The 48,103-nt window shown below is 70.2% G+C and carries 46 protein-coding genes and 1 tRNA gene (1 of these 47 only partly in view); 17 read left to right on the plus strand and 30 right to left on the minus strand.

The annotated features are described in order from the left end of the window. On the minus strand, positions 1–121 hold the 5' portion of the coding sequence (locus IFT45_RS13025; RefSeq protein ID WP_056052120.1) for a hypothetical protein. It extends 311 nt beyond the left edge of the window; 121 of the gene's 432 nt are visible here — the first part of the coding sequence; its start codon is at positions 119–121; its stop codon lies beyond the left edge, outside the window. A gap of 130 nt (positions 122–251) precedes the next feature. Here IFT45_RS13025 and IFT45_RS13030 point away from each other — a divergent pair, with 130 nt between their 5' ends. Continuing rightward, positions 252–668: a YchJ family protein gene (locus IFT45_RS13030; protein ID WP_056052123.1), complete on the plus strand. Its 417-nt coding sequence runs from the start codon at positions 252–254 to the stop codon at positions 666–668. Between the two features lie 84 nt (positions 669–752). Here IFT45_RS13030 and IFT45_RS13035 read toward each other — a convergent pair whose 3' ends face one another. After that, positions 753–1,142 (minus strand): hypothetical protein, encoded by a 390-nt coding sequence (locus IFT45_RS13035; RefSeq protein ID WP_192046625.1) that lies wholly within the window; start codon positions 1,140–1,142, stop codon positions 753–755. Between the two features lie 51 nt (positions 1,143–1,193). Further along, on the minus strand, positions 1,194–2,645 hold the full coding sequence (locus IFT45_RS17900; protein ID WP_192128625.1) for a GNAT family N-acetyltransferase: 1,452 nt from the start codon (positions 2,643–2,645) through the stop codon (positions 1,194–1,196). Between the two features lie 165 nt (positions 2,646–2,810). Here IFT45_RS17900 and IFT45_RS13045 point away from each other — a divergent pair, with 165 nt between their 5' ends. The 3 genes from IFT45_RS13045 to IFT45_RS13055 all read left to right on the plus strand — a co-directional run bounded on the left by IFT45_RS13045 (position 2,811) and on the right by IFT45_RS13055 (position 9,874). After that, positions 2,811–4,019 carry a VIT1/CCC1 family protein gene (locus IFT45_RS13045; RefSeq protein ID WP_192128627.1) on the plus strand — a complete coding sequence of 403 codons (1,209 nt, stop codon included), beginning with the start codon at positions 2,811–2,813 and terminating at the stop codon, positions 4,017–4,019. Between the two features lie 200 nt (positions 4,020–4,219). Then, entirely contained in the window at positions 4,220–5,701 is a 1,482-nt protein-coding gene (locus IFT45_RS13050) for an LCP family protein (RefSeq protein WP_192128629.1), read from the plus strand. 183 nt (positions 5,702–5,884) lie between these two features. Then, positions 5,885–9,874, plus strand: a complete 3,990-nt coding sequence (locus IFT45_RS13055) for an Ig-like domain-containing protein (protein ID WP_192128631.1) — start codon at positions 5,885–5,887, stop codon at positions 9,872–9,874. Positions 9,875–9,991: 117 nt separating this feature from the next. On the opposite strand, the gene IFT45_RS13060 is transcribed toward IFT45_RS13055, so the two are convergent. After that, entirely contained in the window at positions 9,992–10,672 is a 681-nt protein-coding gene (locus IFT45_RS13060) for a response regulator transcription factor (RefSeq protein WP_185231272.1), read from the minus strand. A gap of 117 nt (positions 10,673–10,789) precedes the next feature. Here IFT45_RS13060 and IFT45_RS13065 point away from each other — a divergent pair, with 117 nt between their 5' ends. Then, positions 10,790–11,068 carry a GlsB/YeaQ/YmgE family stress response membrane protein gene (locus IFT45_RS13065; protein WP_056052134.1) on the plus strand — a complete coding sequence of 93 codons (279 nt, stop codon included), beginning with the start codon at positions 10,790–10,792 and terminating at the stop codon, positions 11,066–11,068. A gap of 75 nt (positions 11,069–11,143) precedes the next feature. Here the strand turns inward: IFT45_RS13065 and IFT45_RS13070 are convergent, their stop codons facing one another. The 3 genes from IFT45_RS13070 to IFT45_RS13080 all read right to left on the minus strand — a co-directional run bounded on the left by IFT45_RS13070 (position 11,144) and on the right by IFT45_RS13080 (position 14,015). Beyond that, entirely contained in the window at positions 11,144–12,007 is an 864-nt protein-coding gene (locus IFT45_RS13070) for a phosphatase PAP2 family protein (RefSeq protein WP_056052137.1), read from the minus strand. 35 nt (positions 12,008–12,042) lie between these two features. Then, positions 12,043–13,356 carry an MFS transporter gene (locus IFT45_RS13075; protein ID WP_192128633.1) on the minus strand — a complete coding sequence of 438 codons (1,314 nt, stop codon included), beginning with the start codon at positions 13,354–13,356 and terminating at the stop codon, positions 12,043–12,045. Positions 13,357–13,418: 62 nt separating this feature from the next. Then, the gene (locus IFT45_RS13080; RefSeq protein WP_192128635.1) at positions 13,419–14,015 is read right to left on the minus strand and encodes a helix-turn-helix domain-containing protein; all 597 of its coding nucleotides are present in this window, start codon (positions 14,013–14,015) and stop codon (positions 13,419–13,421) included. A gap of 129 nt (positions 14,016–14,144) precedes the next feature. Here IFT45_RS13080 and IFT45_RS13085 point away from each other — a divergent pair, with 129 nt between their 5' ends. From IFT45_RS13085 to IFT45_RS13095, 3 genes are all read left to right on the plus strand, one after another. Continuing rightward, positions 14,145–14,417 carry a hypothetical protein gene (locus IFT45_RS13085; RefSeq protein WP_056052142.1) on the plus strand — a complete coding sequence of 91 codons (273 nt, stop codon included), beginning with the start codon at positions 14,145–14,147 and terminating at the stop codon, positions 14,415–14,417. A gap of 87 nt (positions 14,418–14,504) precedes the next feature. Further along, positions 14,505–14,577 (plus strand) — tRNA-Arg (locus IFT45_RS13090). 147 nt (positions 14,578–14,724) lie between these two features. Further along, a complete protein-coding gene (locus tag IFT45_RS13095; RefSeq protein WP_192128637.1) occupies positions 14,725–16,545 on the plus strand; it encodes an ATP-binding protein in 1,821 nt (606 codons plus the stop codon). A gap of 35 nt (positions 16,546–16,580) precedes the next feature. Here IFT45_RS13095 and IFT45_RS13100 read toward each other — a convergent pair whose 3' ends face one another. Both IFT45_RS13100 and IFT45_RS13105 read right to left on the minus strand, forming a co-directional pair. Beyond that, positions 16,581–17,822, minus strand: a complete 1,242-nt coding sequence (locus IFT45_RS13100; RefSeq protein ID WP_192128639.1) for a site-specific integrase — start codon at positions 17,820–17,822, stop codon at positions 16,581–16,583. Next, complete coding sequence (locus IFT45_RS13105) at positions 17,822–18,043, minus strand: helix-turn-helix domain-containing protein (protein ID WP_123520040.1); 222 nt, start codon at positions 18,041–18,043, stop codon at positions 17,822–17,824. Before IFT45_RS13105 ends, IFT45_RS13100 begins: the two co-directional genes overlap by 1 nt. Before the next feature lie 135 nt (positions 18,044–18,178). Between IFT45_RS13105 and IFT45_RS13110 the strand changes: the two genes are divergently transcribed. After that, positions 18,179–18,625: a hypothetical protein gene (locus IFT45_RS13110; protein ID WP_192128641.1), complete on the plus strand. Its 447-nt coding sequence runs from the start codon at positions 18,179–18,181 to the stop codon at positions 18,623–18,625. A 95-nt stretch (positions 18,626–18,720) separates the two neighbouring features. Here IFT45_RS13110 and IFT45_RS13115 read toward each other — a convergent pair whose 3' ends face one another. The 7 genes from IFT45_RS13115 to IFT45_RS13145 all read right to left on the minus strand — a co-directional run bounded on the left by IFT45_RS13115 (position 18,721) and on the right by IFT45_RS13145 (position 27,384). Further along, positions 18,721–19,125 (minus strand): hypothetical protein, encoded by a 405-nt coding sequence (locus IFT45_RS13115; protein ID WP_192128643.1) that lies wholly within the window; start codon positions 19,123–19,125, stop codon positions 18,721–18,723. 163 nt (positions 19,126–19,288) lie between these two features. Further along, complete coding sequence (locus tag IFT45_RS13120; RefSeq protein WP_192128645.1) at positions 19,289–22,276, minus strand: glycoside hydrolase family 2 TIM barrel-domain containing protein; 2,988 nt, start codon at positions 22,274–22,276, stop codon at positions 19,289–19,291. Between the two features lie 68 nt (positions 22,277–22,344). Next, complete coding sequence (locus tag IFT45_RS13125) at positions 22,345–23,103, minus strand: 6-phosphogluconolactonase (RefSeq protein ID WP_192128647.1); 759 nt, start codon at positions 23,101–23,103, stop codon at positions 22,345–22,347. Beyond that, a complete protein-coding gene (locus IFT45_RS13130; protein ID WP_192128649.1) occupies positions 23,100–24,026 on the minus strand; it encodes a carbohydrate ABC transporter permease in 927 nt (308 codons plus the stop codon). Before IFT45_RS13130 ends, IFT45_RS13125 begins: the two co-directional genes overlap by 4 nt. After that, positions 24,023–25,015, minus strand: coding sequence for an ABC transporter permease subunit (locus IFT45_RS13135; protein WP_192128651.1), 993 nt, complete (start codon positions 25,013–25,015; stop codon positions 24,023–24,025). Before IFT45_RS13135 ends, IFT45_RS13130 begins: the two co-directional genes overlap by 4 nt. Further along, positions 25,015–26,283 carry an ABC transporter substrate-binding protein gene (locus IFT45_RS13140; protein ID WP_192128653.1) on the minus strand — a complete coding sequence of 423 codons (1,269 nt, stop codon included), beginning with the start codon at positions 26,281–26,283 and terminating at the stop codon, positions 25,015–25,017. The genes IFT45_RS13135 and IFT45_RS13140 overlap by 1 nt, the downstream gene beginning before the upstream one ends. A 69-nt stretch (positions 26,284–26,352) precedes the next feature. After that, positions 26,353–27,384 (minus strand): PfkB family carbohydrate kinase, encoded by a 1,032-nt coding sequence (locus tag IFT45_RS13145; protein ID WP_192128655.1) that lies wholly within the window; start codon positions 27,382–27,384, stop codon positions 26,353–26,355. 133 nt (positions 27,385–27,517) lie between these two features. On the opposite strand from IFT45_RS13145, the gene IFT45_RS13150 reads away from it, so the two are divergent. From IFT45_RS13150 to IFT45_RS13160, 3 genes are all read left to right on the plus strand, one after another. Further along, the gene (locus IFT45_RS13150) at positions 27,518–28,264 is read left to right on the plus strand and encodes a DeoR/GlpR family DNA-binding transcription regulator (RefSeq protein ID WP_197982438.1); all 747 of its coding nucleotides are present in this window, start codon (positions 27,518–27,520) and stop codon (positions 28,262–28,264) included. Further along, entirely contained in the window at positions 28,261–29,616 is a 1,356-nt protein-coding gene (locus tag IFT45_RS13155) for a 6-phospho-beta-glucosidase (protein ID WP_192128656.1), read from the plus strand. The genes IFT45_RS13150 and IFT45_RS13155 overlap by 4 nt, the downstream gene beginning before the upstream one ends. A 103-nt stretch (positions 29,617–29,719) precedes the next feature. Continuing rightward, positions 29,720–32,905, plus strand: a complete 3,186-nt coding sequence (locus IFT45_RS13160; protein WP_192128701.1) for a glycoside hydrolase family 38 C-terminal domain-containing protein — start codon at positions 29,720–29,722, stop codon at positions 32,903–32,905. Between the two features lie 2,261 nt (positions 32,906–35,166). Here IFT45_RS13160 and IFT45_RS13165 read toward each other — a convergent pair. From IFT45_RS13165 to IFT45_RS13175, 3 genes are read right to left on the minus strand one after another with little or no spacing between them, the layout of a single operon-like run. Continuing rightward, a complete protein-coding gene (locus IFT45_RS13165) occupies positions 35,167–35,373 on the minus strand; it encodes a hypothetical protein (RefSeq protein ID WP_192128658.1) in 207 nt (68 codons plus the stop codon). A gap of 25 nt (positions 35,374–35,398) precedes the next feature. Next, complete coding sequence (locus IFT45_RS13170; RefSeq protein WP_192128661.1) at positions 35,399–36,031, minus strand: RES family NAD+ phosphorylase; 633 nt, start codon at positions 36,029–36,031, stop codon at positions 35,399–35,401. Further along, on the minus strand, positions 36,028–36,543 hold the full coding sequence (locus IFT45_RS13175) for a hypothetical protein (protein ID WP_192128662.1): 516 nt from the start codon (positions 36,541–36,543) through the stop codon (positions 36,028–36,030). Before IFT45_RS13175 ends, IFT45_RS13170 begins: the two co-directional genes overlap by 4 nt. 735 nt (positions 36,544–37,278) lie before the next feature. Between IFT45_RS13175 and IFT45_RS13180 the strand changes: the two genes are divergently transcribed. After that, positions 37,279–37,569, plus strand: a complete 291-nt coding sequence (locus IFT45_RS13180; RefSeq protein WP_192128664.1) for a hypothetical protein — start codon at positions 37,279–37,281, stop codon at positions 37,567–37,569. Positions 37,570–37,650: 81 nt separating this feature from the next. Here the strand turns inward: IFT45_RS13180 and IFT45_RS13185 are convergent, their stop codons facing one another. Further along, positions 37,651–38,016, minus strand: a complete 366-nt coding sequence (locus IFT45_RS13185; protein ID WP_192128665.1) for a hypothetical protein — start codon at positions 38,014–38,016, stop codon at positions 37,651–37,653. A gap of 546 nt (positions 38,017–38,562) precedes the next feature. Between IFT45_RS13185 and IFT45_RS13190 the strand changes: the two genes are divergently transcribed. Both IFT45_RS13190 and IFT45_RS13195 read left to right on the plus strand, forming a co-directional pair. Then, positions 38,563–38,835, plus strand: a complete 273-nt coding sequence (locus IFT45_RS13190; RefSeq protein ID WP_192128666.1) for a hypothetical protein — start codon at positions 38,563–38,565, stop codon at positions 38,833–38,835. Positions 38,836–38,960: 125 nt separating this feature from the next. Continuing rightward, on the plus strand, positions 38,961–39,377 hold the full coding sequence (locus IFT45_RS13195; RefSeq protein WP_192128667.1) for a hypothetical protein: 417 nt from the start codon (positions 38,961–38,963) through the stop codon (positions 39,375–39,377). 33 nt (positions 39,378–39,410) lie between these two features. Here the strand turns inward: IFT45_RS13195 and IFT45_RS13200 are convergent, their stop codons facing one another. From IFT45_RS13200 to IFT45_RS13235, 8 genes are all read right to left on the minus strand, one after another. Continuing rightward, entirely contained in the window at positions 39,411–39,581 is a 171-nt protein-coding gene (locus tag IFT45_RS13200; protein WP_192128668.1) for a hypothetical protein, read from the minus strand. Further along, the gene (locus IFT45_RS13205; RefSeq protein ID WP_192128669.1) at positions 39,560–39,772 is read right to left on the minus strand and encodes a hypothetical protein; all 213 of its coding nucleotides are present in this window, start codon (positions 39,770–39,772) and stop codon (positions 39,560–39,562) included. Before IFT45_RS13205 ends, IFT45_RS13200 begins: the two co-directional genes overlap by 22 nt. Positions 39,773–39,851: 79 nt before the next feature. Continuing rightward, positions 39,852–40,169 (minus strand): hypothetical protein, encoded by a 318-nt coding sequence (locus tag IFT45_RS13210; protein WP_192128671.1) that lies wholly within the window; start codon positions 40,167–40,169, stop codon positions 39,852–39,854. 34 nt (positions 40,170–40,203) lie between these two features. Continuing rightward, positions 40,204–40,377, minus strand: coding sequence for a hypothetical protein (locus IFT45_RS13215; RefSeq protein WP_192128673.1), 174 nt, complete (start codon positions 40,375–40,377; stop codon positions 40,204–40,206). A 285-nt stretch (positions 40,378–40,662) separates the two neighbouring features. Further along, positions 40,663–40,941 (minus strand): hypothetical protein, encoded by a 279-nt coding sequence (locus tag IFT45_RS13220; protein ID WP_192128675.1) that lies wholly within the window; start codon positions 40,939–40,941, stop codon positions 40,663–40,665. Positions 40,942–40,994: 53 nt separating this feature from the next. Then, positions 40,995–41,504: a hypothetical protein gene (locus IFT45_RS13225; RefSeq protein ID WP_192128677.1), complete on the minus strand. Its 510-nt coding sequence runs from the start codon at positions 41,502–41,504 to the stop codon at positions 40,995–40,997. A 119-nt stretch (positions 41,505–41,623) separates the two neighbouring features. After that, on the minus strand, positions 41,624–42,094 hold the full coding sequence (locus IFT45_RS13230) for a hypothetical protein (protein ID WP_192128679.1): 471 nt from the start codon (positions 42,092–42,094) through the stop codon (positions 41,624–41,626). A gap of 64 nt (positions 42,095–42,158) precedes the next feature. Then, a complete protein-coding gene (locus IFT45_RS13235; RefSeq protein WP_192128681.1) occupies positions 42,159–42,308 on the minus strand; it encodes a hypothetical protein in 150 nt (49 codons plus the stop codon). 74 nt (positions 42,309–42,382) lie between these two features. Here IFT45_RS13235 and IFT45_RS13240 point away from each other — a divergent pair, with 74 nt between their 5' ends. Continuing rightward, complete coding sequence (locus IFT45_RS13240; RefSeq protein WP_192128683.1) at positions 42,383–42,847, plus strand: hypothetical protein; 465 nt, start codon at positions 42,383–42,385, stop codon at positions 42,845–42,847. 91 nt (positions 42,848–42,938) lie between these two features. Here the strand turns inward: IFT45_RS13240 and IFT45_RS13245 are convergent, their stop codons facing one another. Continuing rightward, positions 42,939–43,604 (minus strand): hypothetical protein, encoded by a 666-nt coding sequence (locus IFT45_RS13245; protein WP_192128685.1) that lies wholly within the window; start codon positions 43,602–43,604, stop codon positions 42,939–42,941. A 237-nt stretch (positions 43,605–43,841) separates the two neighbouring features. Further along, positions 43,842–44,084, minus strand: coding sequence for a hypothetical protein (locus IFT45_RS13250; protein WP_192128686.1), 243 nt, complete (start codon positions 44,082–44,084; stop codon positions 43,842–43,844). A 731-nt stretch (positions 44,085–44,815) separates the two neighbouring features. Between IFT45_RS13250 and IFT45_RS13255 the strand changes: the two genes are divergently transcribed. Beyond that, the gene (locus IFT45_RS13255; RefSeq protein WP_192128687.1) at positions 44,816–47,851 is read left to right on the plus strand and encodes a hypothetical protein; all 3,036 of its coding nucleotides are present in this window, start codon (positions 44,816–44,818) and stop codon (positions 47,849–47,851) included. Positions 47,852–48,103 lie beyond the last annotated feature (252 nt).

The raw sequence follows: 48,103 nt of genomic DNA on the forward strand, positions 1-48,103 counted from the left end.
GCGCCCCCGCCCGGGTGCGGTCGCCGTCGAGGGCCGCGGCGCCGTCGAGCCGGGCGCGCACGTGCGCGAACACGAGCGCGGGCTCGTGCACGGGGCGGGCGGCACGGTCGTCGGGGAACATGCGCCCAGCGTGGCAGCACAGCGGGCTCCCGGGCGACGCCCAGTTCGGGGAGCCCCGGGACGGGGGAGGCGCGGGTCGGGCCGCGGTCGAGCCGCGGTCGGGTGGCCGCCGACGCGGCAGGATGGTCGCCATGGACGACGCCACCCGCTGCCCCTGCCTGAGCGGCGAGACCTTCGGGGCCTGCTGCGGGCCACTGCTCCGCGGCGAGCGGCCCGCCCCGACCGCCGAGCGCCTCATGCGCAGCCGCTTCACCGCGTTCGCCCTGCACGACGAGGCGTGGCTGCTCGCGACCTGGCACCCCTCGACCCGGCCGGGCGACCTCGAGCTCGACCCCGGCACCCGGTGGTACCGGCTCGACGTGCTCGGCACCCGCGCCGGGGGCCCGTTCGACGACGACGGCGTGGTCGAGTTCGCGGCGCACCACCGCTCGGCCGACGGCGCCGGGGTGCTGCACGAGGTCAGCCGGTTCGTCCGTGAGCAGGTGCCGGGCGACGTGGGCGGCCCGGACGGCCGCCGCTGGCTGTACGTCGACGGCGACGTCGGGTGACGCTGGCCCCGCGCTGACGTCGGGTCGTCAGGCCCGGTGCGGTGTCGCGTCCGGCCCGGCGCGGGGCCGACGACGCGCCGTCCGTCAGCGCTGCGGCGCGCCGCCCTCGACGTGGCCGGCGCTCGCCGCGGCGGCGTGGCCGAGCGCGGTGGCGACGTCGACGAAGGCCGAGTGCGCCTTGGAGGCGCCGATCGCGCCGCCCTTGACGGCGGCCGTCCCGAGGTCGCGCGAGATGCGGGCGACGAGCCGGCCCTGGTCGTCGACGAAGTAGGCGAGCCAGAGCGTGACGTGGAACCCCTTGCCGGCCAGCCCGCCGAACAGCAGCGTCGTGGCGAGGTTGCCGCGGACGGCCTTGGTCGTGCCGTTCGGCATCGCCTCGAGGGCGAAGCCCTGGGCCTGGACCGTCGAGTCGATCAGGTGCCTGGCCGCGTCGTGCGGCCCGCTGAAGAAGTAGTCGTAGCTGCTCTCGGCCATCGTGGTCCCCCGGTCCGGCTGGCGCGACGCCCGCGCCGGGCGTCGTCGGGCTCACTGTAGCGGCAGGCGCAGCTCCCGCTCGAGGGCGGTCGGGTCGAGGGGGTAGGGCGAGGTCGCGCCGGTCGGGGCGAAGCCTCGGCGACGGTAGAACGCGATCGCCCGGTCGTTGGCCTCGTGCACCTGGAGGAACAACGCGTCGCCGTGCCCCCTCGCCCACTCGACGACGCCGTCGAGCAGCGCGTCGGCCACCCCGGCGGCGGCGCCCCGCGACGTCGGCGTGACGTAGACGCCGACGAGCACGGGGTGCCCGGGCTCGGGCAGGTACCCGCCCATGGTGCCGAGCCAGCGGCCGTCGGCCTCGTCGACCGCGGCCAGGAAGACCCCGGTCGCCGAGGTGCCCCGCGCCGCCCGCAGCCGCCAGGCCTGCTCGTCGAGGGGCTGTGCGGCGGCCAGCGTCTCGCCGAACGCCCGCGGGGTGTCGGCGAGCATCTCGAGCCGGAGGTCGCGCACCTCCCGCCAGTCGTCCGCCGTCGTGGGCCGCACGGTGACGCCGCCCCGCGGCCCGGACGGGGTGCCCGGCGCGGCTGCCGAGGCGACCGGGTGCCCCCGCAGCGGCTGCGGCGCCGGCTGCCGACGCTGCCCGTCTCGGCAGGGCGTGAGGATGGTGGCGCGACGTCCCCGCGCATCCGGCTCGGTCGCGTGCCCCAGCACCTGCAGCCGACCCGGGGCCTGCGCCCGCAGCGACGCCGTCCACGCGCAGAGCAGGGCGTCGAGCAGGTCCTCGCGGTGCTTGTAGGCCCGGTCGACGAGCGGCGACGGCTCGTCGAGCAGGAGGCGCGACACCGGGTGCGAGCGCAGCTGCAGCGCCGGGGCGGCGGCCGAGAGCGTGCCCAGCCGACGCAGAAGGTCGTCGCAGACCGCTGCTCGGGCCTCGCGCCGCGCCTCCGGCGGGAGCGTCGTGTCGGGCCGCTTGTAGCGCGGCCGGCGCTCGTCGTAGCCGAGCTCGGCCGCCCCCACGAGGGTCGTGTAGGGGTAGCACTCGAAGTAGCTGGTTCGGCCCTCGGGCACGGGCTGCACGCCGTCGTCGAGCACGAGGCCGGCGCGCTCGAGGCGCTCGCCGAGGTCGCGACCGCCGAGCCAGGGCAGGGAGGCGCTGCTCGCGTTCGCCGCCACGTGCCACCGGCCGTACGACCGCGAGACCTCGCGCTCGCTCGCGCGCATGCCGGTCGCGTTCGGCACGAGGACCGGCGCGTCGATCGCGACCACCGAGCCGGGGGTCGCCCAGCGCAGCACCCACTCCTCGACGGCGTCGACGCCGCGCGCCCAGCCCGCGTCGAGCACGGTGCCGTCGGCCGCGACGACGGCGAGGCCGGTCTCGTTCGCGGGCCGCCCCGGCGTCGAGTCGCGCCAGGCGAGGTCGACCCCGAGGTAGCGCGGGGCGGCCGCGGCGGGCCCGGCGGCTCCGGCGGGCCCGGCGGGGGAGTCGGCGGAGGCACGGGTCACCCCGGTCACGCTAGTCGCGTCGTCGGCCGGTCACCCCGGCGCTCGGGCCTGCCTCCCGGCCCAGCGGCCGGTCCGGAGGTCGCGGGGCGCGCCTCCCGCCGGTCCGAGCAGCGCTCCGTCACGGGTCGGCACGCGCGGGCGGGCTGGAGGAGGCACGATGAGGCCATGACCGACACGAGCGACCTCCGCCGCTGGCGCCGCTACCTCGCCGACGAGCGCGCCGAGGAGGCCACGTACCGCGACCTCGCCCGTCGCCGCACCGGAGAGGAGCGCGCCATCCTCGTCGCCCTCGCCGACGCCGAGGCGCGGCACGCGCAGCACTGGCTCGACCTGCTCGGCGACGACGTCGGGCGGCCGGTGCGCACCGACCTCCGCACCCGCGTGCTCGGCCTGCTGGCCCGCCGCTTCGGCTCGATCTTCGTGCTGGCCCTCGTGCAGAGCGCCGAGGCACGGTCGCCGTACGCGACCGACGCCGACGCGACCGACGCGATGGCGGCCGACGAGCGCATCCACGGCGAGGTCGTGCGGGGGCTCGCGGAGCGCGGGCGCAACCGCCTCTCGGGATCGTTCCGGGCCGCGGTCTTCGGGGCGAACGACGGGCTCGTGAGCAACCTCGCGCTCGTGCTCGGCATCAGCGCCTCGGGGGTGCCGAACCGGGTCGTGCTCGCCACCGGCCTCGCGGGCCTGCTCGCCGGGGCCCTGTCGATGGGGGCCGGCGAGTACGTCTCGGTGCGGTCGCAGCGCGAGCTGCTCGACGCGTCGACCCCCGACGCGGCGGCGCGGAGCGTGCTGCCCGACCTCGACGTCGACGCGAACGAGCTCGCGCTGGTCTACCGGGCGCGGGGCATGTCGCCGGCCGACGCGGAGGCGCGGGCGCGCGACGTGCTGCGCGCCGTCACGCCCGTGACGTCGCCGTTCCGGCTGCCGGGCGAGGCCGTCGCGACGACCCGCCGGGCCGAGCCGACGGGTGACGGGGCCGACACGGCCGACGCCCTGCCCGGCGACGCTGTCGAGGCGGGCGGTGCCGAGGGCGCAGGAGGCGCCTCCCGCGCCCCCGAGGCAGCCGCAGCCCCAGCCCCGGTCGAGCACGAGACCCTCGGCACCGCCCTCGGCGCGGCCGGCTCGAGCTTCTGCTTCTTCGCGTCGGGGGCGGTGATCGCCGTGCTGCCGTACCTGTTCGGGCTGCAGGGGCTGGTCGCCGTCGTCGTCGCCGCCGTGCTCGTCGGGCTCGCGCTGCTCGGCACGGGCGCCGTGGTGGGGCTGCTCTCCGGGGCGAGCCCGCTCCGGCGCGCGCTGCGCCAGCTCGCGATCGGCTACGGGGCGGCCGGGGCGACGTACCTCCTCGGGCTGCTGCTCGGCACCGGGGGGCTCTGAGCGGGACCGCGCCGCGCCGCGCCGTCTCTGTCCGAGCCGGGCCCGGGAGGCACCCCGTCCTCGCTCGCGGACCCTGCCGCGGCGGGGTTCGCCGGCGAGGACGGGGTGCCTGTCGCTCGGCCGGCGCCGAGACCGCCCTCGGCGGCCGCGCGGGCGGCCCCGCTATGCTCGCCCGACCACGAGCCGGCGCGGGGGAGCACATGGCAGGGACCGACCACGACGAGCACGACGACACCGTCGACCCCGTCGACGCCGACCACGCCGTCGAGCACGACGACCCCGTCGACCCCGACCACGCCGTCGAGCACGACGACCCCAATCACGCCGTCGACCCCGTCGACCCCGACGGCGACGACCGCGACCCGGCCGCGAGTGGTGCCGCTCGCGGCCGCGGCGTCGCCCGGCACGGACGGCTGCGCCGTCGCGGCCCGTGGCGCGGGCTCGCCGCCGGCGTGGGCCTGGTCGCGGCGGTCGCCGTGGCGGGTGCGACGTCCCTCGCAGCCGTCGCCACCTGGCAGGTGCTCGACGGGGCGCCTCCGCCCGTCAGCCTCGCCGCTCCCGGAGCGACCTCGTCGCCGCCGCCCGCCCTCACCGCGCAGTCGGGCGAGGTGACGCTGCTGCTCGTCGGGTCGGACACCCGTGAGGGGCAGGGGGTCGCCTACGAGGACGCCGCGAACCAGGCGGCGAGCGTGGGCGTGGGCAAGAACGACTCGACCGTGCTCGTGCGCATCAACGCCGACCACACGGCGATGGCCGTCGTCAGCTTCCCGCGCGACCTGCTGCTGCCGATCCCGGCCTGCACGAACGACGAGGGCGGCGTCACCCCGGCGAGCTCGCGGGCGATGCTCAACACGGCGCTCGAGCGCGGCGGACGCGAGCACGGCCTCGCCTGCGTGGCCGCCACCATCGGGCAGCTGACCGGGCTGCAGGTCGACTACGCGGGCTCGGTCGAGTTCGACGGCGTCGTCGCCATGGCCGACGCCGTCGGCGGGGTCGAGGTGTGCCTGGCGACCCCGCTGCGCGACGACGACGTCGACCCGGCGCTCGACCTCCCGGCCGGCACGCGGGTGCTGACGGGCAGCGAGGCGGGCTCCTTCCTGCGCTCGCGACACGGCGTCGGCGACGAGAGCGACCTGGCCCGCGTCAGCAACCAGCAGACCTTCCTGTCGGCGCTCGCCCGGCAGACGGTGTCGGCGGGCACGCTGACCGACCCCGCCGCGGTGCTCCGCCTCGCGACCGTCGCGTTCGACTCGATGACCCTCAGCGACACCCTCGCCGACCCCGCCACCCTGGCGCGGATGGCCCTGGCGATCGACACCGTCGGCCTCGACCAGATGGTCTTCGTCACCTACCCGGTCGTCGACGACCCCAGCGACCCGAACCGGGTCGTCGAGGCCACCGAGCCCGCGGCAGTGCTCAAGGCCGCCCTCCAGGCCGGCCAGCCGATCGAGCTCGCGGAGGACAGCCTCGGGCGGTCGGCCGTGCTCGACCCCGCGGCGCCCGCGGTGCCCGCACCGCCCGCCGCGGAGCAGCCGGGCGTCCCCGTCGGGTCGACCGACCCGGCCGACCCCACGGCCACGGCCCCGGCCACGGCGGCGCCCGCGCCGCTGCCGGCCGCCGAGCTGCCCTCCTCCGTCTCGGGCCAGAGCGCCGACCAGGTCACCTGCGCCGCGAAGGGCTGACCGGAGCGGCGCCTCGGCGCGTGACGGGGCCCGGGCCTGGCCGATCGGCGGTGCAGCCTGCGCAGATCGGACGCCGCCCCTTCCGATGTTTGCGCAAACACCGTACGCTCCCGTTCGGGGGTCGACGACGACCGCCCGGTCGCCGTCAGGGGCGACCGTCAGCACGACAGAGGGGCTGCATCGATGACGATGCGACGATCACGATCTGTAGTACGACGAGCACTCGCGGGGGCGAGCGTCACGGCGCTCGCGGCCGTGGGGCTGGTCACCGGGCTCCCGCCCGCCGACACCGCAGCGGCCGCGGCGACCGCCGAGGGGGTGACCATCACGCCGAACCCCTGGTACGCGGGCGACCCGTTCCAGGGCTGGGGCACCAGCCTCGTCTGGTTCGCCAACGCCACGGGCGGCTACCCGGAGGAGCTCCGCGAGGACCTCTACCAGGCCGTCTTCGGCGAGGAGGGGCTCGACCTCAACATCGCCCGGTACAACATCGGCGGCGGCAACGCGACCGACGTCGTCGACTACCTCCGCGCGGGCGGAGCGGTCGACGGCTGGTGGGCGCCCGACGCCGACGGCAGCGAGGGCACCTACGGGGGCGCCTCCACCGCGTACGCGGACCGCGAGGCCGTGCGCCAGGCCTTCGACCCCGACGACCTGTCGCAGTACGACCTCGACGCCGACGCCACGCAGCGCTGGTGGGTGGACCGCCTCGCGGCCGACGACCAGATCACGCACTGGGAGACGTTCGCGAACTCCGCGCCGTACTTCATGACCGAGAGCGGCTACGTGTCGGGCGGGTTCAACTCCACGGCGCAGCAGCTGAAGACGGCCTCCGAGGCCGACTTCATCACGTACCTCACGCGGGTCACCGAGCAGCTCGAGCAGACCTCGGGCATCGAGGTCGAGTCGATCGACCCGTTCAACGAGCCGAACACGAACTACTGGGGCACGACGATCCGGAACGGCCAGCCGACCGGGCGCCAGGAGGGCATGCACGTCTCGCCCGACCAGCAGGTGCGCATGATCGCCGACCTGCAGGCCGAGCTCGCCGAGCCCGGCACGACCACCGACGCGATGATCGCGGCGATGGACGAGACCAACCCCGGCATCTTCGCGACCAACTGGGCGGCCTACCCCCAGGAGGCGCGGGACGCGGTCGGGCGCATGAACGTCCACACCTACGGCACCAGCGGCCGCCTCACCGTCCGCGACCTCGCGAAGCAGGCGGACTCGCCGCTCTGGATGAGCGAGATCGAGGGAAGCTGGGTCAACGGCTGGGATCCGTCGAACATCGAGAACGGCCTCGGCATGGCCGGCCGCGTGGCGGACGACCTCCGCGAGCTCGAGCCCGACGCCTGGGTGCTCTGGCAGCCCGTCGAGGACCTCTACAACATGGAGCCGCAGGGCGAGGACCTCAACTGGGGCTCGATGTTCATCGACCTCGACTGCGTGCCCTTCACCGAGGGCGGCGTCGAGGTCTGGAAGAGCGAGCGCCGCGTCGCCGACGCGGGGGGCGACTCCACCGCCGTCGAGCCCTGCTCGGTGAAGGTGAACTCCAAGTTCTCCGCGCTCCGCAACTTCACGAAGTTCATCCAGGAGGGCGACCGCCTGGTCGCCGTCGACGACGTCGACACCACCGCGGCCGTGCGCCCCGACGGTGACGGCGCCACGCTCGTGCACCGCAACACGACCGACGCCCCCCGCACCGTCACGCTCGACCTGTCGCGCTTCGGCGCGATCGCCGACGGCGCGGCCGTCACGCCCTACACGACCACCGAGGCGCCCGAGGGCGCCGAGGTCACGTCGACCGGCGTCGTCCCCGGCGCCCCGGTGGCCGTCGACGTCGCCCGCGGCACCGCGACCCTGACGGTGCCCGCGAAGTCGGTCACCACCTTCGAGGTCGCCGGCGTCTCCGGCGTCGCCGCCGTCGCCCCCGCGGTGCTCGACGGCCACGACTACCAGTTCGTCGGCGTGCAGAGCGGCAAGGCCCTCAGCACGGGCACCGGCACCGGTGCGGCCACGACCCTCACCTCGTCGGCGACCACGACGGAGGCGGCGGGGCGGCAGTCCTGGACGGCCCGCACCGTGCCCACCGAGTCCGGCGACGAGCGCCGGGTCACCCTCCGGGCCGCCGACGGCCGCTACCTCGCGGCGACCTCCCGCGGCACCGAGTTGAGGAGCGTCGACGAGGCCACCGCGGCCGGCGACCCCGCCTCGCGCTGGTGGGTCACCACGACCGACGGATCGACCTTCTCGCTGGTCGGCGAGGGAGTCGCGCAGTCGCTGGACGTCAACGGACAGTCGTCCGCAGAGGGCGCGGGCGTCGGCGTCTACGGCTCGAACGGCGGCGCGAACCAGCGCTGGGTCGTGCGTGACCTGGAGCCGGCCGTCGGGCAGACCGTCGCGCTCCGGACCGACGTGGGCGTGCCTCCGGCGCTCCCCGCCACGGTCGTGGCCGGCTACTCGTGGGGCTCCGGCGCCGCGGCGAGCGTCGTCTGGGGCGCGGTCGACGCCGCGGCCTGGCAGACGCCCGGCCGCGTCGAGGTCGGCGGCACCGCCACCGACGTGTTCGGCCGCGAGTTCGCGGTCACGGCGCTCGTCGACGTCGGCGGCCTGACCGTCACCGACCCCGTGTCGCTCACCGTCGCGGTGGGCAGCGCGGTCGAGGGGGTCGTCGCGGCCCTGCCCGAGACCGTGCCCGCCCGGGTCGGCGCCTCGGAGCAGACCTTCGACGTGCCCGTCACCTGGAGCTCGTCGAGCCTCACGGCCGACGACCTCGCCCGGCCCGGCGTCGTCACGCTGGCCGGCACGGCGACGGTCGACGGCGGCGAGCTGCCCGCCGAGGTCTCGCTGATCGTCACCACGGCGACCCTGCGCAACTTCGCCCCCGACCAGGGAGTCGCGGCCTCGGCCTCGTCGACCGAGTCGGGCTACCCCGCCGACCGCACCCGCAACGGGGTGTCGGGCGACAAGGGCTGGTCGAACTGGGTGTCGTCGGGCAAGCCCGCGCAGAGCTGGCTGCAGTACTCGTTCGACGCTCCCCGCGACGTCTCGCAGGTGACCGTGCAGTTCTACCCGGACGGCTCGGCCACCAGCTGGGCCCAGACGATCCAGCTGCAGCAGCGGGCGACCGACGGCAGCTGGCAGCCGCTGCCGGGCTACGAGACGCCGCAGCCCGTCGCGGTGCCGACCGCCGGCGCCCCCGTCGTGACGGCGGAGTTCCCGACGGTGACCACCTCGGGCGTCCGCGTCGTGATGGACGCCTACGCGAACACGCACCTCACCGTGAGCGAGGTGCAGCTCTTCGAGCCGGTCGCCTCCGACTCGTCGGTGAGCACCGCCGCGACCCTGCGCCTCGACGGCGTCGAGGTCGAGGGCTTCGACCCCGCCACGTCGGCCTACGCGGCGACGGTGCAGGGCGAGCGCTGGCCGCTCGTCTCCGCGATCGCCACCGACACGACGGCCGACGTGGTCGTCGAGCAGGCGTCGGAGGCCACCGACGGCGTCGCCACGGTGACGGTCACCTCGCCCGACGGCACGACCACGACGACCTACACGGTCGACGTGACGCGCCAGGTCGCGCTGGGCTCCGTCGTCGTCACCGGCGAGGCGCGCGTCGGGTCGGAGCTGCGCGTCGTCGCGGTCGCCGACCCGGGCGAGGCCGAGCTGACGGCCGAGTGGCTGCTCGACGGCGAGCCCGTGGCCCCGGCCGCGGCGCCCGGCGACGAGCCCGCGACCCGCGCCGCCGCACCGGTCGAGAGCGCGACCTTCGTCGTGCCGGCCGGGTCGGAGGGCCGTGTGCTGAGCGTGCGGGTCACCGCCCGCGCGGCCGGCTTCGCCGACTCGGAGCCGGTCACGAGCGACGGCGTCACGGTGCTCGCCGCACCGGTCGACCCGCCCGTGGGCGGCACGGACCCCAGCGCCGGGACGCCCGGCACGCCCGGCACGCCCGGCGGCACGGCCCCCGGGACCGGAGCGGGTGCCGGCACCGGAGCGGGTGCCGGGACCGGAGCCGGAGCGGGCGCGACCGACACCGCCGCCCGCGCCGAGGCCCGCCGCCTCGCGATGACCGGCTCGGGCCCCGCGCTCGGCGTCGGGCTCACGGCGGCGCTCGCGCTGCTCACGCTCGGCGGGGCGCTCGTCGCCCGCCGTCGGGGGCGCGCCGCCGAGTAGCGGACAGCACCACCTCAGGGAGGCGCGGGTCGGGCACCAGCCCGGCCCGCGCCTCCCGCGCTGTGCTCCGCGCTCGTGCCCTCCCGCGCCGCACCCTCCCGTGCCGCGCCGCCGGCCTCAGGGCCCGCCGAGCCAGTGGTCGATGCGGTGGTGGTCGGGCGTGAACCCGTTCTGCACGCCCCAGAGCACCGCCTGGGTGCGGCTCGTCGCGCCGATGCGGCGGTACACCGAGCGGATGTACGACTTGACCGTGTTGGGGCTGAGATACGTGAGCGCGGCGACCTCGGCGTTGCTCTTGCCCTGGGTGATGAGGGCGAGGATCTCGCTCTCGCGGTCGGTGATGCCCTCCTTCTTGCCCGGCCAGTCGAGCCCCGGCGCGCTGGGGGCCCGGTGCCGGACGTCGCTGACGACGAGCTCCCCGCGGTGGACGGCCTCGAGCGCCTCGACGAGCTCGCGGGCCCCGAGGGTCTTCGAGAGGTAGCCGTGCACGCCCTGCGCGAGGGCCGACTCCACCAGCTCGGGGTGGAAGTTCCAGGTGTAGACGACGACGCGCCGCGCGGAGGGGTTCGCGACGAGGGCCGCGAGCTCGTGGTGGTCGGACTCGGGCTGCGCGAACGAGTCGTAGAGCACGATGTCGACGCTGTCGGAGAGCGAGGTGGTCGCGTCGATCTCGGCGACCGTCACGCGGTCGCGGTACTGGTCGAACATGTGGGCGAGGCCGGTCAGCACGACGTCGTAGTCGTCGACGAGGGCGACGGTGATGTAGCTGGTCTGGACGGGCAGCTCCGCGGTGGTCATGGGCTCACCATCCCACCCCGAGGGGTGTGCCGCCACACCTTCAGGGGTGGTCTGCTGTGACACGGCGACAGCACGGCACCGACGGTGCCGGTCGCCGCCCCCTAGAAGGAGAACACCATGCTCGGTCTCATCGTCAGCCTGCTCGTCATCGGCCTGGTCGCCGGCTTCATCGCCCGCGCCGTCGTCCCCGGGAAGCAGAACCTCTCGATCGTCGCCACGATCGTGCTCGGCGTCGTCGGCTCGTTCGTCGGCGGGCTGCTCGGCTTCCTGCTCTTCCAGCACGACCCGACCGACGGCTTCTTCCAGCCCGCCGGCATCATCGGCTCGATCATCGGCGCGATCGTCGTGCTCGTGATCTGGGTGTCGGTCTCGGGTCGTCGCGGCGCTCGCCGCTGACCGCTGCTCGTCGCACCTCCAGGCCCCGCTCGGCACGCGCCGCAGCGGGGTCTGCGCGTCGTGAAGGGGTGCGGCTCAGAGCCGGCGGTCGAGCTTCCAGGCCAGCCAGCCCGTGACCAGCACCACCCCGGCCGCGGCGAGGCGGGCACCCATCAGCACCCCGTCGCCGGTCGACGTGGTGACGCTCATGTCGCTGCCGATGCCGATGCCCCAGGTCGCTCCCGACGCGGCCAGGCAGACGACGAGGGCGAGGCCCAGGACGCCCGACGTGACCCCGTGCGCCTTGGTGCCGACGGACTCGTCGCGGCCCCGACGGTCGCCCGTGTAGCGGGCGGCGACGCCGCGGACCACGCCCAGCCAGAGCAGCGCCACCGCGCAGGCGCCGACCACGTCGCTGCAGCGGTGCCAGCCGTAGGCGACGGTCTGCTCGGCGACGATCGCCGCGAAGGCGGTCGCCACGACGTACACGACGGGCCGCGAGCGACGGCCGAAGGCGGTGAGCACGGCGAACATGGCGGCCACGGCGACCGTGGTGTGGCCGCTCGGGAAGCTGTTGGCGTACACGTCGCCCGTGAGCTCGGGGCGCGGCACGACGATCTTGAGCACCTGCGTGGTCACCGTGGCGCCGATGACGAGGGCGCCGGCCTGGAGCGCGGCCCCGGGGCGACGACGCGCGAACGCGACGAGCATCGTCACGCCGACGACCAGCATCAGGGCCGAGGGCGAGATGGCGTCGAGGGCCGAGCCGGACTGCAGCAGGGTGTCGCCGTCGACCGAGCGGAGGATGCTGTCCTCCATCGCCTGGCCGGTCGGCGTCAGGACGGCCACGACGTAGACGCCGACGAGGCCGGCGGCCGAGAGTCCCGAGGTCAGCATCCACCGGTGGGCCACGCGACGGCGGACGGCCGTGCTGGCTCGGGCGGTGGTCGATGCGGTCACGGGACCATGGAACAACACCGCCCCTGGAAGCAGCCTCACACCGACCTCCCAGAGCCCGGAGTGCGGGCGGACTCACAGGCTGCCGGGGCGCGCTCCATCTCCCGCCACGCGCCTCCCGCCAGGGGAGAGAGCGTCACGACGACGTAGACGGCGGCGACGACGCCGAACGCCACGGCGAGGCCGACCGTGTCGGCGGCGACGCCCCCGAGCAGTGCCCCGATCGGCACCCCCGCCCACGCCCCGGCCGTGATCAGCCCGAAGACCCGGGCCCTCAGGTGCTCGGGCACGCGCTCCAGCTCCACCGCGCCCAGGATGGGGTTGATCGCCCCCGCCGCCAGCCCGGAGACCGCCGTGGCCGCGACGAGCCACGCCAGCGGCAGGTCGAGCGCGAACGCGGCCGACGAGGGGCCGCCCGCGAGGGCGAAGCAGACCGCGAACGTGACGCGACGAGGCACGCGGTGGGCCACCAGGCCGAAGCCCACGCTGCCCACGAGGGCGCAGCCGCCCATCACCGCGACGATCAGCCCGAGCGCGGCGGCGCCGCCCAGCCGGTCGTCGGCGTAGATCGGCAGCAGCGTCGAGCTGCGGGCGGCGTCGAGCAGGTTCGTCACCAGCACCAGGGCGACCACGAGGCGCATCAGCCGGTCGCGGGCGACGAACCGGGCCCCCTCCGCCAGGTCGGTCCAGAAGGAGGCGCGGTCCGCGTCCGTCTGCCCTGCCGCACCCGCCGTCGACGAGCCGGCCCGTGACCCCGCCGTCGCTCGCGGCACCAGCAGCAGCGTCAGCAGCGCCGAGACCGCGAACGACGCCGCGTCGACGACGAGCGTGCCGAGGGGCCCGAGCAGGGCGACGAGCAGGCCCGCGAGCGTGGCGCCGACGAGCTTCGCCAGCCGCTCCGAGCCGTCGAGGAACCCCACGCTCCGTTCGAGGCGCACCCCGGCCGCCGTCGAGAGGGACGGCAGCATGACGCGGCGAGCGGTCTGCCCCGGGGCGTCGAACAGGCCGCTGACGAAGACGAGGGCGAGCAGTGCCCAGAACGGCAGGCCGACCGTCACGGCGAGGACGGGCACCGCCAGCACCGTGACGCCGCTGACGACGTCGGCGACCACGGCGCTCCGACGGTGACCGACGCGGTCGGCGACGACGCCGCCCAGCGGCCCGCCGACGACGACGGGGAGGGTCGCGGCGACGGCGGCCACGCCGACCTCGACCCCGCTGCCGCCGGTGCCGAGCACGTAGAAGGGGACGGCGAACGAGGTGACCACGTTGCCCGTCTGGCTGACCGCGTGGGCGGCCAGGAGGGCGGTCAGGGCCGTGCGGGGGCGGGCGTGGGGCGCGGTGTGCGCCACCTCCCCGGTGCCTCCGTCGGTCGCTGCGGGCTCCGAGGCGCCGGCCGGGACCCTCGGCTCCCTCACGGCGCCGTGGGCCGCCGGTACGCCTGGTGGGCCCAGGTGACGTGCTCGACCGCGGGGTCGCCGGGCTCGTGGGCGGCGGAGACGTCGAGCCACCTCTCGGTGAGCCCCTCGAGCTCGTCGCGCAGGGCGGCGAGCTCGTCGACGGTGAGCCGGAGGGTGCGGTCGCCGAGCGCGGCCGCGGCGACCCACTCGCGGGGGAGGGACGGCGCCTCGTCGAGGTAGCGCCCGTACTGCGCGGCGAGCACCTGCGCGATCGAGCGCTGGAACGCGGTGGACGCGGAGGCCCGCTCGGGGTCGTCGAGCATGTCGGCCGGCTCCCACGCGGTCAGGTCGCTCGTGGCCCGCCACCAGCGTTCACGGCGGTCGGGCCCCTGGGCGTCGGCCTGCTCGATCAGGCCGACCGCGGCGAGCTTGCCGAGGTGGTAGCTGAGGGTGCCAGGGGCCTCGTCGACGACGTCGGCGAGGAGGGCGGCGGTCTGCGGGCCGCGCTCGCGGAGGAGCCCGAGGAGGCGCAGCCGAGTGGGGTGCGCCAGAGCACGCAGCGAGGCGGCGTCGGTGAGCTCGGTACGGCGGTCGGGCACGCGAGGGGTCATGGGCTCGACCCTAGATGCGCAAGAAGTGTTGCGCAATGCCTCTTGTGCATGACGAGCCCTTGTCTGAGACGGGCCGCAGCCGAGGGAGCAGACTCGTCCTCACATGACCCGAGCCACAGGAGGCACGCCATGACCAGCACCAACACGAACGAGCCGCACCAGGGCGGCGTCACCGACGAGACCGCCGAGTTCGGCGACCGCACCCGCGTGCCCGTCGCGGGCAGCACCGAGAACCACGGCGACGTCGAGACCGACGAGGGCGCCGAGCGCGGCACCGCCCACCTCAACGGCCGCGACGCGACCGGCGACGTGATGGACCGCAGCGGCACCGTCGACTCCGGCGACGTCGACCGGCTGCTCGGCGAGCGCAAGGACGACGACGAAGGTCCGCGCGCTCCGTAGCCCGCCCCGAGCCGGGCCCGGTCGCCTCGATTGGCGAGCGGGCCCGAGCTCGTGTATGGTTTCCTCTGGCCGTTCGGCCGGAGAAATGCGCCTGTAGCTCAACGGATAGAGCATCTGACTACGGATCAGAAGGTTGGGGGTTCGAGTCCCTCCAGGCGCACAGAACACAAGGAAAGGCCCGGTCTGAGACCGGGCCTTTTGTCTTTCTTGGACAAACTCGCCCTAAACTCGCCCTAAACGACTCGTCGTGACAATGCCTCGTTTTGTGGCCCAGTCGCGGAGAGCGAAGGTGCTCCTGGGGGGACGCATGAGACTAGAAGCAGTAACTGTCAAGAACTTTCGTGGCTACACGGATGAGCAAGAGGTGGTCATCGGGGACCTGACCACCATCGTCGGCCGGAACGACGTGGGCAAGTCGACCATTCTCGAAGCCCTGGCGATCTTCTTCGGCAGTGAGGTCGTCAAAGCCGACGCGGGTGATGTGAACGTCGACTCTGACGCTCAGGAGTTCGAGGTGACCTGCACCTTCAGCGAGCTGCCGGAGAAAATCGTGCTCGATGCCCAAGCGGAGACGTCGCTCAAAGATGAGTTCTTGCTAACGCAAACAGGACGCCTTCGCGTCCGCAAGCGATGGACGTGCTCCGGGGCTAAGCCCAAGGAGGAAGTCTTCGTCGTCTGCCATCACCCGGTAGACGATGACCTGAATGACCTACTTCTGCTCGGCAACGCAGCCTTGAAGACACGACTGAGCAAACGTCTGGAGCCAGCCGACGCTGCGGAAGTGAACAAAGCGAGCAACCCGGCGATGCGCAAAGCGCTCTGGGCCTCCGAAGCGGAACTGGTCCTCGAGGAAAGTGATGTTCCCGTAAGTAAGGAGGACTCCAAGCGCATCTGGGAGAGGCTCGCGCCGCTGCTCCCTCATTTTGCGCTCTTCCAGTCGGATAGGTCGAGCCGCGACTCGGACAGCGAAGTTCAAGATCCGATGAAGCTTGCCATCACGGCTGCTCTGGCAGAGAACGACGTCCAGCAGGCCTTGGCCGGCGTCGTCTCGATCGTGAGGGAAAGAGCGACAGAGCTGGCGACGCGGACGCACGCGGCCCTTGAAGAACTAGATCCGGAACTCGCCGATGGTCTGGTCGCCTCGTTCAAGAACGATCCCCGGTGGTCGTCTCTCTTCGGCGTGACGCTCGAGGGTAGGAATGGAATTCCGATCAACAAGCGAGGCAGCGGTGTGCGCCGACTAGTCCTCGTGAGCTTCTTCAAGGCTGAGGCGCAGCGTCAGATCGAGGAAGGGTCGAAGAGAAGTGTGATCTACGCCATCGAAGAACCCGAGACGTCTCAGCACCCGCGCAATCAGAAGATCCTTCTCGAGTCATTCCAGGAGATGGCCCAAAGTGAGGGTTGTCAGGTGCTACTGACCACCCACAGCCCAGGTTTGGCAGGCCATCTCCCGACGGAGAGCCTTCGCTTCGTGGCGAGGAACGACGACGGTGCTCCCCAAGTTCGACCGGCCAACGAGGACACATGGGACCGAATTGCACAGGAACTCGGCGTTCTGCCCGATGACCGAGTTCGAGCCTTAGTTTGTGTGGAAGGGCCGAACGATGTCGCTGGGTTGAAGGCTCTAAGCGGTGCGCTCTGCGATGGCGGAGAGTCGCTCATCGACCTACGGACTGACAACCGCTTCGCGTTCGTGCTGCTCGGTGGTGGCACACTGCACCAGTGGGTGTCGGAGCGTTATCTCAAGGGCTTCGGGCGCCCTGAGTTCCATCTATACGACAATGACGTGTCCAGTTACCAGAAGGCGGTCGACCAAGTAAATGGTCGGTCAGATGGCTCATCAGCCCGTCTGACTGCGCGCCGGGAGCTGGAGAACTACCTGCATCCGGATGCGATCACATCTGCCCTTGGTGTCACCGTGAGTTACGGGCCAACCGATGATGTGCCTGCGCTCGTCTCAGCGGCCATGAAGGCCGACCCCAACCTCAAGCCAGTCAAGGCGCAAACTGCCAAGCGGTACCTCGCCGAACGGGTGTTTCCCAAGATGACCCGCAGGTTGCTCATTGAGGCGGGTGGAGCTGACGAGGTGCGCGATTGGATGCAAACCCTGCAACAAATGGCGAAATGAGCCCGACGCTCACGACCTGACGCACGGCCGTCGAATCACCTCGGTGCGGGGGCGAAGGCATCGAGGGTGGTTCGGACGTCGGCCTTGAGCTCGGCTCGCTCCACATATGAGGCTTGCGTGATGACCGTGTTGGAGTGACCCAGGATGCTGCTGGCGGCGGCGAGACCCTCGTACTTGTCCACAGCCGTTGCGACAGTCTTGCGCAGGTCGTGGAGGACGAAGTGCTCGATGCCGGCATCGTCCAGAGCTTTCTTCAGTGCTCGATAGACGTTGCTGCGAGAAAGAGGCTTGCCCGACTTGGTGCAGAAGACGAGGTCACTGTGCGGATTCCGAGGCGCTTCTGCGAGGCGGGTACGCAGCCACTCCGGCATGCGGACGGCGCGCATGCTCGACTTAGTCTTCGTCCGCGACTGTCGGTGCAGGCCCGTTCCGTTGTTCTGGTCGTTCCTCACCTCGACGGTCGTTCCGAGCACCCGAAGGGTCGGCTCTTCGCCCTCAAGGTCGAGGTCGGTCCAGCGCAGAGCGAGCGCCTCGCCGATGCGCAGTCCTCCGCCGCCCAACATGGTGTCGATGATGAGGTCGACAGGCACGCTGGGGGTCGGGCCTCCGCGGCCGGGTTCGGGTCGCATGTATCGACCAACTGCATCTCGAATGCTCTCAAGCTCAGCGGCACGAAGAGCAGTCGGGGTGCTCGTCTTGGGCTTGATGGAGTCTGTGGCGCGAGCCGGGTTGAAAGGAACGAACTGCTTCTTGTGCGCGTAGCCGAAGACGTTCATGAGCAGGCTGCGGAGAGAGCGGGCCTGTGAGATCTGCCCACGTTCGACGAACTCCTGGAGGAAGTCGTCGAGTTGCACGATGCCGATGTCACGGATGTCGTCGTCACCGAAAGCTGGTTCCAGGTGAAGCCGGAGCAGGTCTCCATAACGGACCCGACTCGAGACGGCCAAGCCCTCACCCTGCGACGCCTTCAGCCAGCGGTGGGCCACATACGAGAAGGAGCGGCGGTCACGTGCGCGCTTGGCGTCCTCGGCCGCCCGACTCTCTTCCTCAGCTTGTTCGATGGACCGCTTCGCACGCGCCTCGTTGGCCGCTTTGCGTTCCTCGAACTTGTCCTTCAGCGCCCTCTTGGCATCGGAGGGCGAGGTGCCCTGTGCGGAGACGCGTGTCGTCACGGTCAGGGAGTCTCGTATCGTCGCGGTCGCTGTCCACTTGTTCTTGGCCAGCTCCGCCGTCCGGATGTGACCGTAATGGCCGACTCCGAGAGCCTTCCTGCCCATCAGCGCGTGCCCGAGTTGGTGGCGATGCAGGCGTCGACATCGGAGCGCCGGTAAAGGACGCGCCGCCCTACCGTGAAGCCGACGGGACCATAGCCAGGCTTGCCCTCGAGTCCCTTGAGGCGCCAAGACCGGACGGTCGAGAGCGTGACGTGGAATTCACGGGCAAGGTCGGCTGCGGTGAGGAGGGTCGTTGGCCGGGGGGCTTCGAGGATGGCGGGCATGGCTTCGTTCCTGGTCAGGTTCTGCCGGCGGTCGCCGGCTCGCCAGCACCATGCGCGGCAGGTCGCAACTCGTGGTCTAGCAGCGTTGCTTCGGCTTTCCGGGGCGCCATGCAGCTCGCCGCGCATGACGTGGGCATGCAGAAGTCATTCCTCCATGCCAGTGGTCCTGGCTCCCGTGGCGAGGTTGTCACCGGTACCTCCGATCAGATCATCGAGGCGCTCATCGACCTGCACTTCGGCGAAGGCGTCGACCGGCCGACTGCGAGGCGAGCGATCGCTGTCGTAGCAGCGACCGAGTTGCAGGCGGAGTCGATGAAGCGGGCGACGACCGCTGGCACGTTCTCGCTCGACGGGTGCACGATGGCGGAGATCGACCGACTGACCAGAGACCGGACCATCACCGACCGCGATCCGGCCCCGTGGCTCCGCCGTGACGTGCCCCTCGTTCTCGTCCACCCCGGCACCGAAGGATGGCGGCCTCCCCAGGGCAACGTCATGACTCTCGAGCATCAGACGGCCTCTGACCTTCTGCTGGGCCTCGCCCGAAGTGGCTACCTCCGGGTGGGTGCCATCTCGATTTGAGGAGTAGTGCCCGCTACGGGTCCGCCGCGAGCTGCCCTTGTAGACGGGGGGCCGAGGGTGCGGGGTGGTCACGTGAAGTGAGGAGTCGCGAGAGCTCAGGCCCTGATGAAGTGCTGCGCGCCCGTAGAGGCTGACGTCGGCAGGTTCTCCTTCGGAAGGGCCTCACCCGTCGTAAGTGCCGTGGCCCAGGCTGCCAAGGTCGAGACGGCGGCGAAGTTCGAGTGAAGCAGGGCCATGAGGGTGGCTTGCACGGTCTTGGCGTCGACGCTGCCGGTGGCGTCCGAGATGCTGATGGCCCCCATGGCGTCGGACAGCACCTCGGCGGTGATGCTGTGGCTCTCGGCCTGGGCTGCTGTGGCGATGATGGAGACCACATGCAATTCCGGCGCTAAGGCGTCCGTCTCTTCGATATCGACGGAACGCTCTACGACCCAGGCTCGGGCATTTTCGAGTACTCGAGCTCCGAGCCACGGTGCGGCAGCGGGGAAATGCTCATTCATTCCCGGGGATTCGGTTCAGATTGCTTTCGACGAGGTCACGAGCGGTTTCACCTTAGAAGTCATTGACTTCCTTCGGGCCGAGATGGTTCCCGACCGCCCTTGCCCTGGACACGTCCAATCCTGATCTGGGTAGTTACAGAATTCGTAGGGACCTTAGAGATTTTTAGCTAAGTACGACTTCCCATGCCCGGGCTGACGGCCAGAGTGCGTGTCGAGGCAGCACGTCGGGGCCGCAGGCTCGGGAACCAAGCCCGTGTTGGGCGTCGTCAAGGTAGAGATGCAGCGCGACTGGTTCGGGCAACTCGTGCGGGTGCGCGGCGAGCCCGCGCTGCTGCGCGGTATGGAGGGCGAGCTGGAAGCCACAGCGGTGATCAGAGCCATCGGGCACGGTGTCGACAGTGAGCGTCGGCTTGGTGCCCTCGCCGCCGAGCACGAGCGACCTCAGCCCTGGACGGTGCCCAGTTTCCTGCGGGCGGGCGTAGTCGATCGACAGCGCCGGCACGCTGGAGGTGAAGCGACCGACACGGGCAGCCGCAGCGCTGTCGGCATACGACTCAGCTGGTCCAGTACCGAACCAGCCGACGGGCGACGACGCGAGCGAGATAGGGAGGTCAAGTCGAATTCCGACCCGGGGCCATGTGCAGTCCCAAGGCCCGAAAGGGACGACCTCGGTGCGCAGCAACACGCCGACCGCCGTTGAAGTCCATCGCCATGCGATGTCGACCCCCATTCCGCTGTGTGCGGCCGAGATCCGCACGAGCTGCTCAAGGCCGTGTTTCGACCTCGACGTTGACAGCACCCGGTGGACGAGGCGGTGCAGTCCGCGCTCAGCCCACCGCTCCGCCGACGGAGGAGTCTCCTCGGCACCTCGGCCGTGGGTGAGTTCGGGCTCGGCGAGTTCGTATGAACCCTGTCCAGCACCGCGATCGTTGTCGGTGGGCGCACGCCACAGCTCGAGGCGCGGACCCTTCACAGGCAGCCCGTGCCACGAAGTCAGCGACCCGCGTGTGTCGAACGTCAGCGCACCGATGGTGTCACCGCGCCAGCCACCTGAGGCTCGGACCCGGGCTGCTGGGCGGCTCACCACGAGCACCTGGTCACGTCCCACCATGTGACCGGCGGGTGCCCACGGCAGGTCGTCTCGCGTGACCGCCATCACGGTCAGGTGTGCCTCGCGGACGTGAGCGGCCTCGCCCGCTTCGTGCGCCTCCGGAGGGAGGTCCACCGTGATGCTCGCCTGCGCATCGACGGCCGGTACGTCGAGCTCGCCGGCCGCGACCTCCCGGCCGTCGTGCTCGAGTAGCCAACGGATGGCAACGTCCTCGGTGCTAGCCGAGTGCCGGCGGTTCTCGACCGAGACAGTGCGGCCGTCGATGGCGAGCCTCACCCGGACGGGAGAGACCACGGCGGCGAACTCTGCAAGGGCCGGGGTCGGCGTACCGTCGGAGAGCACGAGGCCGTCCATGACGAACTGGCCGTCGTGCACTACCTCGCCGAAATCGCCGCCGTAGGCCTGGAAGGGTGTGCCGTCGACGGTTCGGCTGAGGATGCCTTGGTCTCGCCACTCCCACACGAAGCCGCCGTGAAGGCGAGGCCAGCGATCGATCGCCGCTTCGTAGTCAGCGAACGACCCGGGGCCGTTGCCCATGGCGTGGCCGTACTCGCAGAGCACGAACGGCTTGTGGCGCTGCCGGGCGCCCTGGGCGCCCTCGGTCTCGTGGATCGTGGTCACCGGCTCGCCGCAGACCGAGGCGATCTCCTCGAGCGTGGGGTACATGCGCGAGTAGACGTCGGTGTACTCGCCTGCGAGGTCGCCCTCGTAGTGCACCGGCCGGGTCGTATCGCGGCCGTGCAGCCAGGTCGACATCGCGGCGAGGTTGCGACCGGTGCCCGACTCGTTCCCGAGCGACCACAGCACGATGCTCGGGTGGTTCTTGTCGCGTTCGACCGTCCGCGCGATCCGGTCGAGGTAGGCGTCGTGCCAGGCCGGGTCGTCGCTCGGGTTCCCCCGCCACTCGACATCCCAGAAGCCGTGGGTCTCGAGGTCGCACTCGAGCACGACCCAGAAGCCGTACTCGTCTGCCAGGTCGAGGAGGCGCGGATGCGGCGGGTAGTGCGCGGTGCGGATCGCGTTCACGTTGGACCGCTTCATCAGCTCGAGGTCGGCGCGCGCCTCGGCCTCGTCGAAGACGCGCCCGCGGACAGGGTGCGACTCGTGGCGATTGACCCCCCGGAAGGTGACCCGGCGTCCGTTGACGAGAAACGCGTCCCCCTCGATCCGGACCGTGCGGAACCCGACGCGGAGGGCGACGGTCTCACCGGGCGACGACACGGTCGCGTCGTGCAGCCGGGGCACCTCGGCGCTCCACGGCTCGACGGTCGGCACGTCGACCGGTACGACTTCGGCAGGAGTCGCCCAGGTGACGTCGACCCCGAGCGACGGCACGCGAAGAGTGACCGGGAACGCGCCCACCACCTCGAGATCGAGCCGGCCGGCTCCGGTCGCGTGGTCGTAAGACGCTCGGAGATCGACGTCATCGAGGGCCCGGGCGGGGCGGCCCAGCAGCGTGACGCTCCGGAAGATGCCGGGCAGCCACCACATGTCCTGGTCCTCGAGGTAGCTCGCGGCCGACCACTGGGCCACGCGGACGGCCACGCAGTTGGTGCCCTCGACCAGGGCGTCGGTCACGTCGAACTCGGTGGCGAGGCGACTGCCGGTCATCCACCCCAGCTCGATGCCGTTCAGCCAGACGGTCGCGTGGCCGTCTACGCCGTCGAACCGCAGCAGCACGCGCTCCGCTCCGCGGAGACCCGCGGGCACCACGAAGGTGCGCCGGTGCTCTCCGGTGGGGTTCTCGTCGGGCACGTGCGGCGGGTCGATGGGGAACGGGTACTGCAAGTTCGTGTAGATCGGCGACCCGTGGCCGTGCAGCACCCAGTGCGAGGGCACGGGCAGCTCGTCCCAGCCGGAGTCGTCGAGCTCGGGGTCGGCGAGCTCCGGCACGCGCCCGGCTACGTCGTCCAGTGCCTCGGGGAGCAGCCGGAACCGCCAGGTGCCGTCGAGCGAGTGGGTCGGGGCGTCGCTGTGCAGCCAGGACCGAGGCGCCAGGCGCGAGGGGGATCCGGGGGCGACGTCGTCGAGGTGGTTCATGGTGGTCTCTCGTGGTGGTGGTGGTGGGGAGGACTGCGACGGCGGGTGGGCCCGGTGGCGCGGGGCGCTCAGCTCGCGCCGAGCGCCTCGCGGTCCGCGATGATCGTGACACGGGGATGCCATTGCAGAAGCGAGGCCGGCAGGGACTCGGTCACTGGTCCGTGCAGGGCAGCGTCGAGGGCCACGGCCTTTGTCCGACCGCGGACGACGAGGAGCACGTGCCGGGCGGACATGATGGTCGAGAGCCCCTGCGTGATGGCCCTGGACGGCACTGCACGCGGGTCGCCGCCGAAGTAGCGGGCGTTGTCGAGCCGGGTGCGGTCAGCCAGCTCGACCACACGGCTCAGACTGCGGAACGGCGAGCCGGGCTCGTTGAAGCCGAGGTGGCCGTTCGCGCCGATCCCGACGATCTGCAGGCCGACGCCGCCGAGGTCGGCGATCCGTCTTTCGTGGACCTCGGCCGCTCGGGTCGCAGCGAGGAGGTCGGCGCTCGTGCCGTCGGGCACCACCACGCGATCGTCGTCGACGCCGAGCGGCGCGGCGACGCGGTCGCGCACGAAAGTGCGGTAGCTCTCGGGATGGCCGGCCGGGAGGCCGACGTACTCGTCGAGGGCGACGAGCGTGAGCCCGTCGGTGCGGAGGCCGTCTCGGCGACGCCGGACGAGCTCGGCCCAGAGCGGCTCGGGCGACGAGCCGGTCGCGACCCCGAGCACGCCTCGCGGCTCGGCCTCGACGAACTCCGACACGATGTCGGCGGCCCGCCGGCCGAGCTCGTCGGCGTCGCCGACGGTGACGACCTCGGGACGAGCCGCGGGGGTGACCGTCACTTCAGCGCGCCCTTGGCGATGTCGCCGATGAACTGCTTGGCGCCGACGAGGAAGACGATGATCAGCGGCAGCACAGCGAGCAGGGCACCCGCCATCACCATGCCGTAGTCCTTGCCGTGGGCGCTGTTCAGCTGGCTCATCGCGACCTGCAACGTCAGGGTGCCCGGGTCGTTCAGCACGATCAAGGGCCAGAGGTAGTCGTTCCACGAGGCGATGAAGGTGAAGACGCCCAGGAAGCCGAGACCTGGCCTGATCAAGGGGATGCACACTGTCAGGTACTGCCTGAAGAACCCGGCGCCGTCGATCTTGGCGGCGTCGATCAGCTCGTCCGGCACGCTCGAGACGATGTACTGGCGCAGCCAGAAGATGCCGAACGCGTTGGCCGCGGCGGGCACGATCAGTGCCTGCAGCTGACCGACCCATCCGAGGTTGATCATCGTGATGAACTGCGGGATCACGCTCAGCTGCGCGGGCAGCATGAAGGTCACGAGCAGCAGGGTGAAGAGCAGCTTGCGCCCCGGGAACTGGAACTTGGCGAAGGTGAACGCCGCGATCGAGTCGAAGAAGAGCACGAGGCCCGTGACCGACACGGCGACGATGACCGTGTTCAGCAGTGAACCGCCGAAGTCGATCGTCTGGAACACGGATCGGATGTTCTCGAACAGGTGTGGCCCGGGCACGAGCACCGGGGGCGACTTGTAGATGTCGCTAGTCGTGTTGCTGGCCATCACGACCAGCCAGTAGAGCGGGAACAGCGAGATGACCGCGCCGACGGCGAGCAGCGCGTGCAGCACTCCCCGCGAGGTCGGCACCTTCGGCCCGCGCCCCGCGGGGCGGCCGCGCCGCTGCCCCGGGTCGTCGTTCTCGACGGCCTCGACGACCTCGACCGTCACGCCGCGTGCCGCGTTCACGATCGCGCTCATCGGACGACCGCCTTGTCACGTGCTGCTGCAGGATCGACGTCCACGACCTTCTCCTTCTTGCCCGAGCCCAGCCGCCAGTTGATGATCACGAAGATCACGACCAGCAGGAAGACGGCCCAGGCGATGGCGGCTCCGTAGCCGAAGCGGTTGTAGTTGAAGGCCTGTTGGTAGAAGTACAGGACCGTGGTGAGGCCGGCCTGACCCGCGCCTCCTGAATTCGGGTTGGTCGTCGACGACGACGCGGTGAGCACCTGGGCCTCGGTGAAGCTCTGCAAGCCCGTGATGGTCGAGACCACCAGCACGAAGAGGATCGTGGGCCTCAGCAGGGGCAGGGTGATCGACCAGAAGGTGCGGACGACGCCCGCCCCGTCGAGCTTGGCGGCCTCGTAGACCTCGCCGCTGATCGACTGCATACCCGCCAGGAAGAGGATCGCGTTGTACCCGGTCCACTGGTACGTGATCAGGACGGCGATCGTGACCTGGATCGCCCAGGGAGTCGACAGCCACGCGACGCCGTCGAGGCCGACGGCACGGAGGCCCGCGTTGAGGAGGCCGAAGCTGTCGCCGAAGATCGAGCCGAACAGCACGGCCATCGCGACGACCGAGGTGACGTTCGGCACGAAGAAGGCGATGCGGTAGAACGTGCCGAACCGCTTCGCCGCGTTGAGCATCGCCGCCACGACCACGGCGATGACCATCATCGGGAAGGTCGACAGGGCGAAGATGATCAGCGTGTTCTTGATCGAGAGCCAGAACGTCGCGTCGGCGGCCAGTGCCCGGAAGTTGTCGAGGCCGACCCACTCGGGCGAACCCAGGCCGTTCCAGTCCTGGAAAGACAGCACGAGCGAGTAGCCGGCGGGGAACAGGCCGAAGATCGCGAAGAGCACGAAGAACGGCGCGATTGCGACGTAGTAGGGCCAGCTCTTGCGCAGCCCCGCCCGGGAGCGCGCCGCAGGGCGCGCTCCCGGGCTCAGCACGGTGGGGATCACTACTCGGCGGCCTTCAGGGCGGCCTCGCCGGCGGTGACCGCGTCGTCCCAGGCCTGGTCGGGGTCCTTGCCGAGCGACTGGACGTTCTGCAGCTCGGTCATGAACGGCGCCGCGACCTGGTTCTCGAACGGGCTCGTGTACGCGGTGGGCATGTCGGCGGCTGCCTGCGCGAACACCTCGACGGTCGACTGACCGCCGAAGAAGTCGTCGCCCGCGGTCAGCTCCGGTGCCGAGTAGGCGGCTGTCGCCGAGGGGAAGATGCCCTTGTCCTGGTAGGCGACGATCTGGTTCTGCTCGCTCAGGATGTCCTTGATCACCGCGAAGGCGGCCTCGGGGTCGTCGGTGCCCTCGGGGATGGTGAGGAACGACCCGCCGATGTTGGCCGGCCCGCCGGGCATCGGCGCCACGCGCCAGTCGCCGGAGGTGTCGGCCGTGGCACTCTTGATGTCGGCTTGGTACCAGGCTGCGCCGAGCAGCGTGGGCAGCGAGCCGCCCGTGATGGCCGCGGCCCAGTCGGGGCTGCCATCGGTCAGTCCGGCGGTCAGGCCCTTCTCTTTCGCCTCGACGGCGCGGTCCCAGGCGGTCTTGATCTCGTCGCTGTCTCCGGTGAACTTCCCAGCCTCGTTCACGAAGCGGGCGGTTCCCTGGCCGATCGACTTCGTGAAGACGTCGCCCATGTCGACCTCGAGGCTCGCGCCGGTCGCGGCCTTGAGCTTCTCGCCGAACGCGAAGTAGTCGTCCCAGGTCGCGGTCGCGGCGGCGACGTCGGCGGGCTCCGATGGCAGCCCGGCGGCTTCGAGCACGTCGGCCCGGTAGTAGAGCGCGGTGGGGCCGATGTCGATGGGGATGCCGATCAACTTGCCGTCGGCGGTCGTCGCCTCGGCGAGCTTCCAGGCCGGGTACTGGTCGACTATGTCCTTCGCGCCGAGATCGTTCAGGTCGGTGAAGAGATCGGACTCGCTGAGGAAGTAGGGCATGTCCTCGCCCTTGACGCCGCTCACGGCGGGCAGGCCGGTGCGTCCGGTGAAGGTGGTGACGAGCTTCTGCTTGAAGTCGCCTCCGATGGTCGACACTTTGAGCGGCGTCTTCTCGTCGACGCTCGACAGGACCTTGTCGCTCAGGCCGTCCGGCCAGATCCAGACGTCGGTCTCGCCGCTGCTCGAGCCCCCGCTCGAGCCGGCGCACGAGGCGAGCAGAGGGCTGATGAGGGCGAGCGCGGCGACGGTGCCGACGATCTTGCCGACGCGTCGTCGGGTGGGGTGTGCCATGGGGTCTCTCAATCGGTGGGGGGAAGCCAGATCGGGGTGGAGGGGAAGCTGGAGAACAGCAGGTGCGGGTCAGGAGAAGGGCGTCGTGCCGTCGTCGCCCTGGTCGTGGAGGGCGTCGAGCACGAAGTGGTAGCGGCCGGGTTCGGCCGCCTCCGGGTGGGCGCCGAGCCAGTCGGCGAGCTCGTCCAGCCGGGGCGCGCCCGAGGCGCCTCCCGGTCGGGAGACGGTGACGCCCGCCACCAGGCAGGCGAAGTCGATGCGCTGCAGCAGCGACCAGGCTGGCTGCGAGCCGGCCACCGCGAGCGCGGCGCCGAAGACGTCGCCCGCACCGGTGGCGTCGACCGCGCGCACGCGCAGCGGCGGGCGCTCGACCTCCTCGCCGGTCGACGCGTCGACGGCGACGACGCCGGCCGAGCCGGAGGTGACCACGCTGAGCGGGACCCTCTCGGCGAGCGCGCGAGCCGCCTCCCTGGCCGAGTCGCGACCGGTGTACGCCATCGCCTCGAGGTGGTTGGGGAGGAACGCGTGGCACTCGTCGAGCTGGTCGAGCAGCGTCTGGTCCCAGCGCTCGGCCGGGTCCCAGCCGACGTCGGCGAACACACGGGTGCCCTGGGAGGCGGCACGGCCGATCCAACGGGTGCGCGCCTCCTCGAGATGGACGAGCGCGACCGCGGCGGCGGGAGGCCCGTCGGGCAGCAGCTCGTCCGAGCCGAGCGGGGCGGGGGTGCCGCCGGTGACGAGCGCGCGGTCGTCGTCGTAGCCGAGCGAGGCCGTGACCGGCAGCGACCAGCCGGGGACGGTCACGAGGTGCGTCAGGTCGACGCCCTCGGCCGCGAGCGACGCCCGCGTCATCGACGAGAACGCGTCCTCCCCGACGGCGGCGGCGAGCGCGGTGCGCACGCCGAGCCGGGCCGAGGCCAGGGCGAAGTTGGCGATGCCTCCGGGACCCGCTCCGAAAGACGAGGTCCACACCTCGTGGCCGAGCGCCGGTGCGCCGGGCAGGTCGCCGAAGACCACGTCGGTGAAGAGCTGGCCCACGACGAGCACGCCGGCCAGCTCGCCGGCCGTGGCGTCTGCGGTGGTGCGGGGTGCGGTCTGCACGGGGTCCTCCTCGTTCAGATCGGCGTCAGTGTCGACCTGCTGAGACGTTTCTAGCTCATGTGCGCACAAATGTGAATGCTTTTGTTTGTTACGGGATTGTCTCTGCTCGAAATTGCGCGCTATTGTTCAGAACATGAAAGACGTCCGAGACTTCGTGATCCTGGATCGCCTCCGCTCCGAGCGAGCGGCCACGGTCAGCGACCTCGCCGTGGCCACCCGCACGAGCGAGGCCACGATCCGTCGCGACCTGCAGCGACTCGACCAGGCCGGTGTGCTGCGCCGCACCCACGGCGGCGCGGTCGTGGTCGAGACGGACGCGCCCTTCGACGAGGTCGAGCAGGTCAACCGCGACGCGAAGGTACGCATCGCCGCCGCGGCGGCGAGCCAGGTGCTCGACGGCCAGTCGGTCGTGCTCGACATCGGCACGACGACCCTCCACGTCGCCGAGCAGCTGCGGGGCCGCGAGGTCACGGTGATCACGGCGAGCATCGCCGTCTTCGACCTGCTCCGCGACGACCGCGCCGTCCGCCTCATCCTGTTGCCGGGCGACTGGGACCCGGTCTACCGCTCGGTCTCCGGCCCGCTCACCGCAGAGAGCCTGCGGCTGCTGCACGCCGACCACGCCTTCATGGGGGTCAGCGGCATCGCCGACAACGGCGACCTGCGCGACACGACCATGAGCCAGGTGCCGATCAAGCGGGCCATGGCCGAGGTCAGCGACCGCGCGAGCGTGCTGGCCGACTCGAGCAAGTTCCCCGGGACGGGCGCCGGCCGCGTCGTCCCCAGCGCGTCGCTGACGCAGCTGATCACAGAGACGCCGCCGCACGAGAGGGTCTCGGCGGCGCTGGCACGCAAGGGAGTGACGGTGACCGTCGCATGAAGCTCACGATCCTGGGCGGGGGCGGCTTCCGCGTCCCGCTCGTCTACTCGGCGCTGCTGCGCGACCACGCCGAGGGGCGAGTCACGCACGTCGCGCTCTACGACACCGACGCCGTGCGGCTCGCGGCGGTCGTGCGCGTGCTGCGGGAACAGGCGCTGGCACACGCCGACGCTCCTGAGGTCTCTCTACACACCGATCTCGACGAGGCCCTGCGCGGCGCCGACTTCGTCTTCTCCGCGATCCGCGTCGGCGGGATGGCGGGGCGCTCGTGCGACGAGCGCATCGGCCTGTCGCACGGGGTGATCGGCCAGGAGACAGTGGGCTACGGCGGCATCTCGTACGCCCTCCGTACACTCCCCGTCGTCATGGACCTCGCTGAGCGCGTCAAGGCGCTAGCCCCCGACGCGTTCGTCATCAACTTCACGAACCCGGCGGGCGTCGTCACCGAGGCGATGTCGCAGGTGCTCGGCGACCGGGTCATCGGCATCTGCGACAGCCCGATCGGCCTCGCGCGTCGCGTCCTCGGCGCTCTCGACCTCCGGGTCGCAGACGACGCGTTCGACACGGTCACGATCGACTACGCGGGCCTGAACCACCTCGGCTGGCTGCGCGGCCTCACGGTCGACGGGATCGACGTCCTCCCCCGCCTGTTCGCACAGCCCGAGCGCATCGAGACCTTCGAAGAAGGCAAGCTCTTCGGGGCCGAGTGGTTGTCCGAACTCGGAGCCGTGCCCAACGAGTACCTGCACTACTACTACTTCACCCGCGACGTGCTGCACGCCGACCAGTTGGCCGTGCAGACGCGCGGGGGCTACCTCGTCGACCAGCAGGCCCGCTTCTACGACGAGCTGGCCGAGGGCGAGGGCTCTGCCCTGGCCCTGTGGGAGCGCACCCGCCTCGAGCGCGAGACGACCTACATGGCGACCAACCGTCAGTCGGCGGGCATGGGCGACCGCGACGAGGACGACCTCGTCTCCGGCGGCTACGAGCACGTCGCCCTGGCCCTGATGCGCGGCATCGCGTACGACCAGAGCGCGCGCCTGATCCTCAACGTGCGCAACCGCGGCACCCTGTCGCAGCTCGACGACGACGCCGTGGTCGAGGTGCCCTGCATCGTCGACGCGACCGGGGCGCACCCCGTCGCGGGCACGACGCTGCCGGACTTCGGCGTCGGCCTCGTCACGAACGCCAAGTACGTCGAGCGCCAGACCATCGAGGCGGGCGTCGGGGGGTCCAGAGCGGCCGCCGTCCGGGCGCTCGCGAACCACCCGCTGGTCGACTCCGTCACCGTCGCCCGCTCGCTCCTGGGCGACGCGATGGCCACCTTCCCCGGGCTCGACCACCTGCGCTGACCGCACCCGGCAGCCGAGGCGCGCCGCGCCTCCTCCGATCCGCCCACCACCTTCCGCACCCGGCACGGACGCCGGGAGCCCAGCACCTGTGAGGACCACCACCGTGCACCAGAACCAGAAGCTCGTCGAGGAGCGCATCGAGCGCGTCCTGAACGAGCGCATCACCCCCGCCGTCTACTCGTCTACCGCCCCCGTCTCGTTGCGCGCCTGGCAGGTGCCCGACGAGCCGGTGCCGGCCGACGAGGCGCTGGCCCAGCAGTACGAGCCCTTCGAGATCGGCCAGCCCTGGGGGCGGGCCTGGTCGACCTGGTGGTTCGAGGTCACCGGCCAGGTGCCCGCCGACTGGGCCGGGCGCACCGTCGAGCTGGTGCTCGACCCCGGGTTCATCGGCGACTGGCCCGGCAACCAGGCCGAGTGCCTCGTCCACACCCCCGACGGCGTGCCCGTCAAGGGCATCCATCCCCGCAACACCTACGTGCGCCTGCACGACGAGGCAGCCGGCGGCGAGCCCGTGCACTTCTTCGTCGAGGCGGCGGGCAACCCCGACATCCTGGTGAACGAGTTCGTGCCGACGGCCTACGGCGAGAAGTCGACCGCCCCCGAGGAGCCGATCTACAGGTTCCGCACCGCGCAGCTGGCAGTGTTCGAGCACGAGGTCTGGGGCCTCCGCTTCGACGTCGAGGTGCTCTACCAGATGGTGAAGGAGCTGCACGAGACCGATCCGCGTCGCCACGAGGTGCTGCGCGCGCTCGAGCGCTCGCTCGACGTGCTGCGCCTGGACGACGTCGTCGGCACCGCGGCCGCGGCCCGTGAGGTCCTGGCTCCCGTCCTCGCCAGCCCGGCCGTCCCCAGCGCCCACGTGCTCAGCGGCATCGGCCACGCGCACATCGACAGTGCCTGGCTCTGGCCGATCCGCGAGACCAAGCGCAAGACGGCCCGCACCTTCTCGAACGTGCTGACGCTGGCGAAGCAGTATCCCGACTTCCGCTTCGCCTGCTCGTCGGCGCAGCAGTACCAGTGGGTCAAGGAGAACTACCCGACCGTCTTCGAGGGAATCAAGCAGGCCATCGCCGACGGCACTTGGTACCCGGTGGGCTCGCAGTGGATCGAGCCCGACGGCAACCTCCCCGGCGGCGAGGCCATGGTGCGCCAGCTCACCTACGGCCTGCGCTTCTTCGCCGACGAGCTCGGGGTGGAGACGCACGGCGTCTGGCTGCCCGACTCGTTCGGCTACACCGCGTCGTTCCCCCAGATCGCGAAGCTGGCCGGCCTCGACTGGTTCCTGACCCAGAAGCTCTCCTGGAACCAGACCAACACGTTCCCGCACCACACCTTCTGGTGGGAGGGCATCGACGGATCGCGCGTGTTCACGCACTTCCCCCCGATCGACACCTACAACTCGACCCTCGAGGCCGAAGAGCTGCACCACGCGGTGAGGCAGTTCCGTGAGAAGGGCGCCGCGACGCGCTCGCTCGTGCCGTTCGGCTACGGCGACGGCGGCGGCGGGCCGATCCGCGAGATGATGGAGCGCCAGCGCCGGGTCAAGGACCTCGAAGGCTCCCCCCGGGTCGAGATCGAGCACCCTGACGACTTCTTCGCGAAGGCTCGTGCAGAGTACGAGGACGCCCCAGTCTGGGTCGGTGAGCTCTACCTCGAGCTGCACCGCGGCACCTTCACCTCGCACGCCCGCGAGAAGCGCGGCAACCGCGAGGCCGAGCACCGCCTGCGCGAGGCCGAGCTCTGGTGGGCGACCGCTGCCGTCCGCGCGGGCGCCGCCTATCCCTACGACGCCCTCGACCGCCTCTGGAAGCTGACGCTGCTCCAGCAGTTCCATGACATCCTGCCGGGCTCGTCGATCGCCTGGGTGCACCGCGAGAACGAGGACGACTACCGACGCAGCCTCGCCGAGCTCGACCTCCTGATCGAGGAGGCGCTGGGGACGATCGCGACGCCGGGCACGGTCGTCAACGCGGCCGGCCACGACCGCGTGGCCCTCGTCGAGGACGCCTCGGGTGCCGCCGTCGCGCTCGTCGAGGTGCCCGGCTCGGGCACGGCACCGCTGGTCGCCGTCGAGGCGACGTCCGTCGTGTCGGCGACCCGCTCCTCCTCGGGGGTCACCAACGTCGAGAACGGGCTCGTGCGGATCGTCGTCGACGAGCGCGGCCTGATCACGTCGATCGTCGACATGCGGCACGACCGCGAGCTTGTGCCCGCCGGCCGGTTCGCGAACCTGCTGCAGCTGCACGAAGATCTGCCGAACGCGTGGGACGCGTGGGACATAGACGCGCACTACCGCCACAGCCGCACCGACCTGGTCGAGGCCGACGCGGTCGAGGTCGTCGAGGAGGGGCCCCTGCGCGTCACCGTGCGCGTCGAGCGCTCGTTCGGCCGCTCGCGCGTCGAGCAGTTCGTCTCGATCGTCGCCGACGACGCCCGGGTGCACGTGCGCACCGAGCTGGACTGGCACGAGGACGAGAAGCTGCTTAAGGCCAGCTTCCCCCTCGTGCTGCACGCCCAGCACCACAGCGCCGAGATCCAGTTCGGCCACGTCCGTCGGGCGACCCACACGAACACCTCGTGGGACGACGCACGGTTCGAGGTCATGGCACACCGCTGGGTGCACGTCGAGGAGCCCGGCTACGGAGTCGGGCTGACCAACTCGGGCAGCTACGGCCACGACATCACCCGGACGGTCGGCGAGACCGGCGAGGTCGAGACCGAGGTGCGGGTCAGCCTGGTGCGCGCGGCCCGCAGCCCTGACCCCGTGCAGGACATCGGCCACCACCGGTTCGACTACGCCCTCGTGCCGGGCGCGACGATCGACGAGGTCGTCCGTGCCGGGTACGAGCAGAACCTGCCGGTGCGCGTCGTGGGCGCCGGGCGGGGCGGCGCGGGGTTCGTCCTCGGCGAGGGGGCGAGGGTGCCGAGCGAGGTCGACGCGCCTGCCGTCGTCGACGAGGTGCCCGTCTCGGCGTCGACGGACGACCACGAGGCCGTGTCTGCCGAGTCGCTGGTCTCGCTGACCGGCGACGCGGTGCGCATCGAGTCGCTGAAGCTGGCCGACGACCGGTCGGGCGACGTGGTCGTGCGTCTCTACGAGTCGACCGGCGCCCGGGCGTCGACCCGTTTCGAGGCTCACTTCGACGTCGCACACGTGGCCGAGGTCGATGTCCTCGAGCGGCCCCTCAGCAAGGGAATGCCGAGCGCCCTGTCGTTCGCGCCGACCGCCACGGGGGCCGCTCTCACCCTGCGGCCCTTTCAGGTGATCACACTCCGCTTGCGCCGCTGAATGCACGTCGACTTGACCAAGGTCCCGTGCCAAAAGTGAGCGCGGTTCCGCTTCACGCTTGGGTAGGTGCTGACCCCTTGCGCCTAGCCCAGGCTCTGAGCTTCGTGCGCTCGTACATAACCCGGGCCCAAGTCTTGAGGAAGGGCGGCCCCTGCAGGCCCGTGTGTCAGTTGGCAAGCGTCTTTGGCCGAAGGCTCAGACTGAGCACAACGTCGGTTGGTATGAGGAGTTCGAGCGTCCAGTTCATCGTCGTGCAAGCCCCATGCGCGCCAGCCTCGCTCGACGCGTCAGCGTCGGACGCGTGTTAGGTCCCCGATGCTCGTGCGCGTCGCGAGGGCTGAAAGTTGCGCCGTTCGCGCGACCGTTCTCTTGCGACCTGCAGACGTGAGGCGCGGCTTGCGTTGCCACGGTCGCGCGCGGACCTGTCGACTCGAGAGCCGCTAAGCGTGTTGACGAGATCCACCTTCCACGCGCTGGGACGCGCCCTTGCGCCTCGGCTAAACCGGTGGCCCGATTGGCTCCACGAGTGCGGCCTCAGTGATCACTTTGATCGGATACTGGCGTGGGGGTGGGGAAAATGCGCGCGACAGCGGGAGCGCCTTGCTATGTTCTGGTCGGCGTCTGCGAGAACGGCGGTGCGCGACAAATTGCAGACGATGGGGCGCGATCAAAGGCTCGTTGGCGCTCCCACGCTGTCGACGCACCGAGTGTGGCCTCGTCGACGATTGAGAATCGCCCACATCGTTTCGTTTCGCCGCCGCCGCGCCACCTGCACTTTCAACTGCTTCGCACTTGACCCTCGTTCCGGCGCCCTCTTCCGGTCCACTCAGCTCCCCGTCAGACTTCCCGCTGCGCGAAAGCGTCTCCGCCCCGCCGAACGCTGGCGCGTCCGTCACGGCTGCGATTCCCTCAGCTCACTCGTTCGCTGCTGGAACCCACCTGCCGGTGGGCGGGGACTTCGCTGCCGTGTGCAGCTCAGGGGCTGGTGAACGCTGTGAGCGTCTGCCTCGCCTGGCACGCCACACCACTTCGTGATGCGTCGGGAACCGCCCTCGTCGTGCGTGCATTGTGCGTGCTCGTCGCCACCCCTGCCGGGGGCCTCTCCGATGGCTGGTCCATGCGCACCCGATCTGCTCCTTTCGGGACCGGCTCGTCACCCGTCTCGCTCCACCGCCCGGCAGCCGGACCGCAGCCTGTTCGCACATACCCGGCCATGAGGAAGCCCCTGGCAGGGAGCCACCTCGACATCGGATCGATACCCGCACCGCCCCACCGCACCGGTGACCGAGACGACACGAAGCCTCGGCAGGTGCGGCACCGGCGTGCACAGGCCAGACGGCTCGGATGACGCACCGGGAGGCGGACCGGTGGACGCCTCGAGGAGACGAGATGCTAGACGTCCGGGGGCCCGCACCGAGAGACGAACTGCGACACCCCACCCGTGTGAGGCCGCCGATAGGCAAGGTGCGTCAGCACCTTCGATCAGGTATCCGCCCTGGGGAGACGAACAGGGTGACGAGCAGAGGACCGAGCCACTGCCACGGGTGCTGTGCGCGCGGTGGACGAGATGGGGAACGACCAGATCTTCGTGACAGTGCGGGGTGGAGCTGATGCAAGGAGAGGGTCGCGAAGCGACCCGGACGGACGTGTGGGGAGAGCGCGCGAAGCGCGCGGTGTGCGGCGCCGGCGCGGAGCGCCAGGCGTGCCGCGTCGTTGTCGAGGTGGCTGAGTCGTACGTGCGGGTCGCGTTGTCGAGATGGCCGGGTGAGGTGGGCTGCGGTGTCGAGGTGGTGGCGTCAGGAGGTCAGACGAGAAGGGTGTCTCATCGCGGTTGACGTGTGGCTGTTCGTGAAGGGGAACGGGGGAGGGATCGCCAGCGACCGACCCTCTCTTCTCATCGGGCTGCCCTCTCATCTAATGGCCTCCACTCGTCAGATCGGTGTCGCTAGTTGGTCGTCAGGTTCGGCGACCGCCGGGCTCGCACGGGTCGTGCTCGTGGGGGTGGGGCTGGGGGTCGGCGACCGCCGTCGGGGTGGCGCGCGACCGCACACCGCGGAGAGCGATGTGCGTCAGTGGCGCATGAGCTTCTCGTGCACGTCGGGGAGCACGACGCGCAGCTGCCCGAGTTCGACGACGTCGCTGCCGGTCGACAGATTCAGTCCGGTCAGCTCGCGGGCTTTGGCCATGGCAGCTCGCTCGTCCGATGTCGGCATCCGCCGCACGTCCATCGATCGGAGCCAGTCCCACAGCTCGGTGAAGGGCTAGCGCGAGTAGCCCTTGAAGTCGTCTCGAGCCCGGGCCCACGCGTCGTGCTGGCTGGCCCGGATCGGCAGCTTGGCTCGGACGTGCTCTGTGACGTGGCGAAGGATGCGGGGGCCCGCCGACCCGGCGCGAACTTCCCGCTCGAAGTAGTAGAAGGCGACCTTGTCGATGGAATCTCTTCGGGGCTGATCGGTCCGCTGGGTCATGAAGTGGACCTGTCCACGGAGCTGCTCAGATGATCCGCAGCGCGCGCTTTGCCGGCGGCGGCGCGAGGACGGTGATGCCCGCGGCGGCGCAGGCTTCCGAGCCAGTCAGCTGCTCGGCGTTGACAACAGGGAGGGACGCGTCGGGGCCCTTCGGTCCGAACAGGGCCCAGGAGTTCGCGGCTGCCTCGGTCGTGAACCGCGACGCGTACCGGACGCCGTCGAGGCCCGCCTGGTGGAGAGCGTCGGCCCAGGCGTTCGTGACGTCGTAGCGGACGGTTGTCGTCAGCTCCCTGGTGACGCCGTGGCGGACGGCTGCCTTGTCGTTGACGTCCGCGTACCGCCGCGGCGAGGGAGCCGCGATGGCGGAGACGGTGAAGGCTGCGGCCAGGTCGGGCGTGACGGTCTGGGCGGCGGACAGGCGCGGGCCGAGGCTCTCGCGCACGGCGGTCTCGACCTCGTCGGCGAAGTAGCAGGTGCCTTCGTCGCCGGCGTCAGGCAGGTCGAAGCGGCTGGCGCCGGTGGTTCCGAAGAACCAGGGCCCGAAGCTGACGGAGTGCGCACGCCACTGCCGCGCAGCCGGGCCGTCGACGGCCGGGAAGCTGGTGAGGTCCTGGCCCGGCTGCGGTGGCTGCTGCGCGAGGTCGTTGCGGGACGTCACGACGCCAGCAGTGCGCCGGCCTGGCGAGCGAGCGCGATGACATCGTCGGAGTCGCCGTCCCGCAGGGCCTGCGCGGGGGAGCGGTCGCCAAGCTCGGGGCGCGGCTCACGCACCCAGATGGCGTCCCCCCAGACGTCGACGCGACGTGGGTCGAGAGCGGCGAGGACACGGGCAAGGTCGGGCAGTGGCGTGCCGTCGGGGCCCTCGAACTGGAACGACGGGTAGAGGCGGTGGCCGTCGGACGTCGTCACGCAGAGCACGTCTCCTCGGCGGACCTGGCCGTCGATCGACTGGCGGCGGATGCCCTTCCAGCGGCCGAGGCTGGTGGTGTCGTAGAACGGGCCGAGCGCATCGTCGTAGACGTTCGCGCCGGGGACGCTGGCGAGCATCCGTGTGGCCATGGCGTCGACTCCTCCGAGGATGTCCATGACGGGGCGGAGGTCCACGCCCTCAAGGTGGTCGCGGATGGCAGCAAGAAGTTCTTCACGCTCGGCAAATCCGGCAGCGTGCACGACCTGGTGCTCGGTGTCGCGGCGGGCCTTTGGGGCTATGCCTCTCATCGTTTCTCCATCGTCAGTTGCGTCAGTCAAGCATACCGACGTGTGCGTCAGTTGCGACAGTCTGCTCGGGTCGCACATGAGCCCTTTGTGCCGGTGCACACGGTCACCCGCGGGACATGAGCGACCGACGGACCCGCGGACTGCGGAGAGTAGGGACGTAGCTCGTTGAGACGCTTGAGCTCGACAAACAGCCCTGCCAGAGCGGCTCATGCCAATACGACCTACTGCCCGAAGGCTGACGTCAGCGGCGGTCTGACGCCTGCCGGAGGTACGTCACCGCGAGGAGGACGCTGATGAGCCCACCGGCCAGCGTGAACCACGTCGGCATACTCGATGGATCAACGATCAGCAGGACTGCTGAGGCGACGACAACCGCCGCGGCCCCGACCAGCAGAACCCGGAGAGCCGGCTTCGAACGGCTGGTGCCACCACGATCAGACATGGCCCCACCCCGTCACGATGGTGCGCCGGGTCGTCGAGCCAGTGGTCGGCGCTGGGGCGGCAGACGGTGCGGTTGGCGGGCCCTTGCCCACCACGACACGCGCGCCCTAGCTTGAAGGCATGCACCCGAGGACACCTCAAACCGCAGCACTCGTCCTCGTCGTGCTCGCCGGAACGGCAGCATGCTCGTCTGGCGGTACCCAGCCCGAGAACGGTCCCTGTGTTCCTCTCATCGAAGTGAGCCCGGTGAAGGCGACTCCCGGTGGGACCGTCACTATCTCGTCGAAGGACATCTGCGAGACGGCGCCGCCGGCGGACGGGTGGACCGTCGGGGCCGGGCATGTAGGAGACGGTGACCCCTCCTTCTCTGTCACCACGACTGAGGTCTTCGACGGCCTCTTCCGAGTCGAACTGACGTTGCCGCCTGACTTCCCCGAGGGCGAGGCGTACGCAGCGGTCACGAATTGGGACATCGGCGACTGCAAGGACACCGGCAGCTGCGCCAGCCCGAGTGACACGTTCCAGGTCGCGGACTAGCCGGCGGCGGCAAGGTCGTCGGGTGGGACGGCCGCCGAGGGAACGAGGTGCGGGTCGTTGGGCGGTGCGGGTGGCGAGCCCTTACGAGCGGGCCGTCACCAGGACGATGAAGTGCGACGGAGGGTACGACTCCTGCGTGAGGACGTAGGCGGCGACCACGCGTGCCGAGTCCGGCGCCACCGTCGAGGCGTCCCCATCCCCAGGATCGAATCGGACCGCGAAACCAGCCTCCTCCACGAGCCGCCGCGCCTCGGACACGTCCAGCCCGCTCAGGTCGTTGTCACTGAGGTAGGCCTGCGCCGCGGCACCCTCAAGGTCGACCTCGAGGTACCCAGGCGACGCGACGACGGACTCATCGGGCAGGGGCGGCATGTAGAGGTCGTTCACACCCGGTGTCGCGCAGGCCGACAGGGTCAGGGCGGCCGCGACGGCGGCGACGGTGGTCAAGCGATGGCGTGGCACAGGCGGCTCCTGTCGGGGTCGTGGGGGACAGCGTAAAGCGGGACGGTGAACGGTGCGGGTGGCGAGCCAGAGGAGAGAAACGCTCGCGGCCGTTGGGCCTCCTCGACGCGTCTTCTCGGCCTCCTGGATGATGCCCCCGCGGTCTCAGAGCGACAGGCTGTCAGGCATGGCTTTCATACCCTCTCCTCTGGCCGGCTTCCGATGACGGGGCACGAACGAGCCCAGGCTGTTGCGGGATACGACGAACGGCCTGCCCTCGAGGGCATCACGCCACTCGAGGCGGTCGCTTCACATCTCGTAGCGGCCGTAGTTCTGGTGGGGTCTGTCTCGTCGGCGTACTTCGCCTCTGCTGTCGCATCTCCTCTGCGCAACGCGCTTCTGAGCTCAGATCTCGACCGTGTCCGAGATCAACTTCTGCTCTTCGCCGTGCTCACGTGTTTCGCCGGGGCACTAGTGGCCGTGCTGGTGAGGGCCAGGTTCCCTCGCAGTCGGCGCCGTGTCTGTGCCCTCTGGGGCCCGATCGGCGCGCTGGTGGCCATCAGTCTCCTGACGGTCGTCATCGGCGGTCTTGTCGTCGTCCTGCATTCCGTTCCCCAGGGCTCGCAGACACCACTTCAGGCCGCTGCTGCGGCGGCCTTCCTCTGGATGCCGCTGGTCTCCTTCGCGACTTTCATCCTTGGCCTGACCTGGGCACTCCTCGACCGTCGACAGTCAGCTTCTGGCGTCGCCGGTCTCCTCGTTCTTGCCGCTGGTACTGCGGTGCCCGGAGCGGCTGCGATCATCCTTGTGCTCATGTCGATGTGATGGAGCGCTACCACGGCATTAAGCAGGATCAGCGTCAGCGATGACAGCGTAGGGCGGGAGGATCGCCGAACTCTTCGTCCCGCAGGCTGATGTAGGGCGAAGCTCGGGCATGACACGCTGTCGACGTGACAGGGAACTTGACGAACGCGACGACCAGACGTTGGGTCGCAATGGGGGTCGGGCTCGCAGCCGCTGCGCTATTGGCGATCGCCGTCGTCCTCCTCCTCGGGCGCTACGCACTGCAGGCGCTGGGGGCGACCGAGGGTGACGTGCCGACCGAGGCGCAGATGGGCTTCCCGGCGACCGCGGTGGTCACGTCGACGAGCATGGAGTGTGGGTCGGGTGGTTGCTGGTCCGTGTTCGGCGTAGAACCCGCGGACGGCGTGACGCCGGAGCAGCTCAGGGCCGAGGTTGACGCGAAGCTCGGAGACCGCCTCCGAGGCACCCTCTTTGATCCTCGGAGCATCAGTGTCTACGTGGAGGACTCGAGGAGTGGCCTCGAGGTCCGTGGTGACTTCTGGAGTCGGCCAGCTGCGCCGTAACCGGGACGGTGAACGGTGCGGGTGGCGAGTCGACTACGAGCTCGCCCAGGCGAAGACGACTGCGCCGATGAGCAGCATCGCCAGGCACACGACCGCGGAGACGAGCCCCAGCGCGATGCTGCCGGCCTTGAGGTCTCGCATCGACCGGATGCTGACGACGATCCCGACGAACGCCAGGACCATCATGACGACGGAGATGCCCACGAGCTGATCCTGACATGGCTTGAGCCTCTCCCAGGAGAGGACATGGCGACCATCAACAGCGGCATCAGCGTGAACGCGACCACGATGAGGCCGACGCCGGCCGGCACAGACCTCCGGTCGAAGACCAGGCAGAGGCCGGTGAACAGGACCACGACGAAGACCTGCGCGACGAGGATGACGAGCGGTGACACGAGGGGGTCCGTTCGAGAAGGTGGGGGAGAGGGCGCCGGATCGGCGGGCGGGACAGGTGGAGAGGCTGGGCGACGGTCGCTACGGCGCCGACGGACCGGCCCGCAGATCGATCGACCACTCCGACTCGGCGCACACCTTGCGCACGGCCTCGAGCAGCGACGCAGGGGCCTCCGCGAGGCCGCCCGTCGTCGTACCGAGCAGCACATCGGCGAGGCTGCAGAGGTAGCGGGCGTGAGGGGTCTCCTCGTCGAGGAAGAAGCTCCCCTTCTCCACCTCCGCACTGTGCGATCGCTCGACGGCGCCCGGGGTCATCTCCACGGCCCAGACGCAGGGGCTGGTGGCGAGACGCCAGATGAAGAGCTGGGCCTCGGCGGGAGTTCTGCTGGGGTCGGTCATGGGCAGGCCATGTGCGGCAGGAGGAGCGGGGCGGCTACGAGCCGACGCCAGCGGCCCCGAGGTTGATCAGCAGGAGGCCGCCGCCAGCGATGTCCGAAGCAAGGCCCAAGACCATCGTGAAGATCGGCAACGTCTTCCCGCCGTGCATCAGGCTGACGAGGGTGGTCACGCACAGGCAGAACCCGAAGCCCATGTACGGCACGAGCATGGTGGGGCCTTCCGAAGCAGGGTCGAGGGTAGCGAGCAGCGAACACGTCATCGACGACGTCGCAGGAACGCACTCCCGAAGGCGCAGCCGCATGCCACGGGCACGACGACTAGCCAGACGAGCAGCGGGTCCATGCGGGAGTCATGCGCGGCACGGAGAGCGGGGCGGTGGGCGAGGCGTTGGGCAGCAGCCCCGGCCGCCGGCAACGACCACCGACGCCTCGGGCCCCTTCAGCAGAACTGGTGGGGCCCGAGGCGGTTCGCGTTGCGGGTGACGAGTCGGGGGTCAGCCCTTCGCGGCGTAGTACTGGGGGTCGAGTGCGAGCACGACGTCATCGTCCGTGCCCGTGACGTCCTTCAAGATGACGTGGCGGCCGAGGCCGACCGGCCCGTTGTCGTCGTCGCTCCACCAGATGTCGAGGACGCGGAAGCGACGGTTGCCGAGGCCCCTCACGTAGACGCCCTCTCCGACCTGAGCGGGCACGTGGTAGTACTCGTCCTGGCCGATGTGCTCACCGTCGAGCCAGTAGTTGTTGGTCCAGGGCTGGGCATCTTCGATTCTCATGTCCTCAGACTACGAGCCCGGATATCGCCGGCGACGGAGCCGCGGGGTGGCCGCTAGCTGTCGGCGTGCTCGACCGGCCAGACCACCTCGAAGCGTTCGAAGACGACGTTGTCACCTTCGGACCAGGGCACCTCGCCGTCCCCGTCGTCGGCCCACTTCGCCCGCTGCTCGGACTGCCATGCGTTTGCGCTCTCTGCCAGGCGTGCCTGCACGAACCAGTCCGGAACGTCGGACAGCGGCCCCACGTGCACCTCTGTCGTGCGGACGAGGGCAGCCGGCATCCCTGAGCTGTCGCAGAGCGCCAGGAAGTCGTCGACAGCCGGCAGCTCTTCCTCAAAGTCGAGATAGGACGCGGCAAGCGTCGCTCGAGCACGCAGACCGCCAGAGAAGACCGCTGCAAGGGGCTCATCAGCGCCGGCTGCTCGCCCGTCGAGGAAGACGATGCGCAGGGGCAGGTCACCACCGCCTCCCTGCAGCCGAGCCTCCGAGTACTCGGCCCACATGACGGCGACGAGGCCGAACTCAGGCTCTACGGCGTCTACATCGATCCACTGGTCGGTCATGCGCTGATCCTGGCACGGCCGGCGGCTGTTGCGGGAGGGGTGCTGGCGCGGCGAGTAGATGTGCACAGGTAGCGGGGCGTTGGGCGAGGCGGCGACCGCGGCCGGCAGGAGACGACGGTTCAGCTCGGCCATGACGGTGTGGAGCAGGAAAGGTAGCGTGGATGGTGAAAGGTCGACCTAAACGAGGCGCTTTCGCCGCCGTTGACCGCCAGGCTCGTCGTCGGCAGCCCGGCGGCGGCGACCATCGGCTCGTCCCCCGCTCCGAGACCCTTCTCGCTCCTCATCCCCATGCCGCTGGCCTGCAGGGTCGTCGAATCGCTGAGCGAGCGGTCCTGGCTTCCGCCAACCGGCCCGCTCGCCGAGACGCTGACCGAACCGGTCGCACTGTCGGTGATGCCGGCGGCGAAGGCTCCTGCGGGTGCGAGACCGAGGAGCATGAGCGTGCCGACGACGGTGGCGACACCGCGGACTTTGCGGCGGCTGCGCTTGGTGGGTGCGTGCTTCATGCCGGGTACGTGTGCGGCCTTCGCCGTGGTGTTCGCGCGGGCGCTGGTGCGGGCGCGCAGGAGTGCGAAGGGGCTGAGGCTCATGCAGTTGAGACATGCGGCGGATCTGCACCGTGCGAGGCGCCGCTGGCGGGTGTTCCTGGCCGGTCTAGCTGTCGATGACACCGGTGGCGCCGAGCGCCAGGATGGTCAGGGTGCCCACGAAGATGACGCCGCCGATGGCCACGATGCCCCCCGTGACGATGGCGCCGCCGCGGTGCTTGGTCTCGAGCTGGGGGCTGGTGTTGTCGTTGTTCACGCCCGGGTCATGCGCGGCGGTCAGCGACCTCGGACAGCGTCGAATCTGTCAGTGCTCGCCGTCACGATGGAGTCATGAACTCGGACACCACTGACAGCGCACTGCAGGCCATCCTCGGTGCACTCGGACTGCTTCTGGCAGCCACGACCATCGCCCTCAACGTCCGTGACGAGCTTCGTCCGCTGGGCGTGATGGAAAAGCTCACCGCGATCGTCACCGCGATGCCGCAGGGGCCGGTGCGAGACCTCCTGACGCGGGAGCGGGATGACCGCGGGGCTAGGTGGGTGCTGCTGAGGCAGGCTCCGCAGCTACATGGACTGCTCTTCGTCGCGTTGCTCTCTTCGGGGGTTGCTCTCTTACTCATGGGCTTCTGGGTCTGGCTCGTTCTGACTACCGCCAGCGCGTCCGGGCTGTGGGCGGTGTACACGGCGGCTCTCACGATCGCCGTTGCCGGGTTCCTACTGAGCGTCACGCGACGTCGACGGCGAGACGCGTGGGTGGCGGCTCGGCGCGACGAGCTCCGGATGCCCACCGCCTGACACCAGCAGAGAGGCCCCGCACGCCGTGTGCGGGGCCTCTCTGAACTCAGGACGACGTCACAAACTGCGTACCGTCAGCTGATGCGCCCGTTCAGGGGGCCGAGGCGATGACCGTCTCGAGGCGCTTGTTGCGCCAGGTGTAGACGCTCGAGCTTGCTTCCACCCGCTGGGTCATCGACATCGTGCCTGAGACCGTAGGGATCGAGCCGTACGTGTCAGCCGGTCGCGTCGGAGCGATCTGCCATGCGCCGCTCCCCACGCGGTAGATGAGGGTGAGCGAGAAGGTGTGACGCCAGTTGCCGTCGTACGGGAGTCCGGTGACGCTCGAGTTGACCGTCCATGACTTGTACTTGCTGCCGCAGGTGCACGTTTGGTTCTTGTCGGAGACCGCGAGCCGGATGTACTTGCCGCTCCCGACACCATTGATGCCCTGCAGGTCGTCGACACCGTCCAGAACCTCGACACCGTCAGTCGCGTCAGTGGAGTCCGTCCCCTGCACTGCGTACGTGCTCGAGGAGGCGGGCATGCTCACAGTGGTGGGGGTGGTCTGCTTGAGCCCCTTCAGGGCGCAGTAGTCGCGATAGTTCTGCTGCCCGAGCGCCCAGTCCAAGTCGGACAGCCCTGCGGCGCGGGGTGCAAGAGCTCCGCACTGGGTGACAACCTCGGTGGCTGCGTTGGCCGGTTGGATCGGAACAATGACGGCGGCGGAGATGATCGCAGCGGCGAGGAGGCTGCGGACGAGTGATTTCTTGGGCAAGAGAACCCCCAGGTGAGTGCCGGCCGGGTGCCGGTGCGCTCATCTTGATGCAGTGTCCGCAGCTAGAAAATGCGTCCTTGGAGGTATCTATTCGAGACTCCAGAAGCTTGACGTACAGACGGTTCGGTCTGGCTAAACCTAGGCCTTGCCGCGAGCCGTGCTAGCGCCCTAGGTTCTCATCGTACGTGCCCTAAACCAAGAATCGCCCCGGCGCTTGGCCTGGGCGATTCTCGATGTTCAGGACCAGATGGCGGACGGTCCGTCGTCGGATGGTGGTGCAGTCTTCGACGGCTTGGGGGCCTTGCCGTGTGCGGGCCGGGCCTCTTCGACGTGCTGGTTGGGCTTGGTGGTGGCCTGCCGGGCTTCACTGCTGTACGACAGCTTGCCGATGGTGGCCCGGGTGGGGATGGGGACGCCGCAGATGAGGATCTGCCCCTTGATGCGCTTGGCGGCTCCCTTGTCGAGGAGCGTCTTGTACATCGGGAGGCGGAGGCCCTTCTGCGACCGTGACAGGTACAGGTACAGGCACAGGTTCCGTGGGTGTGGCTTCCTTTCTTGTTCGTGACGGTCGCGGGGAAACTGTCAGTGAGGTGTTCCGTTCCTGCGGGCTCGTCAATCGGTTAATTGGACAGTGCTCGACCTTCGGTAGTGGTGATAAACGGGGAAATCACCGGTAAAACGCCACGCCCTGAAGTGACGCAAGGACGTGAGTGCAGCCGGCTGGCCTGACAGCCGGTTCTTTTGGTGCCTGCCTTTCGAAGCTGCGCAGGCTTCATCCGCTGTTCCGTGCCCGGAGTCGACAGTTGGATCAGAAGAAACACCAGACCAAGTGGCTCTTATGGGCAGTCTGATCCAAGATCCACGACCTCGTGGCTGGTGATCAAGCAGCCTGAGACGAGAACGGGCGAAGGGAGACAGTGAGTGCGGCCCTAGAAGAAGAGAAAGAAATTGGATCTTGGATCTCTTCTCTCTCTATACCCCTCCAGCCCCTAGTTTCCGGGGGAGTAGGCCGATCCAGAGCCTGGATCAGCCGGGATCACACGGGTCGCCGATGCAGTCAGGAAGCGCTCGCCACTCAACGTCACCGCGCCAAGTCCCAGCCGTCCCGTTTGGCTGCGCACAGAGCAGGTATGACCCACACCACGAACCCTGTCTCCGCACTCCACGTGCAGCCCTCCCAGTCGTCCTCTGAGTCCTCGCACAGAGGAGACATGACCTCTAACTCAGCCCCCTCGCCCCTCACCGCCTGGACCCGCGACGACTACGCGCCCCACGTCTACTACAGCGGCGCGTACAAGCTCGCCGACAGTGGCGTCTCACCGCTCGTCGCCGCCGCCCGCGGCTACCTGCACCTCGACGCCGGGGAGGTCGCTGACTTCGCCAGCAAGAACGGCCTCGGGAACGCCAACAGCAAGCTGACGTCCCAGGTCAGGGCGGCAGCCAAGCGCAACGGAACTCTCGTCTTGCCTTGGTTCCGGGCCGACGTCGCCGTCCACGACTCCGGCGACGGCCGCCGACCGGCCCCGACCACGTTGCAGCTGCGCCCGGCGAGCCCCAGGGAGAACCCCAAGACCGGCAAGCTCGTCAAGTACGAGAACCTCACCGGCAGCGAGTCCGTCATCGACGCCCACCCCTCGACCCCGCGAGAGTGGTTCACCAACGCCCGGCGTGTGCTCATCACGGAGGGAATCCTGAAGGGAGATGCCGCCCTCACTGCCCTGCTCCGCGCCAACGGCATCACCGACGACCAGCTGCACATCGCCCGCAACCAGGGCGGCGACGCCGCCTACGTTGCCCTCCGCGAGCTCATGCTCACCGTCCCCGAGTACAACCGGGTGCTCATCCTCTCCTTCGTCGGGGTGGCCAACTGGAAGCACAACGACGTCTGGGTAAGCCTCAGCCTGAAGAACCGGACGATGCTCCTCGCCTTCGACGGAGACCTCACGACCAACTGGAACGTGTGGAACCAGGCCAACCAGCTCTGGGGGTACGCCCGCAACGAGGGCGCCGAGGTCGCCCTGCTGAACCTCAACAACATCCCCGCCGGTCCGTCCGATGACCTCGAAAGGCTTGAGCAGGGAAAGGTCGGTCTCGACGACTTCCTCACGAAGCACGGCAACTGGGACGACGTCCTGGCCACCATCGAGACTGACCTCCCCGACGCTCCGCCGAGGCCCCAGGGTGACGTCAAGGTCGGGACGTGGGCTGTCGCAGAGGACGGCACCACCGTGCAGGAGTTCGTCGCCGGGCGGGAGGGCTTGCTGGGCGAGGAGTCGCTCAACAGGTGGGTTCTTCGCAGCAACATCGGGGGGCGCGTCGAGGCGTACGTCACGCGGCGTCCTCCGATGGAGGAGGAGGTCGAGACCGGCATCTTCGGCCGCGGGTATGTCAAGGAGGACAGCCCTCGCGTGGAGAGCGTCCGCATCCGGCTGGCCTGGCTCGACGACGACGGCGACACGGTCGAGGCAACGGTCACTGGACCCCCGGAAATCCTCGAGAACCCGCCGTCCGAGTGGAGCAAGAAGGGAGCCGACGTCCCTGAAGACGTGCTCCTGCACCCGGAGTGGCCGCCCCGGAAGGGACAGGACTGGCTGCAGGCCATCAAGAGCAACAAGACCACCCCGGTCCGACGCGAGACCGCGTGGTCGAGCATGGGATGGGTCCCAGTCGACGGGTCTCCGGTCTGCGCGTTCATCTCCGGTCGCACTGTCCTCGCCAGCACGACCGCCGGGGCCAAAGCGACGGTGCCTGGCGTCACGGAGGAGATGCTGCCCGGCGCCTCGAAGTTCAGCCTCCCGCCCCTCCGAGGAGCTGTGCTCTCCGAAGAGTGGAAGGCCCAGGTCCGCAGCGACCTCCACGACCTGTACGAGCACTACATCACGCTCGGCCCCTGGACCGACCCCAACATCGCAGCCGCCGTCCTCGCCGCCGGCCTCCGCCCGTCGGTCCCGGTGAGGAGCACCACCGTCCTCTACGTCCAGGGTCCTCCCGGCGGTGGCAAGAGCTGGACGGTGTCCCACGTCCTGTCCTTCCACCAGGAGAAGAAGACCTGGACGAACAAGTCCCTCCCTGGCTCCATGAAAGACACCGCTACTTCCACCGAGCAGGCCCTCGCGCAGAGCAACGTCTGGGTGATGGACGACCTCGCACCCTCCGCCGACCGCCGGCAGAGCGAGTCCGAGCAGGCCAAGCTCGGCGACACCATCCGGAACGTCCACAACAAGTCGTCGAGGCGCCGCTCCGGCTCGGACCTCAAGGCCCGCGAGGTCTTCACCCCACGGGCACTCCTCATCGTGACCGCGGAGAACGAGCACACCATCAACTCCGTCCGCGACCGCACGGTCATCCTCGACATCGGTAAGGAGAGCTTGAACAGCCCGGTCATCGACGGTTTCGACCACTTCCGGGACAACAGCCGTGTCCCCGGACGCATCATGCACGCCTCCGTCCAGGCCATGCAGCACCTCGCCGTGCTGAACGGCTGGAACGCGATGATGCACCAGCTCGAGGGCTTGTCGCACAGGTTCTCGGAGACCGCAAAGACAGTCATCGACTCGGGCGAGAACCCCGCCAAGTCTCCCGCTCGTCACGCGCAGATGGCGGTCGACCTCATGCTCGGCCTGGCTCCCATCCACATCCTCTGCGAGATGGTCGGCTACACCCCGTTCCTTGACCTCTTCAACGCCGACAACGGCACGACCCTCCCCGAACGTGTCGCCACCGTCCTCAAGGAGGCCGACGCCTCCCAGGCCAACACCACACCGGCACGTGCGCTGCTCCGCGCCATCCGGTCCGACCTCGCCGCAGGGCGCGCGTACATCGCAGGCTCTTATGGTCTCGGCGATGCGCCGGTCCCCTCGGCGGGCACGGGGGTCAACGTGAACGCGAACGCGCAGCTGGGATGGTTCGTGGACAAGAACGGCGAGTTCGTGACGCGACCCGGGGCCGTCCCCATCGGGCACCTCATCCGTCGCCCCAAGGGTGACAACCTCGACGTCGTCATGTTCAACCGGACGCTCGCGTTCGAGACGGCCCAGAGGCACAACTCGAAGCTGCTGCCGGCCGGGCAGGAGGCCCGCAGCACGTGGCGCAACCTCAAGGACGAGGGACTGCTCCACGAGCACTACGCCAACCAGGGCACTAAGGAGAACCGCGCCGACTTCGTTTACCGGTTGCCCGGGCAGGGAGGTCAGACGCGGGGCGTCCCCGTGAACCTCAATGTGCTCCTGGGTGATCTGACCGCCTAACACCGATGCGAGGCTGGGGCATCGCTTCACTACAGGTGATGCCCCAGAGGTACGGCGCGGGGGACTGGGCAAGGGGTGATCTCCACCGAAACCGGCCCTTGAAGTTCTCCGGGCACCGTCAGGTGCGGGTGCCGCCTCTTGCTCGGGTGGGGCGCGACCCAACGCCCCACTGGGTGACGCGACCCAAATCGTCCCGTGTTTTTGGGGGTGCGACCGGGCGCCCCAGGGTGTGGCGCGACCAAAGTCCCCTCT

This window comes from Frigoribacterium sp. CFBP 13707 (genome assembly GCF_014842245.1).
GTDB lineage: Bacteria > Actinomycetota > Actinomycetes > Actinomycetales > Microbacteriaceae > Frigoribacterium > Frigoribacterium endophyticum.

Bases quoted from the DNA above. Each gene is read 5' to 3' on its own strand.
- IFT45_RS13030 (WP_056052123.1), top strand. From the start codon at position 252: ATGGACGACGCCACCCGCTGCCCCTGCCTGAGCGGCGAGACCTTCGGG.
- IFT45_RS13035 (WP_192046625.1), bottom strand. From the start codon at position 1,142: ATGGCCGAGAGCAGCTACGACTACTTCTTCAGCGGGCCGCACGACGCG.
- IFT45_RS13045 (WP_192128627.1), top strand. From the start codon at position 2,811: ATGACCGACACGAGCGACCTCCGCCGCTGGCGCCGCTACCTCGCCGAC.
- IFT45_RS13050 (WP_192128629.1), top strand. From the start codon at position 4,220: ATGGCAGGGACCGACCACGACGAGCACGACGACACCGTCGACCCCGTC.
- IFT45_RS13055 (WP_192128631.1), top strand. From the start codon at position 5,885: ATGACGATGCGACGATCACGATCTGTAGTACGACGAGCACTCGCGGGG.
- IFT45_RS13060 (WP_185231272.1), bottom strand. From the start codon at position 10,672: ATGACCACCGCGGAGCTGCCCGTCCAGACCAGCTACATCACCGTCGCC.
- IFT45_RS13065 (WP_056052134.1), top strand. From the start codon at position 10,790: ATGCTCGGTCTCATCGTCAGCCTGCTCGTCATCGGCCTGGTCGCCGGC.
- IFT45_RS13080 (WP_192128635.1), bottom strand. From the start codon at position 14,015: ATGACCCCTCGCGTGCCCGACCGCCGTACCGAGCTCACCGACGCCGCC.
- IFT45_RS13085 (WP_056052142.1), top strand. From the start codon at position 14,145: ATGACCAGCACCAACACGAACGAGCCGCACCAGGGCGGCGTCACCGAC.
- IFT45_RS13095 (WP_192128637.1), top strand. From the start codon at position 14,725: ATGAGACTAGAAGCAGTAACTGTCAAGAACTTTCGTGGCTACACGGAT.
- IFT45_RS13100 (WP_192128639.1), bottom strand. From the start codon at position 17,822: ATGGGCAGGAAGGCTCTCGGAGTCGGCCATTACGGTCACATCCGGACG.
- IFT45_RS13105 (WP_123520040.1), bottom strand. From the start codon at position 18,043: ATGCCCGCCATCCTCGAAGCCCCCCGGCCAACGACCCTCCTCACCGCA.
- IFT45_RS13110 (WP_192128641.1), top strand. From the start codon at position 18,179: ATGCAGAAGTCATTCCTCCATGCCAGTGGTCCTGGCTCCCGTGGCGAG.
- IFT45_RS13115 (WP_192128643.1), bottom strand. From the start codon at position 19,125: ATGAATGAGCATTTCCCCGCTGCCGCACCGTGGCTCGGAGCTCGAGTA.
- IFT45_RS13120 (WP_192128645.1), bottom strand. From the start codon at position 22,276: ATGAACCACCTCGACGACGTCGCCCCCGGATCCCCCTCGCGCCTGGCG.
- IFT45_RS13130 (WP_192128649.1), bottom strand. From the start codon at position 24,026: ATGAGCGCGATCGTGAACGCGGCACGCGGCGTGACGGTCGAGGTCGTC.
- IFT45_RS13140 (WP_192128653.1), bottom strand. From the start codon at position 26,283: ATGGCACACCCCACCCGACGACGCGTCGGCAAGATCGTCGGCACCGTC.
- IFT45_RS13150 (WP_197982438.1), top strand. From the start codon at position 27,518: ATGAAAGACGTCCGAGACTTCGTGATCCTGGATCGCCTCCGCTCCGAG.
- IFT45_RS13155 (WP_192128656.1), top strand. From the start codon at position 28,261: ATGAAGCTCACGATCCTGGGCGGGGGCGGCTTCCGCGTCCCGCTCGTC.
- IFT45_RS13165 (WP_192128658.1), bottom strand. From the start codon at position 35,373: ATGACCCAGCGGACCGATCAGCCCCGAAGAGATTCCATCGACAAGGTC.
- IFT45_RS13210 (WP_192128671.1), bottom strand. From the start codon at position 40,169: ATGACCGACCCCAGCAGAACTCCCGCCGAGGCCCAGCTCTTCATCTGG.
- IFT45_RS13215 (WP_192128673.1), bottom strand. From the start codon at position 40,377: ATGCTCGTGCCGTACATGGGCTTCGGGTTCTGCCTGTGCGTGACCACC.
- IFT45_RS13220 (WP_192128675.1), bottom strand. From the start codon at position 40,941: ATGAGAATCGAAGATGCCCAGCCCTGGACCAACAACTACTGGCTCGAC.
- IFT45_RS13225 (WP_192128677.1), bottom strand. From the start codon at position 41,504: ATGACCGACCAGTGGATCGATGTAGACGCCGTAGAGCCTGAGTTCGGC.
- IFT45_RS13230 (WP_192128679.1), bottom strand. From the start codon at position 42,094: ATGAGCCTCAGCCCCTTCGCACTCCTGCGCGCCCGCACCAGCGCCCGC.
- IFT45_RS13240 (WP_192128683.1), top strand. From the start codon at position 42,383: ATGAACTCGGACACCACTGACAGCGCACTGCAGGCCATCCTCGGTGCA.
- IFT45_RS13250 (WP_192128686.1), bottom strand. From the start codon at position 44,084: ATGTACAAGACGCTCCTCGACAAGGGAGCCGCCAAGCGCATCAAGGGG.
- IFT45_RS13255 (WP_192128687.1), top strand. From the start codon at position 44,816: ATGACCTCTAACTCAGCCCCCTCGCCCCTCACCGCCTGGACCCGCGAC.